We start from the raw sequence: 55,827 nt of genomic DNA, 5'->3' as shown, positions 1-55,827 counted from the left end.
GCGTCGATGAAGCCGGCGGCGGCGACGCCGACCGCGCCGATCTCCTCGTCGGCGCGCAGGCCCTCGATCATCTCGACGACCGCGCTCTCGAGGCTGGCCGCGTCGCCGGCCGGTGTCGGCACCCGGTCGCTGCGGACGATGCCGCCGAGTTCGTCGACGACCGCTCCGGCGATCTTGGTGCCCCCGATGTCGATTCCGATCGCGTGCACGCGGGCGCCGCCTTTCTGAGACAAGAGGTTCGAGGCTGATTCGTGCCGGGACCATGGCCACGCGAGCAACGACTAGAGTGTAATCGACCCCAATGCCGAGGTCGCGCAGGTACCCGAGCCGGGCGCGATCCTCCCGGTGCCGAAGGAGCTACCGTGACCGAATTCTCCACGCCTGCCGTGGTCTCGCCAGACCCCACGGCGAACACCACCGACCTGCTCGTCGACCGGCTCGCGGCGACGCCCGATTCGGTGCTGTTCTCGCGCCCCACCGCCGACGGCGGCTGGTCGCCGGTGACGACGCGCGAGTTCTACGACCAGGTCATCGCCCTCGCCAAGGGTCTCGTCGCCGCCGGCATCGAGCCCGGCGACAAGATCGGCCTCATGTCCAAGACCAGCTACGAGTGGACGCTGATCGACTTCGCCACGTGGTTCGCCGGAGCCGTGCTCGTGCCCGTCTACGAGACGAGTTCGCCCGCACAGGTGCGGTGGAACCTCAGCGACTCGGGCGCCATCGCGATCATTCTCGAGACTCCCGACCACTTCGCGCGCTTCGACGAGGTGCACCCGGAACTGCCGGGCATCCGCAACACCTGGCAGATCGATCTCGGCGACCTCGAGAAGCTCGCGGCGGGCGGCACCGAGGTGCCCGACGACGAGATCGAGCGCCGACGCAAGCTCGCGAACGGCGATGACATCGCGACGCTCATCTACACCTCGGGATCGACGGGCAAGCCGAAGGGTTGCGTGCTCACCCACTCGAACTTCGTCGAGCTCTCACGCAACTCCGCCGTGGCCCTCGACGAGGTCGTGCTCGACCCGAACGGCGCCTCGACGCTGCTGTTCATCACCCTCGCACACGTCTTCGCGCGCTTCATCGCGGTGCTCTGCGTGCACGCCGGTGTTCGTGTCGGCCACCAGCCCGACACGAAGCAGCTCCTCCCGTCGCTCGGCAGCTTCAAGCCGACCTTCCTCCTCGCCGTCCCCCGGGTGTTCGAGAAGGTGTACAACGTCTCCGAGCAGAAGGCCGAGGCCGGCGGCAAGGGCAAGATCTTCCGCACCGCCGCCGACACGGCGGTCGCGTACTCGATCGCCCTCGAGCAGGGCAAAGTGCCGCTCGGCCTGAAGCTCAAGTTCAAGCTGTTCGACGCGCTCGTGTTCTCGAAGCTCCGCGACGCGATGGGCGGCAACGTCAAGTACGCCGTCTCGGGCTCCGCGCCGCTCGGCCCGCGCCTCGGCCACTTCTACCACGCCCTCGGGATCACCATCCTCGAGGGCTACGGCCTCACCGAGACCACGGCGCCAGTCAGCGTGAACCTGCCCTCGAAGTCGAAGATCGGCACGGTCGGCCCTGCGCTGCCCGGCAACGCGATCCGCCTCGCCGAGGACGGCGAGATCCAGGCGAAGGGCATCTCGGTCTTCAAGGAGTACTGGAAGAACGCCGAGGCGACCGCCGAGGCCTTCGACGGCGATTGGTTCAAGACCGGCGACATCGGCTCCTTCGACGCCGACGGCTTCCTGACGATCACCGGCCGCAAGAAGGAGATCATCGTCACGGCCGGCGGCAAGAACGTCGCTCCCGCCGCGCTCGAGGACCCGATCCGCGCGAACCCGCTCGTCGGCCAGGTCGTCGTGGTCGGCGACCAGAAGCCGTTCATCTCTGCGCTCGTCACCCTCGATATCGAGATGCTCCCGGTCTGGCTCAACAACAACGGCGAAGACGCCGGTATGACGCTCGAGGAGGCTTCGACGAACGCCGCCGTGCTCGCCGAAGTGCAGCGCGCCGTCGACGCGGCGAACGAGAACGTCTCGAGGGCCGAGTCGATCCGCAAGTTCACGATCCTCACGAGCGAGCTGACCGAAGAGAGCGGGCACCTCACGCCGAAGCTCAGCATCAAGCGGAACGTCATCCTGCAGGACTTCGCCCCGCACATCGAGGCGATGTACTCGGGCGCACCGGCGACCGAGGGCCACTCGATCATCAGCTGACGCGACCCACGATGAAGCGCCCCGCGGATCTTCCGCGGGGCGCTTCATCGTTTCGAGCCCGATCACCCCGTCTTCTGCAGGTGATCTGACGCGAGACGTCCTGTCAGGCGACCATGGCGCCCGAACTCCGACAGAAGCTGAGGGTCGCGACGCCGGTCGTCAGAACCAGTCGGACTCGCGGATCTCCTTCATGGCCGAGCGACGCTCGTCGTTCTCGAGGCGATCGAGGTAGAGCAGACCGTCGAGATGATCGGTCTCGTGCTGCAGCGCCTGGGCCATGAGGCCCGTGCCGGACACCTCGATCTCGTTGCCGTCGAGGTCGATGCCCCGCACGCGCGCGAACGGGTAGCGCGGCGTCTTCTTCCACAGGCCGGGGACCGAGAGACAGCCCTCGTCGATGGCCTCCTTCTCGCCCGACACCTCGACGAGCTCGGGATTCAGGACGTACCCGACCTCGCCGTCGATGTTGTAACTGAAGGCGCGCAGGTTCACGCCGATCTGGGATGCCGCGACCCCGGCCCTGCCCGGCAGCCGGACGCTGTCGATCAGGTCGGCGACGAGTGCGCGCACGCGATCATCGACCTGTTCGACGGGGGCTGAGACGGTCTTCAAGACGGGGTCGCCGAACAGGCGAATGGGACGCTCTGGCAATGTTCTCCGATCAGTGCCCGCGTTCGGCGGGCAGGCCTTCCACCACGAGGGCGGCGAGTTCGCGGGCGGCGTGCTGGGTCACCGGGCGCAGTTCGTGCCAGTTGACCACGGACCCGGCCGCGAGCTGGGGGTCGTACGGGATGCGCACGATCTCGCGGACACGCGACTGGAAATGCGCTTCGATCTCGTCGACCTTCACCAGGTGCGTGCCCTGCGTCGCGAGGTTGATCGCGACGACCGCGTTGCGGACGAGTTCGCCGTAGCCGTTCGCCTCGAGCCAGGTGAGTGTCTCTGAGGCGAGGCGCGCCTCGTCGACGCTGCCGCCCGAGACGATCACGATCGAGTCGGCACGCTGCAGCGTCGCCCGCATGACGGAGTGGACGATGCCGGTGCCGCAGTCGGTCAGGACGAGCGAGTAGTACCTGGCCGCGAGTCCGGCGACGACGTTGTAGTCGTTGTCGTCGAACGCCTCGGACAATGTCGGGTCGGTGTCGGAGGCGAGGATGTCGAGCCGGGTCTCGTCGCGCGAGACGAACCGGGAGAAGTCGGTGTAGCCGCCGATCGACGACGCCTTGGCGACGACGTCGCGCACCGTCTCGCGGGTCTGCCGGTCGACGCGTTCGGCGAGGGTGCCCCGATCGGGGTTCGCATCGATCGCGATGATCCGGTCGTCGCGGGCGTCGGCGAGGGCCATGCCGAGCAGCGCGGTGATCGTCGTCTTGCCGACGCCGCCCTTGCGGGTGAGGACCGGCACGAACCGCGCGCCGCCCTCGAATCGCTTCTGGATGCGCTGGTTCATCGCCTTGTGCGCACGGGCCTTCGCCGAATCGCCGAGGTTCACGAGATGCAGGGATGCCTCGTAGAGGAACCGGTTGAACCCGCCCTGCGGCGCGGGGCGGGTCGTGCGATTGAGGTCGATCAATCGATCGGCCGTGAGCGACTCCGGTGCCTCGGGCACCTCGGACGGCAGCGCCACCTCGTGGCGGCCGCCGGCGGCCGCCACGACCTCGGTTGCGCCGGTCGCCGCCGGAGCGGTTCGATCGACCTCGCGGACCGACTTCGTCGCGTCGGCGGCGAGCAGTGCGCTGTAGGGCGACGGCGCGCGACGCGCAGCGCTGCGGTAGGAGCCCCCGGACAGACCCGCGCCGAGGACCTCGACCGAACGGGTGCTCGTGTCGCCACCGCCCCCGATCGCCCCGGGGTTCACCGAGACGTCGTCAATCGCTACGGCGACCTCGTCTTCGGGGACCTCGCGCACGGGCGCGGGCGGGAGGTCGACCCGGAGGTCGAGGTCGGGTGCGGGCACCGCCGCGTGGGCGCCGGTCGTGGTGGGGCCCACACGGTCGACCGGACCCGTGCGCACCCCTACGCCGCGCCGTGTCACCGGCCCGGTCTCATGCGTCTCTTCAGCCACCGAATCCCCTCCTCATCAGTGCCGATCCACGCCAAGCCTAGCGCGGACGCACGACGACGAGCAGATCACCCGCCTCCACCTGCTGGGTCTTCGGGATGGCGACGCGCTCCACGACCCCCGCGAGGGGCGAAGTGATGGCGGCCTCCATCTTCATCGCCTCGATCGATGCCACGCTCTGCCCGGCCGCGATCTCGGTGCCGGCCTCGACCTGCAGCGTGACCACTCCCGAGAACGGGGCCGCGATCTGGCCCGGCTGCGAGGCATCCGCCTTCTCGGCCGTACGCGCGTCGACCGTGATGCTGCGGTCGCGCACGAAGACCGGACGGAGCTGCCCGTTCAGGATCGTCATGACCGTGCGCATGCCCTTGTCGTCGGCCTCGCCGATCGCCTCGAGGCCGGCGTACAGCTTGACTCCCTTCGCGATCTCTACGACGTGCTCGGCGCCCGGGCGCAGACCATAGAGGTAGTCGGCAGTGTCGAGGACCGAGAGATCGCCGAAGAGCTCGCGAATCTGCTCGAACTGGCGGGTCGGCGCCGGGAAGAGGAGCGAATTCAGCGTCGCCCGGCGCGTCGCGCTGTCGGCCTCGAGCGCCGCGCGCTGCTCGGGCGTGAGCTCGGTCACGCCGACGCGCACGTCTTTGCCGGCGAGCACCTTCGTGCGGAAGGGCTCGGGCCAGCCGCCCGGCAGATCGCCGAGCTCGCCCGCCATGAAGCCGATCACCGAATCGGGCACGTCGTACTTCTCGGGGTTCGCCGCGAAGTCGGCGGGATCGGCCTTGACGGCCGCGAGGTGCAGCGCGAGGTCGCCGACGACCTTCGACGACGGCGTCACCTTCGGCACGCGACCGAGAATCGAGTCGGCGGCCGCGTACATGTCCTCGATGAGCTCGAAGTCGTCGGCGAGGCCCAGCGCGATGGCCTGCTGACGCAGATTCGAGAGCTGGCCGCCCGGGATCTCGTGGTGGTACACGCGGCCGGTGGGGCCGGGAAGCCCCGACTCGAACGGCTTGTAGAGGCGTCGAACGGCCTCCCAGTAGGGCTCGAGGTCGCTGACCGCGTCGAGCGAGAGGCCGGTGTCGCGCTCGGTGTGCGCGAGCGCCGCCACGAGCGCGGACGCCGAGGGCTGGCTCGTCGTGCCGGCCATCGGCGCGCTCGCCACGTCGACGGCGTCGACGCCGGCGTTGCTCGCGGCGAGGAGGGTCGCGAGCTGGCCGCCCGCGGTGTCGTGGGTGTGCAGGTGCACGGGCACGTCGAAACGCTCGCGGAGGGCGCTCACGAGCTTCGCCGCCGCGGCCGGACGGAGCAGGCCCGCCATGTCCTTGATGGCGAGCACGTGCGCACCGGCGCCGACGATCTGGTCGGCGAGACGCAGGTAGTAGTCGAGGGTGTAGAGGTCTTCGGCCGGGTCGAGCAGGTCGCCGGTGTAGCAGAGGGCGACCTCGGCGATGCTGTGCCCGGTCGCGAGGACGGAGTCGATCGCCGGACGCATCTGGGAGACGTCGTTGAGCGCATCGAAGATGCGGAAGATGTCGACGCCCGTCGCCGCCGCCTCGCGCACGAACGCATCGGTGACCTCGGTCGGGTAGGGGGTGTAGCCGACCGTGTTGCGGCCACGGAGCAGCATCTGGATGTTCACATTCGGCAGCACCTCGCGCAGGGCCGCAAGGCGGTCCCACGGGTCCTCGCCGAGGAAGCGGAGCGCGACGTCGTAGGTGGCGCCGCCCCAGGCCTCGACCGAGAGCAGTTCGGGCGTGAGCCGGGCGACGTACGGTGCGACGGCGATCAGGTCCTTCGTGCGTACGCGAGTCGCGAGCAGCGACTGGTGCGCGTCGCGGAAGGTCGTCTCGGTCACTGCGAGGGGAGTCTGGGCGCGGAGCGCAGCGGCGAAGCCGGTCGGGCCGAGCTCGAGCAGGCGCTGGCGCGAGCCGTCGGGGACGGGCGTCGTGAGGTCGAGCGGGGGCAGCTTCTCGACGGGGCTGACGCTGATCGGCGCCGGGCCGTTCGGCTGGTTCACCGTGACGTCGGCGAGCCAGTTGAGGATCTTCGTGCCGCGGTCCTTCGACACACGGCCGCGGAGCAGCTGCGGGCGTTCGTCGATGAAGGAGGTGCTGAGGTCGCCTGCGACGAACGCCGGGTCTTCGAGCACGGCCTGGAGGAACGGGATGTTCGTCGAGACGCCGCGGATGCGGAACTCGGCGAGGGCGCGCTTGGCGCGAGCGACGGCGGCGACATGGTCGCGACCCCGGCAGGTGAGCTTCGCGAGCATCGAGTCGAAGTGCGGGCTGATCTGCGCGCCCGGATTGATCGTTCCGCCGTCGAGGCGGATCCCGGCTCCACCTGGCGAGCGGTAGGTCGTGATCTTGCCCGTGTCGGGGCGGAAGCCGGCCGTGGGATCCTCGGTGGTGATCCGGCACTGGAGCGCGGCGCCGCGCAGTCGGATCTGGTCCTGGTCGAGGCCGAGCTCCGTGAGCGAGGCCCCGGCGGCGATGCGCATCTGCGCGACGACGAGGTCGACGTCGGTCACCTCTTCGGTGACGGTGTGCTCGACCTGGATACGCGGGTTCATCTCGATGAAGACGTGCTCCCCCGCACGCTCCCCCGCGGTGTCGAGCAGGAACTCGACGGTTCCGGCGTTGACGTAGCCGATCGAGCGGGCGAAGGCGATGGCGTCGCGGTAGAGCGACTGACGGATCTCGTCGGAGAGGTTCGGCGCCGGCGCGATCTCGATGACCTTCTGGTGGCGCCGCTGCACGGAACAGTCGCGCTCGAAGAGGTGCACGGTCTCGCCGTTCGAGTCGGCGAGCACCTGCACCTCGATGTGGCGGGGACGCAGCACGGCCTGCTCGAGGAACATGGTGGGGTCGCCGAAAGCGCTGTCGGCTTCGCGCATCGCCTCTTCGAGCGCCGCTCGCAGTTCTGGCTTGGCATCGACACGGCGCATGCCACGACCGCCGCCGCCGGCGACGGCCTTGGCGAAGATCGGGAATCCGACCTCGTCGGCCTGGGCGATGAGCGCCTCGATGTCGCGCGAGGGCGGCGTCGACTTCAGCACGGGGACGCCGGCGGCGATCGCGTGCTCCTTCGCCGTTACCTTGTTGCCGGCCATTTCGAGCACATGCTTGGGCGGACCGATGAAGGCGATGCCGGCCGCGGCCGCGGCCTGGGCGAGCTCGGGGTTCTCGGAGAGGAACCCGTAGCCGGGGTAGATCGCGTCGGCGCCCGACTCCTTCGCCACGCGGATGATCTCCGACACGTCGAGGTAGGCCCGCACCGGGTGGCCCGGCTCGCCGATCTGGTACGCCTCATCGGCCTTCAGACGGTGCAGGGAGTTGCGGTCCTCGAACGGATAGACCGCGACCGTCTTCGCACCGAGCTCGACGGCGGCGCGGAACGCACGGATGGCGATCTCACCGCGATTGGCAACCAGGATCTTCGTGAACATGCAAGCCTTTCCGAACCGAATCCGCACAGCGAACGTTTAGGTATCGCCCGAGTAGTAAAGGTAACGTATCGGTCGTGCACGTTCTCTCCGTCAGCTCCCTGAAAGGCGGCGTCGGCAAGACCACCGTCACGCTCGGACTCGCGTCGGCGGCCTTCGCCCGCGGCGTCCGGACCCTCGTCGTCGATCTCGACCCGCAGTCCGATGTCTCGACCGGTATGGACATCCAGGTCGCCGGCCACCTGAACGTCGCCGACGTGCTGGCCTCGCCGAAGGAGAAGATCGTCCGGTCGGCGATCGCCCCGAGCGGCTGGTCGCGGCAGAACCCGCAGTCGACGATCGACGTCATGATCGGCAGTCCGTCGGCCATCAACTTCGACGGGCCGCACCCGTCGATCCGCGACATCTGGAAGCTCGAGGAGGCGCTCGCCAACGTCGAGGCCGACTACGAGCTCGTGCTCATCGACTGCGCCCCGTCGCTCAACGCGCTCACCCGCACCGCGTGGGCCGCGAGCGACCGCGTGGCCGTCGTCACCGAGCCGGGCCTGTTCTCGGTGGCTGCGGCCGATCGTGCCCTGCGCGCCATCGAGGAGATCCGCCGCGGCCTCTCCCCCAGGCTCCAGCCGCTCGGCATCATCGTGAACCGTGCCCGCGTGCAGTCGCTCGAACACCAGTTCCGCATCAAGGAGCTGCGAGACATGTTCGGCCCGCTGGTGCTCTCACCGCAGCTGCCCGAGCGCACCTCCCTGCAGCAGGCGCAGGGCGCCGCGAAGCCGCTCCATATGTGGCCGGGCGAGAGTGCCGAAGAGATGTCGGCGAACTTCGATCAGCTGCTCGAACGGGTGCTCCGCACGGCGCGGATCGGCGACTTCGCCGGGCTGCCCGCCGAGATCGAGTCGCACGCGATCTGACGCACCGACGACCGAGGCGCGGTTGAAAATCGGTCGCCGAGTGTGACGCCGTATGACGAATGAGCGGGTCTGGCCCTGCTCAGGAGATCTTGCGGGACTTCGCACCGCGGCGTGCGGCCAACTCGTCCATCGGATCGGCGGGCTGCGTGTCGAGCTCGACGAGTGTCGATTCGACCTCGCGCAGCACCTTGCCCACGGCGATTCCGAAGACGCCCTGACCGCGGTTCACAAGGTCGATGACCTCGTCGTCGGAGGTGCAGAGGTAGACGCTCGCGCCGTCGCTCATCAGCGTGGTCTGGGCGAGGTCTTCGACCCCGGCCTCGCGAAGCTGGGTGACTGCGGTGCGGATCTGCTGAAGTGAGATGCCGGTGTCGAGCAGTCGCTTCACGAGCTTCAGCACAAGGATGTCGCGGAAGCCGTAGAGACGCTGCGAACCCGACCCGGCGGCGCCGCGAACCGTGGGTTCGACGAGCTGAGTACGTGCCCAGTAGTCGAGCTGGCGGTAGCTGATTCCGGCCGCACGGGCGGCGATGGCTCCGCGGTACCCGGTGCCGTCGTCGTGCTCGGGCATACCGTCGGTGAACAGCAGGCCGAGGTCGTAGCGCGAGCGCACGGTCTCACTCATCGAATCGCCCCTCTTCTGCTCCGTCACCCGACGACGCGAGTTCCACGCTACCGAGGCGGGGGGCGTCCGCCAAACATATCGGGCCGATCGGCACGGCGTGTCGCGCGATCAGCGAGTGCGGCCTTCGAGGGTCGCCCGGACGACGCTCGAATGCACCGCGGCGAGGTGCCCCGCGAGTTCGCGCCCGCGCTCGGCGGCACGGGCCTTGTCGGCGGCATCGGCCCGGCGGGACGGCGCGATCGCACGCTCGACGAGCGCCGCCTCGCGTTCGGCCGCCGCACGCAGTCCGCGCAGGTGACGGGGCTCGATACCCACTGCCCGCAGCGCGACGAGGGAACGCAGCACTCCGAGCGCCTCCTCGCCGTAGTGGTCGGCCGCCGGCAGCAGCGACGCCGAGACGGCGTCGTCGAGCAAGCCCGTGCTCGCCCCGGCTTCGGCGATGAGTTCGCCGCGGCCGTACCGCTTCGTGGCGCCGAGGAAGTCGCTCCCGCTCGTCGCCCCGGGCAGCGCCGGGGTCTCGCCTGCGTCGATCGCCTCGAGGTGGCTGCGAATCACCTTGAGCGGCAGATAGTGGTCGCGCTGCATCGAGAGCACCACGGTGATCCGCTCGACGTCGGCCGTCGAGAACTTGCGGTACCCCGCAGCAGTCCGTGCGGGGGCGACGAGTCGTTGTTCTTCGAGGAACCGCAGTTTCGACGGCGTCAGCTCGGGGAATTCGGGCTGAAGCCGGGCGAGGACCTGACCGATGCCGAGAAGTGGTGCCCGGCCGCTCGCGCGCGACGACGCAGCGGTGCTCGCCACTAGTCGCTCGCCACCGGAGCCAGGTCGCGTCGGGAAGCGTAGAACGTGAGACGGAACTTGCCGATCTGCACTTCGGCGCCGTCGGAGAGCAGCGCCGTCTCGATGCGGACCCCGTCGAAGTAGGTGCCGTTCAGCGAGCTCAGGTCTTTGACCTCGAAGGCGGTGCGATGACGAACGAACTCGGCGTGCTTGCGCGACACCGTGACATCGTCGAGGAAGATCTCGGCGTCGGGGTGCCGGCCCACGACCGTGACGTCGGTGTCGAGCAGGAACCGGGCGCCGGTGTTCGGGCCACGGCGCACGATCAGCAAGGCCGAGCCGGATGGCAGCGCGGCGATCGCCTCGTGCTCTTCGGCGGTGATGTCGCCGTCGATCGCACCGAGCTGCGCAGCTGCCTCACGGCTGAACCCGATCGTCGCGTCGCCGACGCCGTCGACGACGGGTTGCGAAGAGGTGTGAGCCTGCTCGGGCACCTCGCTCGCCCCGCCTGCCTGAGTGTTGTCGGAATCAACCACGGCTAACCTCCCTCTTCAAGCGTATCGGATCGCGCGTCGCCTGCCACCCGCGGCATACGAATCACCCGCGCCGTTTCGATGGCGTAGATGACCCCGGCCCACCAGTAGAGGAATGCGCCCCACAGGGTGATCGCCCAACCGATCGGTTCGCTCACGGGAGCGACCACCGGGAACGCGAGTCCCAGCATGATCACCGGAAGCCCGAAGAACAGGGCGAACGTCGCGACCTTGCCGAGTTGGTGCACCGGAAGCGGGCCGAAGCCGTGGTTCGCGAGCACGACGCCGAGGGCGAGGAGGTACACGTCGCGCGCAACGATGACGACGACGATCCACCACGGCACGAGCTCTTGGGCGGCGAGTCCGACGAGCGCGGCGAAGATGTACAGCCGGTCGGCGGCCGGGTCGAGGAGCTGGCCGAGTCGGGTGACCTGATCGAGCCGTCTCGCGAGGTAGCCGTCGAGCAGATCGGTGAGGCTCGCGACGACGAGCACGACGAGGGCGAGCACATAGTCGCCGGCGACGATGAGCACGAGGAACACCGGAACGAGCGCGAGCCTGAGCATGCTGAGCACGTTCGGGATCGTCCAGATCTCCGAACCGCCGCCCCCAGCGCGTTCCCCGGCCACGCTGTCGATCCTATCCGTCGGCGGGGATGCCTCGTCGCCGCAACCGTTCGGCCAGTCGGGGCCAGGCCTCGGCGAATCTCGGATGCAGCGGCATCCCCTCGACCTCGTCGACCGGGATCCAGCGCAGCTCGATGCTCTCGGGGTCGCTCACCACCGGCGCGAACCGCACGAGGGCATCGGCGACGACCGTCGTGTACGACCAGTACCCGAGGTCGAGCGTGCTCGTGAAGCGCACCGCGAGCGATTCCGGGGGAACCCCCGCCTCTTCGCGAGCCTCGCGCACGGCGGCATCGACCGCCGACTCCCCTTCGTGCCTGGCACCGCCGGGAAGTCCCCAGGTGCCACCGAAATGACTCCACACGGCGCGATGCTGCAGCAGGACCTCCGCGGCCGGACTGAGCGCGAGCAGCCCTGCCGCACCGAATCGACCCCAATACCGCTCCCCGCCGGGGCCCTCGACCCAGGCGTCGCCGCTCGCTCCCACCATGACTCCAGCATGACGCACCCGCCGCCCTGCGTCGTCGCGGTCGTAGGCTTGGCACATGGACGAACAGGCTCCGGTGCGCATCGACGCCTGGCTGTGGGCGGTTCGACGCTTCAAGACCCGGTCGGCCGCGACGGCGGCATGCCGAGCCGGGCATGTGCGGGTCAACGGCGACCGGGTGAAGGCGGCGCAGCCGGTGCGACCCGGCGACGAGGTCCGGGTGCGGATCGCCGGATTCGACCAGCGGCTCGTGGTGCGGCGCACGATCGCCAAGCGCGTCTCGGCGACGCTGGCGGCCGAAGCCGCCGAGGACCGCACGCCCGCTCCTCCCCCGCGCGAGGAGACTGCGGCGGTCGTCGCGCGCGATCGCGGCGCGGGTCGTCCGACCAAGCGCGAGCGGCGTGACCTCGAGCGACTCCGCGGCCGGTGACTCCCCTCCTCGTCCGTCGACGCGGAGCGGCAGCGGGCGCGTGCGCCAGGCGTAGCCTGAAGTCGTGCAGCAGGAACTCAGCCACGAACCCGATGCCCGTCGATACGTGCTCCGCATCGGCGGCACGGTCGCGAGCGTGCTCGACTACCGGGTGCTCGGCGATGCCGTCGCCTTCACCCGGACATTCACGAACCCGAGCTACCGCGGCGGCGGGCTCGCGGCCGAGGTCGTGCGGTTCGCGGTCGACGATGTCGAGGCGAACTCCGACCGGCACATCGTGCCGAGCTGCTGGTACGTGGGCGAGTGGTTCGATCGTCACCCCGAGCGGCGGGTGCTGCTCGATCCCAGGCTCGACTGATCGAGCTCAGTACCAGTTGACGGACTGCGAGTGCCCCCACGCGCCGCACGGGCTGCCGTAGCCGCGCGCGATGTAGTCGAGGCCCCAGGCGACCTGGGTGGCGGCATTGGTCTGCCAGTCGGCGCCGGCGCTCGCCATCTTGCTGCCGGGAAGCGACTGGGGGATGCCCGTTGCGCCGCTCGAGGCGTTGTAGGCGGTGTACGACCAGCCCGACTCCTTCTGCCACAGCTGCACGAGGCACTGGAACTCGCCATCGCCCCAGCCGTACTTCGACGCCGCCATCTCGCGGGCGATGGCCTTCGCGCCGTCGGGCGTGTTTGCCCGCGCGAGCGCCTCGGCCGCCTGCTTCGCCTTCGCCGCCTGGGCCCGGTCGTACTCGTCGGCCGCTGCGGCCGCCTTCGCGGCCTCGGCTCGCGTCTGCTTGGCGAGGTCGACGATCTCGTCGACGCCGAGCACCTCGTAGTCGCCGAGGGAGGCCACGGACGCGGCGAGGCCCGCGGTGTCCGCCTTGCCGTCGACGGCCGCCAGTGTCGCGTTCGCCGCGGAGATCGTGTCCTCGGCATCGGCTCGGGTGCGCGCCTCGGCGATCGCGCTGTAGGCGCCGAGCTGCTCGGAATGCACCCCGCTCCCCTCGGTGAGGGCGGTGGTCGCGTCGATGCTCGCCTGAGTGGCGACCGCCGACTGGACCGTGAATCCGGTGCCGACGATCAGCGCGATCCCGGCGACGGCGCCGGCGGCGAGCAGTCGGCGGCGAGTGGCGCGGCGACGACGGTTCGTGCGGCGGGCGTGCTCGGGGAGTTCGGCTGCGGAGGTGTCTGAGGTGGGGGAAGTCTGGTTTCGCATGAGTTCTGAAGCTGCTCGGCATCTGGCTTTCGGTCAGGGGAACGGCCCCGAGCACGGCACAAGTCAGACACTCTGCCCGTCGAATCTGAACAGATCCTCAGTTCTGCCTGTGCGGTTCATGGGCGGCCTGCGGCGAGCGCGCGGCCGCGCACGCGATACTGGGTGGATGCCGGAGGCAGTCCCCACTCGTTTCCCCGCTCCCGACCCGGGCGAACGCTGCCCGTGCCTCAGCGGCCTGAGTTTCGGCGAGTGCTGCCGCCGACACCTCGCCGGCGAGTCCCCCGCGCCGACCGCGGTCCAGCTGATGCGCTCTCGCTACACCGCGTTCGTGACCGGCGACGCGGACTACCTGCTCAGCACGTGGCATCCGTCGACTCGGCCCGCCGACCTCGAGCTCGACCCGTCGATCCGCTGGTACCGGCTCGACATCATGCGCATCGAGCGCGGGGGGCCGCTCGACCATGACGGGATCGTCGAGTTCGCGGCGTACTACCGCCATGACGGCGAGCGAGGCGAGCAGCGCGAGGTGAGTCGTTTCGACCGGACCGACGGACGGTGGCGGTACGTCGACGCCGTGAGCTGAGCAGCACTCGCCCCGGCAGGTTCCCGCGCTCCGCTCCGGGCGAACGCCGCGGAGAATCAAAGGGAACGCAGAGTTTCACCGCATACGGTGTGGCAGGTGACTCCGCTCGATGGCACTCGTCCCACGAGGCATCCCGACACGCCCACCATGCTGACCGCACGTGCACAACGCACGCTCGAGACGATCGACGGGCAGACGCTCGACGAGATGCGCGCCCTCCGCGACGAGACGGAGCGCTTCATGCTGCGCTACAAGTTCGGCATGGACGAGGTGATCACGAAGCTCTCCATCCTGCGGGAGGAGTTCAGCCAGACGCACGACTACAACCCGATCGAGCACATCTCGAGCCGATTGAAGAGCCTCGACAGCGTGATCGAGAAGATGGCCCGCAAGGGCGTCGAGCCGAGCTTCGACACGATCCGCGAGACCGTGACCGATATCGCCGGGGTGCGGGTCACCTGCAGCTTCGTCTCCGACGCCTACCGCATCTTCGAGCTGCTCACCGCGCAGCGCGACATCCGCGTGCTCAAGGTCAAGGACTACATCAAGGATCCGAAGCCGAACGGCTACCAGAGCCTGCACGTCATCGTCGAGGTGCCCGTGTTCCTCTCGACGGGTCCGCACCCGGTCGCGGTCGAGGTGCAGATCCGCACGATCGCCATGGACTTCTGGGCGAGTCTCGAGCACAAGATCTATTACAAGTACGACCGTCAGGTGCCGCAGGAGCTCCTGGACGGGCTCACGGACGCGGCGCACACCGCCGCCGAACTCGACACCCGGATGGAACGCCTGCACCGCGAGGTGCACGGGGCGCCGCACCCGGCGCGCAGGCAGCGCGGCATCGAGATCTGATCGGCGGGCCGACCCCCGCAGTCGGTCGGGCGCGCGCGCCGGTGCTCGACTCAGCGTTCGAGCACCGCCCGGAACCCGTCGGTGACGCGCAGCGATCGGTCGCCAGGCACCCGGGCGACCCAGCCGTCGACGAGCAGCACCTCCAGCACGTGCGCCCCGAGCGCTCCGGCGAGGTGCGCTCGCCGCTCGGTCCAGTCGAGGCACCCGCGCACTGCGGGACGGCGGCCCGGCGGCGGCGCCTCCTCGAGGCGCAGCCGGCGGGCGAGCGGACCGTCGGTCGCGAGGACCTCGCCATGCGCACCCGCCTCGAGGGGCGCGATCGCCCGTTCAGCGACGAGGCGATCGGCGAGTTCGAGGGCGACCCGGCCGGCCAGGTGGTCGTAACACGACCTCGCCTCCGCCAGCCGCCGCGCGGTCGCGGACTGCGCATACGAGGACACCGGCCGGCGCGGGCCGAGCCGTTGCAGCGACTCGACGGCGTCAGCGACCTCCGGCCCGGCGAGCTCGAAGTAGCGGTGTCGGCCGAGCGACCGGACGCGGAGGAGCCCTCCGTCGATGAGTTTCGCGAGATGGGCGCTCGCCGTCGCCGCCGACACCCGCGCGACCGCTGCGAGCTCGCCCGCCGGGAGTGCCCGACCGTCGAGCAGGGCGACGAGCATCGCCGCGCGCGCCGGTTCGCCCATCAAGCGGGCTGGGAGTGAGAGATCGGCATCACCGTCCATGCAGACACCATACGACGAGGACACTTCGATGCGCGGCGAAGGGCCCGCGTCATAGCATCGGAGCATGCCAGTGATCCACGATCGGTCCGACGTCGCCCGAATCCTCGACGACCCGGACTGGCGCGTTCCCGAGGCCGCGCCCGGCACGAGCCCGTTCGAGCGGCTGCGGAACGAGGCATCCCGATTCGTCAACGGCCCCGCGCACGACGAGCGCCGTGCCGTGCTCGAAGCACGCCTCGCCGAGCTCGATCCCGCGCGGCTCGCGCTCGACGCAGGCGCACTGGCGCGGGAGGCACTCGCCGCAGGAGTAGACCCTTCGGAGATCTCACGGCGGATCCCGGTCAGGACCCTCGCAGCTGCGCTGGGCGTAGCGAACCCGGAGTCGGCGCCCGAGAACGCTGCGATGCTCGCCGGGCCCTACGCGTCCGGGATCGTCGACGTCGCCGATGAATCCCGCGTGGACGTGGCTGCGGAGCGGCTGGTCGGTGCGAGCGCATCAGCATGCCGCCCCGAGCTCGACGCGCAGCTGCTCGTACAGGCCCACGCCGCGACGAACGGACTCATCACCTCAGTGCTTCGCCGAGCGGTCGCGGCGACCGATGCGACGACCGCGGAGCTGATCGACGCCGCGCTCCGCGACACCCCGCCGGTCACCGCCACCCGGAGGGTCGCGTCGTCGGACGAGCGCTCGACGCCGTCCGACCAAGCGCCGGCACCCCACGACGCCGATCGCCTCGTCGAACTCCGACTCGACGGCCCCGACCGCGATGCCGCACCGGGCGCGCCGCCGCGCCTGCTCGCCTTCGGCGCGGGCGTGCGCCGCTGCCCCGCGTCGGCGCACGCCGTCGCGATCGCCACCGGGGTCGTCGACGCGCTCCGGGAGCCCGCATGCTGAGCACCGCCCGGTTTCGCGAGCTCCACCGGGCGGGCGATCCCCTGCTCCTGCCGAACGCGTGGGACCTCGCCTCCGCACGATGGCTCGTCGAGCAGGGCGCCGAGGTCGTCGGGACGACGAGCCTCGGCGTCGCCGTCGCCGCCGGAGTAGAAGACGGGACCGGCGCGACGCTCGTTGACACGATCGCGCTCTCGCGCCGCCTCACCTCGGCAGGGATCACCGTCACCGTCGACCTGGAGTCGGGGTTCTCCGAGGACCCCGTCGCGGTCGCCGAACTCGTGGCGGAGCTCGCCGGCTCGGGCGTGGTCGGCGTCAACCTCGAGGATTCGAGCGCCGAGGGCCGACTGGTCGACCCAGCGAGATTCGCCGCGAAAGTGGCCGCCGTCGCCGCTGCGGCTCCCACGCTGTACCTCAACGCGCGCACCGACGCCTTCTGGGTCGATCCGATCCCGGCCGCCTCGCGGGCCGCTGCCGCGACTCGAACGCGGGAGACGCTCGACCGGGCGCAACGCTACCTCGACGCCGGCGCATCCGGTGTCTTCGTGCCGGGCTCCCTGAGCGACGGCACCATCGCTGTGCTCGCCGACGCCCTCCCCGCGCCGCTGAACGTGCTCGCGCAACCAGGCCGGAGTCTCCGTGAGCTCGGCGGACTCGGCGTTGCGCGGGTGAGCACCGGATCGCTCCTGTTCCGTGCCGCCCTCGCTTCGCTCGGCACGGTGCTGGAGGACGTCCGTCGCGGTGCCACGCCGGGAGCGACGGCGCTCGCGATCCCCGACTACGCCACGGCGGCAGCCCTCGGCCGCGACACCGGCGCGCCGTCACCCGGCTGAGTCGTCGTCGACCTTCTTCGCCCGGCTCGGCTGCACGCGCATCGGCTCCCCCGGCATCTTCGGGAAGTCGGGCGGGAACGGCAGCTCGCCGAGCCCGTCGTCGAGGTCGCGTCGCCACCACTCGAGCAGGGTGTCGATACGACCGGGTCGGTCGTGCATTCCCGCCCACGGGTCGCCGCGTTCGGCGAGACGGGCCGGCACCGTGCGCACCGTGTGCCGGGTCGGGTCGGTGCGCTCGAGCTCACTCCACTCGAGCGGGCAGGAGACGGTCGCCGCGGGCGTCGGTCGCGGGCTGTAGGCCCCCGCCATCGTGCGGTCGCGGTTCGCCTGGTTGTAGTCGATGAAGATGCGATCGCCTCGCTCCTCCTTCCACCAGTTCGTCGTCACCTCGTCGGGCAGGCGGCGCTCGAGTTCACGGCCCAGGGCGATCACGGCGTGGCGGACGTCGAGGAACTCGTGCTCGGACTCGATCGGCGCGAAGACATGAATGCCCCGGCTGCCCGAGCTCTTGACGTACCCGGTGAGACCGACCTCCTCGAGGAGTTCGCGGAGGGCGAACGCCACGGGCACCGCCTCGGTGAAGCCCGTGCCCGGCTGCGGGTCGAGATCGATGCGAAGTTCGTCGGGGAGGTCGGGGCGATCGGCGCGCGACGCCCAGGGATGGAAGACGATCGTGTTCATCTGCGCAGCCCAGACGGCGGCGGCGGGCTCGTCGAGCACGAGCTGAGGATGCCGTCGCCCGCTCGGATACGTGACGGTGACGGCGCGCACCCACTCGGGGGCGCCCTTGGGTGGGTTCTTCGAGAAGAACTGTTCGCCGTCGATGCCGCCGGGGAAGCGCTGAAGTGAGACCGGGCGGTCGCCGTTCGCCTCGATGAAGGCCTCGCCGACGGCCACGAGGTACTCCGCGAGTTCGCGCTTGGTGACTCCGGCTTCGGGCCAGATCACGCGTGTCGGGCTGGAGAGCCGCACGGCCCGATCGCCGTGCGGTCCAGGAACAGTGAGTTCGATCGCGTCGCCGGCCATGGCTGCGACGCTACTCCGTCGCGGGCGTGAGCGCAGCAGCACGCACGGCCCTCCGCGTCACCCGCTCAAGCGGGCACGCGCTGGTATCTCACCTCGGCCCTCGCCCTCGCCTTCGCCGCCTCGACCTCGCGATCCTTGGGCGGCGCGTTCGTGACGAGTTCGGCGAGCAGGTGCTGCGTGATGTGCGCGATCTCGGCGACGGCCCGATCGAAGGCCTCGGCGTTCGCCTTCGACGGCCTCGTCGAACCGCTCACCTTGCGGACGAACTGCAGCGCGGCGGCGTGGACCTCGTCATCGGTCGCGGCCGGCTCGAAATTGTGAAGGGTGTGGATGTTCCTGCACATGGCTCGAGCCTACGCCTCGGCCTCGAGGCCCGCTCGGCTTCGACCTTCGTGCACCGGCTGGAGCAGGAACAGGCGCACCACCCGCCCTGACTCGCGTTCGTAGCCGCGGTAGCCCGGCCACTGCGCCTCGATGCGAGCCCAGGCGGCGTCGCGGCCCTCGTCGCCGATGAGGCTCGCCCGCACGCCCAGCCGACGCCCGCGCACGGTGATCACGGCATCGGGGGTCGCGAGCAGGTTGTACGTCCATGCCGGGTGCCGGTCGCGCGCGAAGCTCGTGCCGGCGACGATCGCCCGGCCCTCGCCGTCGGGGGTGTACATGAGCGCCGTTTCGCGGGGCGCGCCCGATTTCGCCCCCGTCGTGTGCAGCACGAGCGACGGCACCAGCAGGGCGCTCAGCTGCATCCTGCCTCCGCTCAGCGCGGTGACGATGCCCTCGATCGTCGGCAGCACACGCGGAGCGGCCCGGCGGAAGAGCCGGGTGCGGGTCAGCGGCGAGACGACGGAGCGGACGATCAGGAGCACGGACGGCATGCGCCCCATTCTGCAGGTGCGCCCGCAGGGGCGTCGAGACATGGATGCGCCGGTCGCCGACGATCTCGTCACTCCCCGGTCTCTGCGCCCGCGCCGCGGCGGTCGGGTGCATCGTCGTCGACCCCGACGACGATGTACGCGGCGGCGAGCAGGATCGCCTGGCTCGACAGGTTGAACCAGATGAGCAGCGCCACCAACGCGACGACCGAGGCGAGGAGGGGATTGCTCGCGGCGCCCCCGACGAAGAGCCCCGAGAGCAACTGGAGCACCGTGAGTGCGGCGCCACCGAGGAGGGCGCCCGGCCACAACCGGCTCGCTGCCGGCCGCATCCCCGACAGCACACGGAACATCGTCGCGATGACCAGCGCGTCGATCGCGAAGATCACGACGGTCGAAACCAGGCGCTCGGCCGCCCCGTAGAGCGGATCCCGCGTCGATCCGCCGAACCATTCGGCGACCATGCCGATCGCCGCAGTGCCGAAGAACGTCACCGCGGCAGCTGCGGCGAGCGCCGCGCCGAATCCGATCGCGAGCAGCAGATCGCGCGCGAGGAGCCACACGAAGAAGGTGTCGTCGTCGGGCCGCCCGGCGAGGGAGCGGAATGCGACCCTCAGCGATCCGATCGCGCCGATCGCCGCGCCCACGAGGCCGATGAGCGCGATCACCCCGGTGACGCTGAAGGTGATGGGCTGCACCAGGTCTTCGGGCGCGAGCAGTCCGTCATCGCCGACGAGGCCGGGGATCGCGGTGTCGAGCGTCTCGACGAGCGCCGTGATCGCGTCGGGCCGCCCCGCGAGCCAGACACCGGCGATCGAGAACCCGAGGAAGACGCCGGCGAACACCGAGAAGAGCGCACGGTAGGTCACGCTGTCGGCGAGCATCGGGCCGTGACGGCCCTGGTACAGCAGGAACGCGCGCACCGGCTTGCGCGCGACCGCCCAGCGCGCCAGGAGCCGCAGACGGCCGAAGAAGCCGTGCGACGCGCGCTTGCCCTGCTGCTCCCCCACTGTGTCAGGCTATCGACTGCCGAGGAACAGCGGCCACCTCGTCGTTGTTGCAGTCGGTGCGGGCCGCAGACCCGGCCGGAGAGACCAGGGAGACGACATGAGCGAACGTACCGAGACCGCCATCCTCGCCGGCGGGTGCTTCTGGGGCATGGAGGACCTGATCCGCAGACGTCCGGGCGTGCTCGAGACCCGGGTCGGCTACACGGGCGGCGATGTGCCGAACGCGACGTACCGAAACCACGGCACGCACGCCGAGGCCATCGAGATCGTGTTCGATCCCGAGACGGTGAGCTACCGCGAGTTGCTCGAGTTCTTCTTCCAGATCCACGATCCGTCGACGAAGAATCGTCAGGGCAACGACATCGGCACGAGCTACCGTTCGGCGATCTTCCCCACGAGCGACGAGCAGGAGCGCATCGCGCGCGACACGATCGCCGATGTCGACGCCTCAGGCCTCTGGCCGGGGCCGGCGACCACCGAGGTGTCTCCCGCCGGTCCCTTCTGGGAGGCTGAGCCCGAGCATCAGGACTACCTCGAGCGCTACCCGAACGGATACACGTGCCACTTCGTGCGCCCCGGGTGGAAGCTGCCGAAGCGCAGCGCCGAGACCGTGGCGTAGCGGCCGGATGCGGCGAAGGGCCGCGACAGACCTGAGTCTGCCGCGGCCCTTCGTGCATTCAGCGGGTGATCGCGCTGCGGGTCAGTACCAGCCGTTGGACTCCGAGTGGTCCCAGGCGCCGCAGGGGCTGCCGTAGCGGTCGGAGATGTAGCCGAGTCCCCAGGCGATCTGCGTTGCGGCGTTGGTCGCCCAGTCAGAGCCCGCCGAACCCATCTTCGAGCCGGGGAGCGCCTGCGGGATCCCGTAGGCACCGCTCGAGGGGTTCTCGGCGTAGACGTTCCAGCCGGACTCCCGATCCCAGAGGGACACGAGGCATCCGAACTGGTCGTCGCCCCAGCCGCGGGCCGCGAGCATGTCGCGCGCGATCGCCTGCGCGCCGCTCGGGTTGGCCGGACCGCTCGGACGCGAACCGCCCGACGACGCCGACTCGTTCGAGGCGGCCTCTTCGGCAGCGGCGGCTTCGGCGGCGGCGGCGCGCGCAGCGGCCTCGGCGGCGGCCTTCTTCTCGGCGGCGACGCGGTCGGCCTTCGCGATCGCACTCTTCACCGTTCCGGTGTGCGCGGAAGTCGTCTCGGCCAGCTCGAACACGCGCTCGGGCGCGAGGAGCCGGAAGTTGTCGAGGGCGGCCACCGACGAGGCGAGTTCGGTGGCGTCGGCCTTGCCCTTGGCAGCGGAGATGGTGTCCTTCGCTCCGCTGAGGGTGTCTTCAGCGGCCTTGACCGCCCGCGCCTCGAGAATGTTCGAGTGGGAGCCGAGTTGCTCGACCCGCAGGTCGGTGGCGGCGCTGAGCTCGGCCGTCGCGGCGATGCGGTCGTTCTGCGCGGCCACGGCCGACTGCACGGCGAAGCCCGAGCCGACGAGTGCACCGACGGCGACGACGGCCCCGGCGGCGATGATCGGGCCCCGGCGCCAGGTTCGGCGCGTTCGGCGGCCACGTCGGCTCATGCCGGGTTCTTCAGGGGTGGGGAGGACAGGGGTGTTCGAAGTGGAGGACTGGTTCTGCATGACTTTCACATGGGCGGCCGGCCTGCGCGAGCGCGGGCTGGCCTTCGGTCGACGTTCCTCGGACGCGGGGGCGCCCGGGCGAAGTGGCCAGTCTGCCGAGAGGTTCTGGACGGAACCTCACTTCTTCCTGTGAAAGTCATCCGAAAGCGAGCGCTGCTCGGTAATGCGCGCGAGGCCCGTCCTCGGGCAAGGTCGGCGCGCCTGGCGACGCCGAAATGCCGGATCAAACGCGAGATCCGGCACTCGGCGCCGCGGGCGCGGTCACCTCACGACGGAGCCGTCCCAGTGCACGTTCGAGCCGCGCGCGGTGTACATGAGTTGGCCGTACGTGAAGCTGAGTTGCTCGGTGCCGGCCGGCGTCGAGTGCTCGTCACCGGCGACGAGCACCTCCTGCATCTCGTAGACCGATCGCTTGGCGGCCGTGCACTCGGCATCGCCGCACAGCGTGATCGTCGCCTCCTGCAGGTGTCGACCGCTGAGCAGCGCCTCCATCAGACGCGCCGAGGCGCGGTCGGTCTTCTTCGTCACCGTGATGTCGCTCAGCTCGGGCCGCCCGGCGGAGGAGCCGCCGCCCGTCCCGGTGTCGATCTCGACCGAGGCACCGAACGCGAACGCAGTGAGTTCGATCTGGTCCTTGAAGTCGTCCCGCGTCGCGTCGCCCAGCATCGCGGGGATCTCGAGATACCCGACGACCACCGGCGAGTCGACGCCGGAGCCGCCGCCCGATTCGCCGCGCGGCCCCTCCGGCCCGACCGGACCTTCCGGACCTTCCGGGCCCTCCGGACCTTCCGGCCCCTCGGCCCCCTCAGGCCCGCGCGGGCCAGCGATCGCCCAGGTCACGAGCCGCTCACCGCTCGCGCAGGCCGCGGTCGGATCGACCATTCGCATCTTGCCCTTCGCGTCGACGCACGCCGCCAGGGTCTGCGTGTCCGCTGCGCTCGCGAACTGCGTTCCGACGAACACCGCCCCTGACACCGCGAGTACCGCGGCCGCACCCGCGGCGATCATCCGCCTCCGTCGTCCATCCATGACGTCCCCTCAATCCGCCCACGGCCCCGGGCCTCTGCCCGGGCGCGAACCGGGGCGCTCGCCGAGCAGCTTCGGCCCCCGGCGACCGTTCGGCATCTGCGCCAGCACGGAGATCTCGTCTCGCGGCGCCGCACGCGGCACGGCCCCGCCGCCGCGCGGCTCACTCCGTCTGGTCGCCCCCCTGCGGCATGTCGAGCCGTCGCGCGCCCGCACCGTCGTCACCGAGCGCGTCATCGGGGTTGAGGAGGCTGCAGGCCTTCATCGAAAGACATCCGCAACCGATGCAGCCGGTGAGCTCGCGCTCGAGCCGTTCGATGCCGAGGCGACGCTCTTCGAGCCGCCGCTTCCATCTGCGTGAGGCGCGCTGCCAGTCTTCGTGGCTCGGCGTGCGATCGAGCGGGACGTGCTCGAAGGCCTGCTGCACGTCGCCGAGCGGGATCCCGAGCCGCTTCGCGACGACGACGAGCGAGACCCGACGCAGCATGTGACGCGGGTAGCGGCGCTGGTTTCCGCCCGTCCGATGCGAGGCGATGAGGCCCAGTTCCTCGTAGAAGCGCAGCGCGGAGGGCGCGACCCCGGTGCGCCGGCTCATCTCGCCGACGGTCAGGAGCTCATCGGGGGCATGCTTCGCTTGGGCGGGATCGCCCGGGTCGATCGGGCGGGTCTCGGCTGCGGCGAGCGCGGCGGATGCCTCGCGCCCGCCCTCGAACTCGTGCTCCGCCATGCCGTTGCTCCTCCCGATTGGACTTCAAGGCTACTTGAGGTTTTAGGCTTGACGCATGCGTTGCTTCCCCGGAGTGATCCTGTGACCTACGTGATCGCCCTCCCCTGCGTCGACCTCAAAGACAAGGCGTGCATCGACGAGTGTCCCGTCGACTGCATCTACGAGGGTGAGCGGTCGCTCTACATCCACCCCGACGAGTGCGTCGACTGCGGCGCCTGCGAACCCGTCTGCCCGGTCGAGGCGATCTACTACGAAGACGACCTGCCCGACGAGTGGGCCGACTACTACAAGGCCAACGTCGAGTTCTTCGAGATCTCGGTCGACGCCCACGCGCCCCTCGGCTCACCCGGCGGGGCCGCGAAGACCGGCGCCCTTCGCTACGACCACCCGATCGTCGCCGCCCTGGGGCCGCAGGGCGGCCACGAGTGAACGCCGCCCGGCACACCGCGCTCACCGAACCGGTCGATCCCGAGATCGCCGCGCGGGAGGAAGACTTCAAGGCCGCGTTCCGAGTGCACCCCGCCGGGGTCGCCCTCGTCTCCGCGGCGAGCGCGACGGGCCCCGTCGGCCTCACCGCCTCGAGCCTCGCGTCGGTCGCGGCCGACCCGCCCGTGCTGTCGTTCTCGGTGACTCGCTCCACGGGCTCGGCGGGGGCGCTGCTCGGTGCCGACACCTTCGTCGTGCAACTGCTCGCCGATCACCAGGCCGACGTCGCCCGGGCATTCGCCCGATCCGGCGCGCCGCGTTTCACCACGGAGCAGGGGTGGACCCGCCTGCCGACGGGCGAACCCGTGCTCGCCGACGCGCGGGCGGTGTTCCGATGCCGCGCCCTGCAACTCGTGCCGGTCGGCAGCTCGACGCTCGTCGTCGCCGAGGTGCTCGAGGTGATCCCCGGGCCCCCGGCTCCCCCGCTCGTGTACCACGACCGCCGCTTCCTCAGCCTCGATCCCGAGGCATCCGAAATCTGAATCAGGGCCACGCGCAACCCGCGCGCGGTCACCCCGCGAAAAGGAGACACCTCTGATGTCGACGTACACCCTGCCCGACCTGCCGTACGACTACGCGGCGCTCGCACCGCACATCTCGGCGACGATCATGGAGCTGCACCACTCCAAGCACCACCAGGCGTATGTGACGGGGGCGAACACCGCGCTCGAACAGCTCGCCGAGGCACGCGCGGCCGGGAACCTCGCGAACGTCAGCAAGCTCGAGAAGGACCTCGCGTTCAACCTCGGCGGCCACGTCAACCACAGCGTGTTCTGGCAGAACATGTCGCCCGACGGCGGCGGAGCCCCCGAGGGCGAGCTCGCGGCCGCCCTCGAGGACTCGTTCGGTTCGCTCGACGCGTTCCGTGCGCACTTCGGCGCGACCGCGCTCGGCGTGCAGGGCTCGGGCTGGTCGGTGCTCGCGTGGGATTCGGTGGGCGCCCGCCCGGTCGTGTTCCAGCTCTTCGACCAGCAGGGCAACGCGCCCCTCGGCGTGACGCCGCTCCTGCAGCTCGACGTGTGGGAGCACGCCTACTACCTCGATTACAAGAACGTGCGTGCCGACTACGTGAAGGCCTTCTGGGAGGTCGTGAACTGGGCCGATGTCGCCGCCCGCTTCGAGCGTGCCCGCACCGCGACGAACGGACTGATCGTTCCGGGTATCGTCTGAGCATGTCCACTGATCGTGCGAAGCGGCGCCGGCGTCCGCGTCGGCGCCTCTCGCACGCCCTCCTGGCGGTGCAGATCCGTCGCTGGGGGCTCGTCACGATCATCGCGCTCGTCGCCGTCGGCGCGGTGATCGCGGCCTTCAGCCGCTGAACCACCGGTCGCTCGAGGCACCCTGGCACTAGCGTGGGGGCATGTCCCGCCTGTCGGAAGCCTTCGCGCGGTGAGCGCTCCCGCCCTGACCCTCGACGAGTACCGCATGCGCATCGCTTCGCGGCTGCCGGTGCTGCCGACGGTACGCCTTCCGCTCGACGAGGCCCCCGGCACCGTGCTCGCCGAGACCGTCGTGACGCGCTGGCCGATCCCGCTGTTCGACAACTCGGCGATGGACGGCTACGCAGTGCACGCCGCCGCGTCGCCGGCTGGTACCCGGCTCAGGGTCGTCGCCGACCTCGCCGCGGGCTCGCCCGACGACCCGCCGCTCGCGCCGGGCGAGGCCGTCCGCATCATGACGGGCGCCCCGATGCCCTCGCAGGCCGACGCGGTCGTTCCACTCGAGGACACCGAGCTCGGGCTCGCCGGAGCGCTCGCGGGCAGCGCACCGCCCGACTGGGTGACGGTCGCGCGGGCACCGGTCGTCGGTGCGCACGTTCGCAGGGCGGGCGAGGATGCCTCGGCGGGCGAGCCCGCGGTCGTGGCCGGCCGCGAGCTCGGGCCGTGGCAGCTCGCGGCGATCGCCTCGGCCGGGCACGAGCACGTCATCGCCAGGCGGATGCCCCGGGTCGCCGTGCTGTCGACGGGATCCGAGCTGGTGGCGCCCGGCGCGGTCTCCGCGCGCGGTCAGATCCCCGAGTCGAACTCGGTGCTCGTCACCGCGGCCCTGCGCGCCGCCGGTGCGGTCGTGGTGAGCGCGTCCGTCGTACCCGACGACGAGGACTCCCTCCGTGTGGAGGTCGAGCTTGCGCTCGGCGACGCCGCGACCGCGCTCGACGGTGAGCGGCTCGGCGTCGATGCGGTCGTGCTCACCGGCGGGGCCGCGGTCGGGGCCTTCGACCCAGTGCGGGCCGTGCTCGGCGCGGCCGGCACGGTGCGGTTCGACGCGGTCGCGTTGCAGCCCGGCCGGCATCAGGGTTTCGGGGTGATCGGCGGCATTCCCGTGTTCTGCCTGCCCGGCAACCCGGTCGCGGTCGCGGTCTCGCTCGAGCTGATCGTGCGGCCGGCCCTGCGATCGATGGCCGGGCACGCCGAGCCCGAGCGGCCCCGCTTCCGTCTCCCCGCCGTGACCGGGTGGGCGTCGCCCGCCTGGCGCACCCAGGTGGTGCCGGTCGTCGTCGAGGCGAGCGGCGTCGCGCCGGTTGCGGGGCGAGCGAGCGGCTCGCACCGGGTGCGCTCGCTCGCCGACGCCACGGCGTTCGCCGTGGTGCCGCCCGAGGTCGAGCTGGTCGAGGCCGGCGATCTCGTCGAGGTGATCCTGTGCGGGTGAGCGGCGGCACGCGCACGACGAACACCCCGCAGGCCGCGATCGTGCTCGCGGGCGGCCGCGCCTCGCGGCTCGGCGGCGCCGACAAGGCCTCGGTCGAGGTCGACGGGCGCGCACTCGTCGATCATGTGCTGGCCGCGGTCGAGGGATGCGGCGAGGTCGTCGTCGTGGGTCCGCCGGCACTCGCCCGCACCGGGGTCGCCCTTGTGCGCGAGGACCCGCCCTTCGGCGGCCCCGTCGCGGCGATCGCGGCGGCACTCGACGTGCTCGAGGCATCCGTCGACGAGACCTGGCTGCTCGCCTGCGATCTGCCGCGCGCCGCACGCATCGTCGAACTCCTGGGCGACGCGACCCTGCCGGACGAGGCCGACGGGCTCGCCCTCGCCGATCTCGATGGGCGGATCCAGTGGCTTGCCGGGCGCTACCGGCTCGCCGCACTGCGCGACGCGGTCGCAGCCCTGCCCGAGGTCGACGGCGCCTCGATGCGGGCGCTGCTCGCACCGCTGCGCGTCGCGACGCTGCCCGATCGCGGCGGCGCCGCGCTCGACCTTGATACCTGGGCGGCCATCGAGCACTATCGGAGCATGACCGACACCCCCGAAGGGCTCGACACGTGGGTCGCCGAACTCGCCACGGCGCTCGACCTCGGCGAGCCCGATGTGCCGACGGCCCTGCTGCTCGATCTCACCCGTGAGGCGGCCCACGGCATCACCCGGCCGGCGGGACCGCTCACGACCTACCTCATCGGCCTCGCCGTCGCGCACGGCATGAGCCCCGCCGACGCCGCCGCTGCGACGCGCCGGGCGATCGCCGACCGCGACGGCTGAGCCTCAGCCGTCGGCTGCGGCGAGCTGCCCGCAGGCGCCGTCGATCTCCTTGCCGCGGGTGTCGCGGATCGTCGTCGGGACGCCGGCCGCCTCGAGTCGCCGCACGAACTCCTGCTGCACGTCCTTCTCGGAGGCCGTCCAGATCGAGCCCGGTGTCGGGTTCAGCGGGATCGGGTTCACGTGCACCCAGCCGTGGCCGCGCTCGTTGAGCTTCTCCGCGAGCAGGTCGGCGCGCCAGCCGTGGTCGTTCATGTCCTTGATGAGGGCGTACTCGATCGACACCCGGCGGCCGGTCTTGTCGAAATAGGCGCGGGCGGCGTCGAGGGCCTCGTCGACCTTCCACCGCGAGTTCACCGGGATGAGTTCGTCACGCAACTGGTCGTCGGGCGCATGCAGGCTGAGCGCGAAGGTGACGGGGAGGTCTTCCTCGGCGAGCTTCTTGATCGCGGGCACGAGGCCGACCGTCGAGACCGTGATCCCTCTGGCCGACATGCCGAGCCCGTCGGGCGCCGGGGCGAGCATCGTGCGCACGGCCGACATCAGTCGGGCGTAATTCGCGAGCGGCTCCCCCATGCCCATGAACACGATGTTCGAGACGCGGTCGGGCGTGTGGTCGCCCTTCTTGCGCCCGCCGAGCTCGCCGCGGGCGAGGGCGGCGTTCGCCATGACGACCTGTTCGACGATCTCGGCGGCCGACATGTTCCGGGTGAGACCGGCCTGACCGGTCGCGCAGAAGGGGCAGTTCATGCCGCATCCGGCCTGGCTCGAGACGCACAGCGTGATTCGGCCCGGGTAGCGCATGAGCACCGACTCGACGAGGGCGCCGTCGTGCAGCTTCCAGAGGAACTTGATCGTGTCGCCGTTGTCGGTCGCGAAGCGCCGCACCTCGGTGAGGAGCGGCGGCAGCACCGCTGCGACGAGCGCGTCGCGGGAGGCGGCCGGGAGGTCGCTCATCTCGGCGGCGTCGTTCGTGTGGTGCACGAAGTAGTGGGTCGCGAGCTGCGCGGCGCGGTAGCCGGGGAACCCGAGTTCGGCGACATGCGCCTTGCGGTCGGCGGGTGCGATGTCGGCGAGGTGCACCGGCGGCTTGCCTCGCTTGGGCGAGGCGAACTGCAGCATCGGCCGGCCGTCGGGGCCCTTCTTCTGCTCCCATCCCTCGGTCGCAGGGCGGACCTGGCGAGGTTTGGTGCGGCGCACCGCGTCGGCGGTGGTCTGGTCGGTCGAGTTCGTCACCTTGCAAGGGTACGCGGCCTTTCCGGGTGAATGCCGGATGCCGCGTTCGGCGCAGAACGCATGGCCGCGGCTTCACGACCGAATGGATGCGTCGATGCCACACTTGAGGGCATGGCCGATGTCATCGCCGTCCACGGCGACCTGACCGAGCAGCGCGTCGACGCGATCGTCAACGCCGCGAACAACGCCATGCGCGGGGGCGGCGGGGTCGACGGTGCGATCCATCGTGCGGGCGGCCCCGCGATCCTCGACGACTGCGTCGCCCGCTTCCCGTACGGGCTCGCGACCGGCGATGCCGGGTGGACGGTGTCGGGCGAGTTGCCCGCCACCTGGGTCATCCATACCGTCGGGCCGAACTACGCCGCCGGCGAGCGCGATCGCTCGCTGCTCGCCTCGTGCTACCGACGTTCGCTCGCCGTCGCCGACGATCTCGGCGTACGGACCATCGCGTTTCCGCTCGTGAGCGCCGGCGTCTACGGGTGGCCGTTGGGCGATGCGATCGAGGTGGCGATCGAGTCGATCCGCGAGGCGGACACCCGCGTCGAGCTGGCAGCGATCGTCGCGCGCGACGCGGCGATCTTCGCCGCGGTCGAGGCGGCGCTCCGAGCCGGGTAGCAGCCCGGTCGACGCGGCTCCCGCCGCGCCTCGGATTCAGTCGCCGGTGAGGATCACGAGTTCGCGGGTGGTCCTCGTCATCGCGACGTAGCGATCGACGGCGGCCTCGACGGTGCTCTCCCCCGCCTCTCCGAGGACGCTGCCGAAGTGCTCGGGATCGACGAGCACGACGAGGTCGAACTCGAGCCCCTTCGAGAGCTCGGGCGTGAGCGAACGCACCCGCGTCGTGCCCGAGAAGCCGGGGTCGCCGATGACGCACGCGGTGTGCTCGGTGTGCGCCGCGAGCCACGACTCGAGGATCGCGGGCAGTTCATCCCTCGTGCCGTGGCGGACCGGCACCCCGCTGCTCCTGATCGAGGTCGGCACGTTGGCATCCGGCAGTGCCGACCGGATCACCGGTTCGGCTGCCGCCATGACCTCCTCGGGCGTGCGGTAGTTGATGCCGAGCGAGGCGAGCCGGGTACTCGGCAGCCCGATCCGGGCGAGCCGCTCCTGCCACGACTCGGCGAAACCGCGCCTCGCCTGGGCGCGGTCGCCGACGATCGTGAAGCTGCGCGAGGGGCAACGGGCCAGCAGCATCCGCCATTCGGCCTCGCTGAGCTCCTGCGCCTCGTCGACGATGACGTGTGCGAAGGGACCGGCGAGCAGTTCGGGGGCGGTGCGCGGTGCCATGACCTCCTCGGCGAGTGCGTCTCGGAGGTCCTGCCCACCGAGCATCGACATGATCGCCATCTCCGAGTCGTCGGCCGCGACGAGCTCCTCCCTGACCCGTTCGCGCTGCTCCTGCTCGGCGGCGGCCGCCAGTCGCTGCCGGCGCCGGCGCCGAGTCGCTCCGGGGTCGCCGATGCGGCGGTGCGCGGCATCGAGCAACGGCAGATCCGCGGTCGTCCAGGCACGGGCTTCGGTTCGCTGCAGTGCCGCGACCTCCTCGGCCGCGAGCCCCGGAGCGCATCGCCGCAGGTAGGCGGGCACCGACCAGAGATCGGCGACGACTCCGGCGGGATCGAGGAGCGGCCAGGCCCGGTTGAACCTGCCCACGAACTCGTCGTGCTGTTCGAGTGCACGGCGAAGCAGCACGGGAGGCACCTCGTCGTCGTCGTGCTGGTCGATGAGGATCGCGAGGAGCGCCTCCCACACCTCCGCGCGGGCATCGTTGTGGGTCGTGCCCGGCTCGGGCTCGTCGAAGGCCTCGGCCCAGTCGGCCGGGCCCAGGTGCAGGTCGCCCGAGGAGGTCTCGATGAGGAGTTCGTCGCGCGGCGGCACCTCGTACGCCGCGACGGCGCGTTCGACGGCATCGACGAGCTCGACGGAGGCCTTCAGCGCGGCGACGGCGGGGTCGAGCTCGGGTCGCGCATCGGTTCCTTCGTCGACGAGGTCGCGGAGGGTCGCCATCTGCACGCCCTCCTCGCCGAGGCTCGGCAGCACATCGTCGACGTGGGCCATGTAGGCGTGGCTGGGCCCGACGAACAGCACACCCCCGCGGCGCGCGTCGAGTCGGCGATCGGAGTACAGGAGGTAGGCCGCTCGGTGCAGGGCGACGACGGTCTTCCCGGTGCCCGGCCCGCCGTCGACGACGAGAGGGCCGCGTGAGCTCGCCCGGATGATCGCATCCTGGTCAGACTGGATGGTCCCGAGCACGTCGCGCATCCGGGGCGAACGGCTCGACCCGAGGCTCGCGATGAACGCCGACTGATCGTCGAGCGCGAGACCGTCGCCTGCGGCGTCGGCGGTGAACGCCTCGTCCCAATAGTCGCTGATCCGGCCGCGCGTCCAACGGTAGCGCCGTCGGCTGACGATTCCCATCGGGTCGGCGTGAGTGGCGCCGAAGAACGGTTCCGCGGCGGGGGCACGCCAGTCGATGAGCAACGGTTCGCCGTCGCCGTCGGTCAGGCCGAGGCGGCCGATGTAGACGACCCCGTCGCCGTTCGCGCCGCCGCCCTCGCCGGCCTGGGCCTCGGGTGCGGCGACCATGCGGCCGAGGCAGAGGTCGAACCCGAATCGCCGCAGCAGCCGCAGCCGGGCGGTGAGCCGGTGGATCTCGAGGTCGCGTTCGAGCGCGGCCTGCCCGTCGCCGCCCCGCGCCCTGCGCTGCTCGTCGAGGCGGGCCGTCAGCTCGGCGATCTGGCCGTCGAGACTCGCGGCGATCGCCGCGAAGTGCCGCTCGTCGGCGGCGATGAGCTCGGGCGCCGCTTTCGCGGCGAGTCGTTCAGGCAGGGCGAAAGCGGTGGTGGGCGATGCGGTCAATTGATCAGCTCCAGGTCGACGGAAGCGTCAATCATGCGCCCGCCGGGGGCCCTTGCCGCAAGCCCCCCACCCCGCGGTACCATGGAGATGGCGGGAGGTTCTCCCGCCTTTCGTGTGCCTCAGGGCGGGCGCGAATCGTGGGGTGATCCGCTCCGCGAATCAGAAGGCGGCCGTCGCCCACCAGACGAGGATGAACAGGCCCATCGCGACGAACACCAGGCCGACGGCGAGGAACATCGTCGAGCTCGGACCGCGGGCTCCTGCCCGGCCGGCGCCCGCCTGCCGTTCCGCCGTGATCGCCGCGGCGAGCCATCGGCGTCGCACGACGAGCGCGGCACCGCCCACGAGCGCGAGCACGGCCCATGCGAGGGCGAAGATCAGGCCGGGTTCCACCCGATCAGCCTAGCGGCGACCGACCCGCTGCGCGGCCGCGCGCACTCCGCGAACCCAGTGCCGCCGAGCCTCATGCATGTCCTGCGACGGCGACCTCGGGAGATAATCTGTAATTACAGGGAATATCGCATCCGGGCCCCCCGTTGCACTCGACATGACCTCGCTCATTCCCGAGTCCCGCGTTGACACGCCTGCCGCCACCCCGCGCCTTCGCCTGGATATCTGGCTCGACGTCGCGTGCCCGTGGTGCGTCGTCGGCGAACTTCGCCTCGCCAGCGCGCTGCGTTCCCTCCCGTTCGGCGACGAGGTGGACCTGCGATTCCGTTCCTATCAACTGCAGCCCGACGCTCCCGAGCGTTCGCAGCTCAAGCAGCCCGAGTTCCTCCGCGCCCGAGGCATGAACATGGAACGCTTCCGGGCCGCGCAGGCGCAGCTGGTGGCGATGGGTGCAGAGTACGGCTTCTCCTTCAATCAGGACGACGCCATCCCGTCCAACACGCACACCGCACACCGCCTCATCCAGGCCGCGGCTGAACAGGGCGTGCAGCGACCAGTGCTCGAAGCGCTGTTCTCGGTGTACTTCTCCGAGGGGCGCGACGTGGGCGATCCCACAGTCCTGCGAGAAGTGGTCGCTGCAGCGGGCCTTCCTGAAGACATCGCCGATCATGTTCTCGCCGACCCGCACGCATTCGGGGACGAGGTGGCCCAGGACATCGCAGAGGCACGCCGACTGGGCATCTCCGGGGTCCCGTTCATCCTGGTCGACGGGCGCTTCGGGATCTCGGGCGCTCAGCCCGAAGGCACGCTCGCCGCTGCGCTCGCGACCGTGTACGCCGAGCTCGAGCCGATCGCAGGAACCCGCTGACGACGACCGCCCGAGCAGCGACGGTCGCACGACCGCCGACCCCACCGACAGAGAGTGAGACGAATCATGAACGACCCAGCCAACATCATCAGGGTGTACGACCGCGCCTACGTGCATCCCGAGCACCTTTCGGCGTTCCTGCGCGCAACGATGCATTTCTACAACGCTCGCCCCACGATCCGCTTCGAGATGCCCGACCAGGGCATGTCCGTCATCGGGCTCGAATCGGACACTGCGAACTTCTCGGTGGTTTCGGCCGCCGAAGAGCACCTCGCTCCCCTGTATGCCACCGGCCAGACCATCCTGGTTGCGAGCATCGACCGAGCCCTCGAGGACGTTCGCGCCGCCGGCGGCAGCGTCGTCCAGGTCAAGACGCCCGTGCCGCCCGGCTTCCAGGCGCGGGGCCGACTTCCCGGCGGCAATGTCATCGAGTTCGCGCAGTGGGATCACGCGGAGCCGTACCGGAATCCGGATCTCTCCGACCTCGGCATCGGCTGACTCGAGAGACCGGCGGATCGACGGCCACGCACTACTTCTGTGCGCCGTCGACCGGCGGGACGGGACGAACTCCTTCGTGTTCGGCGAGTCGATGGGCGAATCCGAGCAGCACACCGACGTCGGCGTCGGCGATCAGCGGATCGAACTCGACGCGCAGCGCGGCGACGTGGGCCTCCGTGGCCCGAACGATCAGATCTTCACCGGCCTCGCTGAGCGTCACGATCTGCGTTCGCGCGTCCTCTCCTCCGGGCGAGCGGTGCACATACCCGCGCTGCGACAGTCGAGCGATGAGATGCGACCCGGAACCGGAGCTGTAGAGAAGCTCCCGCGCCAGCCGGGTTGCGGGGAGCGCACGACCGGTCGACTGGTACAGGGCGAGTAGGGCTTCGTATTGCGGAATCGTCAGGCCGAAATCCCGCTTCAGCTCGCCGCCGAGACGCAGGAGCATGGCCCGCTGCCCTTGCAGCAGTCCACGCCAGATCTGCTGCCGTTCCGTGAGGCGCTCAGCCATGACTCTCCCAGATCACCTGCCACCGACGCCGCGGCCCTCCGTGGCGTCACTCACCGGGCCTCCGGCTCGCGACGCGACCGAGATCCGCTCGCCGTGTCAGAAAGGAACATCATATGGCCGACTGCGGCGCCCTGCGCCCCTCACGGACGACCCGTGCGAATGGGCGGAGCACACGATGAACGAGGAGACCGAATCTTCCCCTCCGCTGGTCGGTCGGCGCACCGTCGTACTCGGCGGTACCGGCTCGGTCGGTGAGCATTTCGTTCGCGCCCACCTCTCGGCCGGCGCAGACGTGATCGTGCCGTCCCGCACCGAGGCGCGCGCAGCGCTGCTGCGGGATGACCCCGTCGTCAGGTCCCTCCAACCGGGCCCTCGAATGCTGGTCGGGGACTACGTCTCGTTCGCCGGGGCGGAGTCGACCGCCGAAGTGATCCTCGCCGAGCACGGACCGGTCGACCATGTGGTGGCCACCCTCGGGAGCTGGTGGAGCGGCGCGCCGTTCTGGGGCGTCGACGAGACCACGTGGCAGCGCTACTTCATCGAGGTCACGAGCGCCTACGCAGCGGCGGCCCGCGCCTGGCTGCCTCGCCTGAGCCCCGACGGCACCCTGCAGCTCGTGATCGGTGCGTCAGGCGTGGTTCCCGTCCCCGGCGCGTCGGTCATCTCGATGGCGCAGTCCTCGCTGGTCATGATGCGCCGGGTGATCGCCGAGGAGGCCGGCGACGCACGACGGGTGTTCTCCATCGTGCTCGGCAACCTCAACCTCAGGCGACGGGGCTGGAGACGGCCCGACTTCGTCGACGCGGACGATGCCACCACGCTCTCCGTGGCGCTCGCACACGGTGCTCAGCGGTCGGCGGAGTTCGTGCTCCGGCGCCCCGAACAGGCGAAGACGGCGCTCGCCGAACTGAGCAGCGACGTTCGCATTCCGGCTCATTCGGGCCGGACCCCGGCAGAAGACGCGTCGTGAACGAGTCGTCCGGCAACCGGATGCGCTCGACCGCACACGGTCTCAGACCCGACCCTCGCTGGCCGGCCCTCGCGCCGTCGTTGGCCGAGATCGTCGTGACCGCGGGTGACCCGGCGTACGCGCACGCCCGCTCCAACTACATGCGGATCGGCAGCCCGACCGCCGTTTTCCAGCCCGCAACCGAGGAGGGAGTCCGATCCGCCGTGATGTACGCGGCGGAGGTCCGCCGACTCACCGGGGAGCGGGTGCCGCTCAGCGTGCGCTCCGGCGGTCACGGCATCTCCGGTGCGTCGACGAACGACGGCGGCATCGTGATTGATCTCTCGAAGCTGTCGGGCTTCGAAGAGCTCGCCCCCTCCGCATCGCTCGTGCGGGTCGGCGCCGGATCCACCTGGGGTCAAGTGTCCGCCCGGCTCGCGCCGCACGGCCGGGCGTTGACCAGCGGAAACGTGGGACCCACCGGTGTGGGCGGCATCGCCACCTCGGGCGGCATCGGGTACTTCGCCCGTTCCCAGGGACTGACTCTCGACCATGTCCGGCGCGTCCGCGTCGTCACGGCCGATGGCGGCATCAGGTGGGTCGATGACGAGCAGGACCCGGAGCTCTTCTGGGCGCTCCGCGGCGGCGCCACTCACGCGGGCATCGCGGTCGATTTCATCCTGGACGCACCGATGATCGGCTCCGGCGCCCCCGGCGCACCGATCCTGCACCAGGAGGTCGAGTACGCGGTCGACGATCTGAGTGGATTCGTCGAGCGCTGGGGTAGCTGGATCAACGGGGCACCGCGCGAGGCGGAGAGCTTCCTGATGATGCAGGCCATGGGTGACGGCCGTACCTGGGTTCGGGCGCAGAACGTCTGGGCGAACGACGACACGGCGACCGCACGACCGGTGCTCGAGTCGGCGCTCGCACTCGGCCGAGTGCTCGACCACCATACGGTCGCGCTCCCGTATCCCCGGCTCGTGCCGCATCGCGGCGGCTCGCACACCCGTCAGCAACCGTTGGAGATGCGCGCCGCGTTGATCGATCGAGCCGACCGGGCGCTCGGGGAGGCGATGTCATCCGCACTCGTGCACCGCGCGACGATGCTCGGAGAGATCCGGGCGCTGGGCGGCGCAGTCTCGGACGTTCCGGCGGGTGCGACAGCGTGGGCGGGGCGGCACCAGGAGGCCTTCGCCGCAACCTGGATCCACCCGCTCGGGACCGACGCCGCCGATGAGAGCTTCGCTGCACTGCGCGAAAGCAGCACGGGATCGTACGGCGCCTACTCGACCGACACCCGTCCGACCGAAGCGGCTCGGGCCTGGCCTGGAGCGACGGGTGAGCGGCTCGGCCGGACCGCCGACCAAGTGGATCCGGAGCGATTGTTCGACCGGGGGCTCGTGCTCCCGCGCTCCGACGACCGCGCTCTCATGTGAACGCATTTCGTCGTCGTCACTCAGCAGGTCCGTCGAGATCCCGGTGCGTCGCCACCTCCACCACGAAGGGCGGCGCATCCGAATTGTGGCATGTCCGCCGATGTCGCAGCGCTCGACGCACGCACGCGCGAGGAGCTGATCACCCTGCCGCCGGACCCAGGACCGCGGCCCGGCGGTCCCGCGACGCGGTGCCGTCATCGGCCGCATCCTCGACGGTCTCGCCACCACCCCGTCCTCACCGCCGAGTCCGCTGCCCGGCAGCACCGCGTCTCGACGACCGCGGCGCACAACACCCTGGTCGAATTGGCCGATGCCGGCATCCTCGGCCGCACAAGGGACCAGCACGGGCGGCTCATCTGCTGGACCGCGGACCGGCACCTCGCGCTCGTCGCCCCCACCGAGCGCAGCGACCGCGTCGAAGCCCGTGACACCGCCGGACGCAGACCGGAGAGGGGGCCGCCGCTACTGCGATCGACCGGGGCGGTCGCGTGCAGACCCCCAGCGGGGCGGACACCTCACCTGACGAATAGCTGGGTTTCGATGGGAGGATCAAATCTCTGAACCTCAAAAGTCCCGGAAACCCTTAGGTTTCCGGGACTTTCTGGTCGGGCTGACAGGATTTGAACCTGCGACCCCTTGACCCCCAGTCAAGTGCGCTACCAAGCTGCGCCACAGCCCGATGCTCCGGAGTCTCACCGAGGCAACTTGTCCATCATAGCGGTATCCGGAAGGGTCGTCTGACACATCGGAGGCTCAGCGGCCTCGGCCGGGCCCTTCCTCGTGCACCGGCGCGAGGTGATGCCGCACCGCATCCATGAAGCCGGCGGGGTCGTCGACCCAGATACGCAGTGCGGTGATTTCCTGGAGCCCGCCGCCAGCCCCGTGACCGGGCAGACGGACCGAGGTCGGCGCCTCCAATTCGATCTCGATGTCGGTCTCGTTGTTCATGCGCACGGAGAGCGTGCGCGAGGCATCCTGTTCGACGATCTTCGGCGACTTGGGCTCGTCGACCTGCTTCCGCCGCGCGACGGAGGCGATGTCGTCCCAGCTGAGCGCGAGGTCGGTCTCGAGGCCGGCCCGGACGCGGATGCCGCCGGGCCCGACGGTGTGCGGCCGCATCAGGTAGGCGCAGAGGAGCCCCAGCATCCACGTCAGCCCCCAGATGCCCAGCACGAGCATCGTGATGCGCACCGCCGGCCAACGGTGGACGATGAGATCGATGATCGGGATCTCGACGGCCGACAGCACGATGAAGATCACGAGGATGGTCATCACCGGTCGGTGGTAGCCGAACCCGACGGCGCCGCGCGGGATCGCCGGCCTCCGCACGACGAACCGCCCGATGCTCGCGTAGACCGCGAGCTCCATCGCGAGCGCGCGCTTCGCGAGGCGGCCGAGACGCAGCCAGATGGATGCCTCGGGGCGAGCGCTCGTCGTCGTGCTCATGCCTCTGCGCCTTCCTCTGCGTCCTCGACGAGCACCGCGAGGCGGTCGGCGATCGCGCCGATGCCTCGTTCGACGGCGGCGCGATCGGCGGGGGCCACGGCGTCGAGCAGGGTCGCCGAGAGCTCTTCGTGCTCGCGCTGCATCCGCGACATGATGCGCGCGGTGCGCGGCGCGAGTTCGACGAGCACCGCACGGCGGTCGCTCGGGTGCGGCGTGCGTCGGACATGCCCGGATGCCTCGAGCGCGTCGACGAGCCCGCTGACGTTGCGCGGGGTGACGTCGAGTTGGGCCGCCAACGCCTGTTGCGTCATCGAACCGTCGTGCTGGAGGACCCAGAGCACGCGGAGACGCGCGGGTGTGAAGCCGGTGCCGGCGAAGGCGCGCGCCATGTCGCGCTGGAAGAGTTCGCCGATCTGCAGCAGTCGGTCGAGCAGGGTCACATCCATATCAAGATGATACTTCATAGTTACCTTGCTTCATTATCTGGCCTGCTCGCGATGCGACGCGGATGAACCGTCCGTCGGGTCGTCGCCGTGATGTCGGGGGCCGGCGATAGCCTTGTGGCATGATCACCGAGCTCACCGACGATCTCGAACCTGCGCCCCTGCGCGTCGTCTCCGCGGCCGACGCGCCCTTCGCCGACGTCGAGGCGGTATTCGGCACGAAGGGCGATCCCGCCCACTGCTGGTGCCAGTGGTACAAGATCCCGGGAAAGAACTGGCGCGGCATCGGCGACGAAGCGCTGCGCGACCGACTGCGCGAGCAGATCGACTCCCCCGGCAGCGGCCCCGGCCTGCTCGCGTACGACGGCGACGTGCCGGTCGGCTGGTGCGCCGTCGAGCCGCGTGCGAACCTCGTCCGGTTGCAGCAGAGCCGGCTCGACGCCCGACCCCGACCTCTCCGACCCGGGCATCTGGGCGGTCTCCTGCTTCGTCGTTCCGCGCGCGTACCGCAAGCGCGGCGTCGGCAAGGCACTCGCCGAGGCTGCCGTCGACTTCGCGCGGGCGAACGGCGCACGGCTCGTCGAGGGGTACGCCATCGACCCCAGCACCCACCCGAAGATCGCCGCCGCCGACCTCTTCCACGGCACGGTCTCGATGTTCGTGGGCGCCGGCTTCGCCGAAGTCGCTCGCCCCAACGCCGACCGCGCGATCATGCAGCGGCGCCTGGCCGACTGACGACGACGCGCCGCTTTCTCGCCGAGGCCGCAGGCCGACCGCGGCACCCGTGAACGAGAACGCGGGTGGGCGATCACTCACCCGCCCGCGTCATGCGGCTAACGCTGGCGCTTCTCGCGCACGCGCATGTTGACGACGATGGGAGACCCCTCGAAGCCGTAGATCTCGCGCAGGCGCCGCTGGATGAACCGGCGGTAGCCCGGATCGAGGAACCCGGTCGTGAAGAGCACGAATGTCGGCGGGCGACTCGCCGCCTGCGTGCCGAACAGGATGCGGGGCTGCTTGCCGCCGCGCACGGGGTGCGGGTGCTCCTGCGTGAGCTCGGTGAGGAACGCGTTGAACTTGCCCGTCGGAATGCGGGTGTCCCACGACTCGAGTGCGGTCTCGAGGGCGGGCACGAGTTTCTCGAGGTGGCGGCCGGTGCGGGCCGAGATGTTCACCCGCGGCGCCCAGGCGACGTGGTGCAGGTCCTTCTCGATCTCGCGCTCGAGGTAGCGTCGGCGGTCGTCGTCGAGGAGGTCCCATTTGTTGTACGCGAGCACGAGCGCGCGGCCCGACTCGAGCACGAGGTCGATGATGCGCACATCCTGCTCGGAGATCGGCTGCGAGACATCCAGCAGCACGACCGCGACCTCGGCCTTCTCGAGCGCCGCCTGCGTGCGCAGCGACGCGTAGAAGTCGGCACCCTGTTGCAGATGCACACGGCGGCGGATGCCGGCGGTGTCGACGAAGCGCCAGATCTTGCCGCCGAGCTCGATCTGCTCGTCGACCGGGTCGCGGGTGGTGCCCGCGAGTTCGTTCACGACGACGCGCTCTTCACCGGCGGCTTTGTTGAGCAGCGAGCTCTTGCCGACGTTCGGGCGGCCGAGGATGGCGACGCGGCGAGGTCCGCCGAACTCCTCCTTCGCGACGGCCGAGACCTGCGGCAGCTTCTCGAAGACGGTTTCGAGCATGTCGGCGACGCCTCGGCCGTGCAAGGCCGAGACCGGGTGCGGTTCGCCGAGGCCGAGGTTCCAGAGCGCAGTGGCCTCGGACTCCTGGCGGGCATCGTCGACCTTGTTGGCGACGAGGAACACCGGCTTGTTCGTCTTGCGGAGCAGCCGCACGACGTGCTCGTCGGTCGACGTCGCGCCGACGGTCGCGTCGACGACGAAGAGCACGACGTCGCTGAGGTCGATCGCAACCTCGGCCTGTGCGGCCACCGAGGCGTCGATGCCCTTGGCGTCGGGCTCCCAGCCGCCGGTGTCGACGAGCGTGAAGCGGCGGTCGAGCCACTCGCCCTTGTACGAGACGCGATCGCGCGTCACGCCGGGGGTGTCTTCGACGACGGCCTCGCGGCGGCCGAGGATGCGGTTCACGAGCGCCGACTTGCCGACGTTGGGGCGACCGACGATCGCGATCACCGGGAGCGCGGGGAGGTAGCGGATGCCCTCTTCGCCGCCCTCGGAGATCTCGAGGACCTCGAGGTCGTCGTCGTCGAGTTCGTAGTCGCTGAGGCCGGAGCGGAGCGCTGCGGCCCGCTGCTCGGCGAGTTCGTCGTCGACGACCGAGAGGCGCTCGGCCAGGTCGTCGGCGACGTCGTCGTACTCGTCGCGCTGGTCGGTCATGAATATCTCCTGCAGAAAGTCGTGGGCGCGAATGCGCGCGACTCCCAGTCTGCCGTATGAATGCTGAGAACATCGGATGCCGCAGCTCGCGCTGGCCGCGGCCCGCGCTCCCGCTACTCGGCCGAGACCGACTCGACGACCGCGATCACCGCATCGACGGTCTGGTCGAAGTCGAGTTCGGTCGAGTCGACCACGGTGACGCCGTCGGCGGCGTTGGTGAAGTCGACGACCTTCGAGTCGGCGCGGTCGCGGGCCCGCAGCTGCTCCCCCGTCTTGCCGGCGTCGTGACCGGTGAGTTCGGCGGCACGCCGTGACATCCGTACCTCTTCGGAGGCGGTGAGCAGGATGCGCACCGGGGCATCGGGGGCGACGACCGTCGTGATGTCACGCCCCTCGACGACGATGCCGGGGCGCTGCTCGGCGGCGATGATCGAGCGGAACAGCTCGATGAGGTGCGTGCGTACCCCGGGCACCCGGGCCACGAGGCTCACGACCGACGAGATCTGCGGGTCGCGGATCGCATCGGTGACGTCGGTCGCACCGACGTGCACGCGGTATCCAGAGGGGTCGGTGCCGATGCGGTAGTCGAAGCTCGCGAGGCACGAGACCACGGATGCCGCGTCCTCTGGCTCGACACCCGCGGCCTCGGCGTGCCACGCGAGCGCACGATAGGCGGCGCCGGTGTCGAGGAATCCGTAACCGAGGCGCCGGGCGACGGCCTTCGACACGCTCGACTTGCCGCTGCCGGCCGGGCCGTCGACGGCCACGACGAAGGGGAACTGCACGGATGCCTCCAGATGTTTCCTGATGTTCGAGAATCGCGGGCCGGCTCAGCCGGCGATGCGCCAGCCGCGTCCGGCCAGCTCGTTGCTCAGCCTTTCGGCGGCCTCCGGCACGACCTGCACCTCCGCGAGGCCGACCTGCCGCCCGGGCGAGTGCTCGAGCCGCAGGTCTTCGAGGTTGATGCCGATCTCGCCGATCTCGGCGAGCAGTCGGGCGAGCTGCCCCGGCCGATCGTCGACCATGACGGTGACGGTCGTGAAGCGCTTGTCGGTGCCGTGCTTGCCGGGCAGCCTGGCGACGCCGGTATTGCCGCCGGCGAGCTCCTCGGCGACGCGGCGACGGGCGCCCGGCGCGACGGGGTCGCCGAGCGCGTCGATGAAGCGGTCGAGATCGTCACGCAGGGCGACGAGGATCTCACGCACGGGTGCCGCGTTCGCTCCGAGGATCTGCACCCACAGGTCGGGGTCGCTCGCCGCGATGCGCGTGACGTCGCGCACGCCCTGCCCTGCGAGGCCGAGGGCGGCGCTCGGAGCGTCGATGAATCGGCGCGCCATCACGCTCGACACGACCTGCGGCACGTGCGAGATGAGCGCGACGCCCCGGTCGTGCTCGTCGGTCGTCATCTCGACGAGGACCGCTCCGAGGTCGAGGATGAGGTCGTCGATCGCGCCGGCGCGCTGGTAGCTGATCGCGTCGTGGGCGGCGACCACCCAGGGGCGACCTGCGAAGAGGTCGGCGCGCGCGGCGAGCGGGCCGCCGCGCTCGCGCCCGGCGAGCGGGTGCGAGCCGATGTAGCGCGCGACGTCGGCGCCGGAGGTCTCGAGTTCGGCGAGGATGCCGGCCTTCACGCTCGCGACGTCGGTCACGATCGCGTCGGGGAACGCCGCGAGCTCCTCGGCGACGACGCGAGCGGTCACGTCGGGCGGCACCGCCACCACGACGAGCTGGGGCGCGTCGCCCGGTTCGGCGGCTCGACCCGCTCCGAGGTCGACGGCGAGCGCCACATGCGTGGGCGAGGCATCCGCGAGGATCACGTCGATGCCCCGGGCACGCAGCCCGAGCGCGACGCTGGTGCCGAGCAGACCTGCCCCGACGACCCGCACCGGCCCGGTGAGTCGTGACTCGACCATCTCAGTTCTCCTCGCCCGCTCCGGACTCGAGCTGGGCGGCTCTCGCCTCCCGGGCGATCGTGAGCAGCAGACCCCGCTCGGTCTTCGTCAGCTCGCGCAGCTGACCGGCCCTCAGTGTACCGAGGTGCAGCGGCCCGAACTGGCGACGAACGAGCTCGACCACGGGGTGGCCGACGGCCTTCAGCATGCGGCGCACGATGCGGTTCTTGCCCGAGTGCAGGGTGAGTTGCACCATCGAGTGGCGGGAGTCCCCCTGCGCCTGAAGCAGGCGTGCGCGGTCGGCCTTGATCGGTCCATCCTCGAGCACGATGCCGTTCTTCAGCTGCTGGAGGGTCTGCGGGGCCACCCGCCCGCGCACCTTCGCGATGTAGGTCTTCTCGACGCCGAACGACGGGTGCGCGAGCACGTGCGCGAGCTCGCCGTCGTTCGTCAGCACGAGCAGCCCGCTCGTCTCCGCGTCGAGGCGGCCCACGTTGTAGACGCGTTCCTCGAGCTCGTCGGTGAACTGCCGCAGGTCGGGCCGGCCCTGCTCGTCGCGCATCGACGACACCACCCCGACCGGCTTGTTCAACAGGTAGTAGCGCTTCGCGGTGTCGAGCTGCACCGCGACGCCGTCGACCGAGACGAGATCGGTCTCGGGGTCGACGCGGGTGCCGAGCTCGGTCACAACCTCGCCGTTCACCTCGATGCGCCCCTGCACGATGTACTCCTCGACGACGCGGCGCGAGGCCACGCCCGCCGAGGCGAGCACCTTCTGCAGGCGTTGCCGGTTGCCGTCCGGGCCGTCGTTCACGGCGCCTCGTTCATCGGTCAAGGTCGAATCCCTCCTGGCCGTCGTCGAGCAACGGCGAGATCGGCGGCAGTTCGTCGAGCGAGTTGATGCCGAGGTTCGTGAGCAGCAGCTCGGTGGTTCCGTACAGGATGGCGCCGGTTTCGGGGTCGCTCGACACCTCAGTGACGAGCCCTCGGCCGAGCAGCGTGCGAACGACCGAATCGACGTTCACCGCACGGATCGAGGCGACCTGCGAACGCGAGATCGGCTGCTTGTACGCGATCACCGAGAGCGTCTCGAGCGCCGCCTGCGAGAGCCTCGTCGACGACTGCGTGACGACGAACGAGGTGACGAGCCCGTCGTAGTCGGCGCGCACGTAGAATCGCCAACCGCCGCCGACCTCGCGAAGTTCGAACCCCCGACGGATGCTGCGTGCCGCACCCTCGTCGGCGGGGACATCGGTGCGCGGCTCCCCCGAGACCGCCTCGCCGTCGTAGTCGGCCCGCAGGCGGGCGATCGACGCCCGCACCTCGGCGACCGGGCGGGCGACCGCCGCGGCCAGGTGCACGACGCTCTGGGGTTCGTCGGCGATGAAGAGAATCGCCTCGATCGCGCGATCGAGGTCGAGGCGGGGCTGCCCGGGCACGTCGAGCGGGGTCGCGACCGAGAGCTCGGGGCCGTCGTGTTCCGCGGGCTGAGGGGTCGACGAAGGCGGCGACGCGACACCTTCGGGCGCGCCTTCGGGGTCTCGAGACGGTCGCTCCGCTCCCTCGTCAACCCACGGATTTCGAGACGGTCGCTCCGCTCCCTCCTCAACCCACGGGTGCGGTTCATTCGTCATAGTCGGCCCCCAGGCTCTCGAGGTTCGCGTCGGACCAGCTCTCGGCGGCCCAGTGCAGGGTCAGCTCGCCGAGCGGTTCGAGCTGGTCGAAGCCGATCGCGGCGTGACGGTACAGTTCGAGCACTGCGAGGAAGCGCGCGACCACGACGCCCGGCTGCCCCACCCCGGCGATCAGCTGCCGGAAAGTGACCGGCTCGCCCCGGCGAAGGATCGCGACGAGCTGCGCCGCCTGCTCGCGGATCGACACGAGCGGCGCATGCAGGTGGTCGAGCCCCACGACGGGGATCTCCCGCGGAGTGAGCGCGAACGTCGCGAGCGCCGCGAAGTCCTCGGCGGACAACGACCACACCAGTTCGGGCGCACGCTGCCGGAATTGCGCTTCGAGGCGCACCGTGCGCGCGTGGCGCGATGCCTCGGCGTCGAGGTTGCCGCTGAACCAGCGCGCCGCCTCTTTGAAAGCGCGATACTGCAGCAGCCGGGCGAAGAGCAGGTCGCGCGCCTCGAGCAGCGCGACGTCCTCGGCGTCGACGAGCTCGCCCTGCGGCAGGAGCCCCGCGACCTTGAGGTCGAGCAGGGTCGCCGCGACCACGAGGAACTCGCTCGCACGGTCGAGCTCCTCCTCGGAGTCGAGCCCCTTCAGGTACGAGATGAACTCGTCGGTGACCTTCGACAGCGACACCTCGGTGATGTCGAGCTCGTGCTTCGCGATGAGCGAGAGCAGCAGGTCGAACGGGCCCTCGAAGTTGGTGAGCGCGACTCGGAACCTCGGCTCCGAGCCGCCCAGCGGGGCATCCGTCGCCGGCTCGTGCGCTGAGGCCGACGCCTCAGGCGACCGCGCCACGGAACACCAGCTCCCTGGCGAGCTGCCGGTACGCCTTCGACGCCTGGTGCTCGGGAGCGAACTCGGTGATCGGCGTCGCCGCGACCGTCGCGTCGGGGAACTTCACCGTGCGGGTGATCACCGTCTCGAGCACCTTGTCGCCGAACGCATCGACGACGCGCTCGAGCACCTCGCGCGAGTGCAGCGTGCGCGAGTCGTACATCGTGGCGAGGATGCCGTCGAGCTCGATCGCGGGGTTGAGCCGGTCACGCACCTTGTCGATGGTCTCGATCAGCAGTGCCACTCCGCGCAGTGCGAAGAACTCGCACTCGAGCGGGATGATGACGCCGTGGCTCGCGGTCAGCGCGTTGACGGTGAGGAGGCCGAGCGAGGGCTGGCAGTCGATGAGGATGACGTCGTAGTCGGCGGAGACGCGGCGCAGCACGCCCGCGAGGATCTGCTCGCGCGCGACCTCGGTGACGAGGTGCACCTCGGCGGCCGAGAGGTCGATGTTGGCGGGGATCACGTCGAGGCCCTCGACGCTCGTCCGCTGGATCGCGTCGTTCGGTTCGAACTGCCGCGAGAGCAGGAGATCGTAGATCGTCGGCACGTCGTGGGTCTGCACACCGAGCCCGGCAGACAGCGCGCCCTGCGGGTCGAAGTCGATCGCGAGCACCCGTCGGCCGTACTCGGCGAGCGTCGCGCCGAGGTTGATCGTCGTGGTGGTCTTGCCGACGCCGCCCTTCTGGTTGCAGAGGGCGATGATGCGTGCCGGACCGTGCGAGGCGAGCGCCGCAGGGTCGGGGAACTCCCGATGCGGTCGACCGGTCGGCCCGAGCTCGGGCCCGGGCGAGGTGGTTCCGACCGCCGAGTCCTGCTGGTGCTGCGTCACGTGTCGTCTTCTCTCCTGGGGCGGCGCGGTGCCTGATCGATCTGGGCTTGGTCGATTCTAGCGAGCACGCGGGTGTGCTGCCGTGTACATCTCCCGGAGTGTATCGGCTGTGACGAGGGTGTAGATCTGCGTCGTCGCCACCGAGGAGTGCCCGAGGAGCTCCTGCACGACGCGCACATCGGCACCGCCCTCGAGGAGGTGGGTCGCGAACGAGTGGCGCAGCGTATGCGGCGAGACGGATGCCTCGAGCCCGGCCTTCTCGGCGGCCGCGGTGCTCGCGTCCCACGCGGCCTGGCGCGACATGCGCCGGCCGCGGACCCCGAGGAAGAGCGCGGGCGTCGCCTGCCCTCGTGCGGAGAAGACCGGCCTCGCCCGCACGAGATACGCGCCGACCGCCCGCCTGGCGTAGCTGCCGAGCGGCACGACGCGCTGCTTGCCCCCCTTGCCGAACAGCCGCACGACCTCGTCGTCGATGAGGTCGTCGACGTTCAGCGAGACGGCCTCGGAGACGCGCGCGCCCGTCGCGTAGAGCAGTTCGAGGAGCGCCTGGTCTCGCAGTTCGGCCGGCTCCTCTCCACCGGCGGCGGCGATGAGCGCCTCGACGTCCTCGACGGGGATCGCCTTCGGCAGCCTCGTCGGCAGCTTCGGCGGGCGGAGCTCCTTCGACACGTCGGCCGTGATCTCGCCCTCGTCGGCGAGAAAGCGATGGAGCCCTCGCACCGCCGAGAGCACCCGGGCGATCGACGAGGTCGCGAGCACGGGTTCGCGGTCGGCACCCAGGTAGCGGACGAAGTCGGCGAGGTCGCCCTCGCGCACCCGATCGGGATCGGCGAGCCCGCGGGCGTCGAGCCAGTCGGCGTAGATCGTGAGATCGCGCCGGTACGACGCGATCGTGTTGCGCGCGAGCCCGCGCTCGACGGTCAGGTGCCGCAGGTACCCGTCGACGAGCGCGGCCGTCGTCATGACCCCGTCGCGCCTCGAACCGGCGCGGTGCGGTTCGGCCACGGGGCATCCGCTTCGCCGAGCCCCTGCCAGCCGCGGGCGCGCGCCGCATGGGCCGCGAGCACGGCGATCGAGAGCGGGCCGTTGTGGATGCGCCGGGCGAGCACGGCGTCGACGCAGTCGTCGAGCGGCACCCAGCGCAGCTCCATCTCGGCCTCCTCGGCCTCGCGGGCGAACACCTCGGGTGCCGCTCGGAGCCCGCGAGCGAGATAGACGCGGATCACTTCGTCGCTGCCGCCGGGGGACGGTGCGAAGTCGGCGAGCACCGCCCACTCGGATGCCTCGAGGTCGGCCTCTTCGGCCAGCTCGCGCTGCGCGCCGAGGAGCGGGGGCTCTCCGGCGACGTCGAGCAGCCCGGCGGGAATCTCCCAGTCGCGCATGCGGATCGGGTGCCGGTACTGCTTGATCAGCAGCACGCGATCGTGCTCGTCGAGGGCGAGCACGCCGACGGCGCCGGTGTGGTCCATGAACTCGCGGACGATCTCCTCGCCGTCGAGTTCGAAGCTCTCGCGCCGGATGCTCCAGACCCGGCCCTCGAACACGCGTTCGCTCGAGACGAGCGGGAGCTCGACGCGGTCGTCGGCGAGCAGGTCTCCCTGACCGCCGACGACCGCGTCAGTGGTTTCAGCCATTGTTGACGTCGAACAGTCGGCTCGCCTGCTGGCGTTCGATCGCCGCAGCGACGAGACCGCGGAACAGCGGGTGCGCGTCGTTCGGACGGCTGCGCAGCTCGGGGTGCGCCTGGGTTCCGACGTAGAACGGGTGCACCTCGCGCGGCAGCTCGACGAACTCGACCAGATTGCGGTCGGGCGAGAGGCCCGAGAACACGAGCCCGGCCTCGGCGATGCGGTCGCGGTACGCGTTGTTCACCTCGTAGCGGTGACGGTGACGCTCGCTCACCTCGGTCGATCCGTAGAGCTCGGCGGCGATGGTGCCCTCGCCGAGCGCGGCCGGGTAGAGACCGAGACGCATCGTGCCGCCGAGGTCGCCCCCGGCGATGATCTCGACTTGCTCCTCCATCGTCGCGATGACGGGGAACTGCGTGTCGGGGTCGAACTCGCTCGACGATGCGCCGGGCAGACCGGCCATGTTGCGCGAGTACTCGATGACCATGCACTGGAGGCCGAGGCAGAGGCCGAGCACCGGCAGTCCGTTCTCACGGGCGAAGTGCAGCGCCCCGAGCTTGCCCTCGATGCCGCGCACCCCGAACCCGCCGGGCACGCAGATGCCGTCGAGGTGAGCGAGGTGCTTCTGCGCCCCTTCAGGGGTCTTGCACTCGTCCGACGGGATCCACTCGATCTTCACCTTCGCCTCATTCGCGAAGCCGCCGGCGCGCAGGGCCTCGGTGACCGAGAGGTAGGCGTCGGGCAGGTCGATGTACTTGCCGACGAGGCCGATCGTGACCTCGTGCTTCGGGTCGTGCACGACGCGGAGCAGGTCGCTCCAGCCCGACCAGTCGACCGCATCCGACTTCTCGTCGAGGCCGAGCGAGTCGATGATGTAGGCGTCGAGGCCCTGCTCGTGCAGCATCGTCGGGATCTCGTAGATCGACGGCACGTCGACCGCGTTCACCACGGCGCCCTCGTCGACGTCGCACATGAGCGCGATCTTGCGCTTGTTCGCCTCGGTGACGGGGCGGTCGCTCCGGAGTACGAGTGCGTCGGGCTGGATGCCGATCGAACGGAGCGCGGCGACGGAGTGCTGCGTCGGCTTCGTCTTCTGCTCACCCGAGGCACCCATGAACGGCACCAGCGACACGTGCACGAAGAACACGTTCTTGCGGCCGAGTTCGTGACGGACCTGGCGGGCCGACTCGATGAACGGCTGCGATTCGATGTCGCCGACCGTGCCGCCGATCTCGGTGATGATCACGTCGGGCTTCGGAGTCTCGGTCGCCTGCAGACGCATGCGTCGCTTGATCTCGTCGGTGATGTGCGGGATCACCTGCACCGTGTCGCCGAGGTACTCGCCGCGGCGCTCCTTCGCGATCACCGTCGAGTAGATCTGGCCGGTCGTGACGTTCGCCGCCTGGCTCAGGTCGATGTCGAGGAACCGCTCGTAGTGCCCGATGTCGAGGTCGGTCTCGGCGCCGTCGTCGGTCACGAAGACCTCGCCGTGCTGGAACGGGTTCATCGTTCCGGGATCGACGTTCAGATAGGGGTCGAGCTTCTGCATGACCACTCGGAGCCCCCGAGCCGTCAGAAGATTGCCCAGGCTCGCTGCCGTGAGGCCCTTGCCCAACGAAGAAACGACACCACCGGTCACGAAAATGTGCTTGGTCACGCCGTTGGTCGGCTCAGTGTTCGAATTGTCTGCGCTCAGCGCTGTTCCGCGTTCATCCACCACGGGCTTATATTCTAACCCACGTTCCTGACCGGTCGTCCCGACATGCCCCACGCGTTCCCCCTTCGTTCGTTCGAGACCGCTCCGGTCTCGTCGTTCCCGGCCTTCGGCCGCCCTCGTCAGGCCGCGCGCTCCGACGCGATCTCGAGCAGTTCGCGTGCGTGTGCAAGTCCGCTCTCGGAGTCGGCGAGACCCGAGAGCAACCGCGCCATCTCGGCCTCGCGTTCGGCCCCGACGAGCTGCTTGACGCTCGACGCGGTCACCGCACCGTCGGTGCCCTTCACGACGCTCAAGTGGTTCGACGCGAAGGCGGCGACCTGTGCGAGGTGCGTGACGACGATGACCTGCGAGCGCTCGGCGAGTCGTGCCAGGCGACGACCGATCTCGATCGCCGCTGCGCCGCCGACGCCCGCATCGACCTCGTCGAAGACGAACGTCGGCACCGGGTCGTTACCGGCGATGACGACCTCGATCGCGAGCATGACCCGCGAGAGCTCACCGCCCGACGCGCCTCGGGAGACCGAACGCGGCTCCGCACCGGGATGCGGGCTCAGGAGGATCGCGACGTGATCGCGCCCGTGCACGGAGGGCTCGGCGACCGGCTCGACGCTCACCGTGAGCGAGGCGTCGGGCATGGCGAGGGCGGCGAGCTCGTGCGTGACCGCCTCGGCGAGACGCGCCGCAGCGTCGGTGCGCTGCTCCGTGATGCGGGTCGCGAGCCGGTCGACGTCGGCGGCCGACGATTCGACCGCAACCTCGAGCAGGGAGATGCGATCGTCGTCGCCGTCGAGCTCGATGAGCCGAAGCCCGCCGTCGCGCCGGAACGCCAGCACCTCGTCGAGTTCGCCGCCGTGCCGCCGGACGAGGGCACCGAGCAGCGCTCGGCGCTCGTTCACGATCTCGAGCTCACGGGCCCCGTCGGCGTCGAGACCGGTGAGGTACCCCGCGAGTTCGGCTGCCGCCTCCGCGAGCAGGAAGCCGGCGTTCGTCAGCATCTCGGCGATCGGTACCAGAGCGACGTCGTGCGCGGCAACCCGGTCGAGGTGCCGTCTGGCGGCCTCGACAAGCGTCACGGCGTCGGGCGCGTCATCGACGATCTCGTCGGCGGAGAGGAGCGCGCGCGCCTGCGCAGCCTCGAGCCGGAGCTCCTCGAGGTTCGAGAGACGATCGGCGCGCTCGGAGAGTTCTGCGTCTTCACCCGGCTGCGGGTCGGCGGCTTCGATCTCGTCGAGCTCGGCCCGAAGCTCCTCGGCTTCACGCGCACGCGCCTCGTGCTCGTCTCTGAGCCGGGTGAGCTCGGCGGCGTCGGCACGCCAGCGCTCGAACACCGCGCGGTACTCGTCGATGGTCGCTGCGAGCGTCGGACCGGCGAAGCGGTCGAGCGCCTCGCGCTGCGCGACGGCGGACCGCAGTCGCTGCTGATCGGCCTGACCGTGCACCACGACGAGTTCGTCGCCGAGCTCGGCGAGCACCCCCACCGGTGCGCTCCGGCCGCCCACCACGGCGCGGCTGCGCCCCTCCGATGAGACGGATCGACCGAGCAACAGCTCACCCGCCTCGATCTCGCCACCCGTCTCGGCGACCCGCTCGGCGATCGGACCTTCGTCGGCGACGATCCAGCGCCCTTCGACCCACGCCTGCTTCGCGCCGGAACGTACGGCCCCGGCATCCGATCGGGCCCCGAGCAGCAGGCCGAGCGCGGTGACCACCATCGTCTTGCCCGCACCGGTCTCACCCGTGACCGCGGTGAAGCCGGCACCGAGCGGTAGCGTCGCCTCCGCGATCACGCCGAGGTCGCGGATGCCCAGTTCTTCGATCATCGGGCTCCCTCGTTCAGCGAAGACTCATTCACGTCCGGCCGGCCCCCTCCAGCCCGTCACGGGCAGTTGGAACTTGTTGACGAGCCGGTCGGTGAACGGTGCTTCGTGGAGGCGCGCGAGACGCACCGGCACGTCGGACTTGCGCACGATCACGCGGGCACCGGGCGGCAGGTCGAAGGTGCGTCGGCCGTCGCACCAGATGACCGCCGAAGTCTCGGTGCGTTGCAGGATCTCGACGGCGAGGGAGGAGTCGGCGCCCACCACGAGCGGACGGGCGAAGAGCGCGTGGGCGCTGAGCGGCACGAGGAGCAGCGCCTCGAGGCCGGGCCACACGATCGGACCGCCCGCCGAGAACGAGTACGCCGTCGACCCCGTCGGCGTCGACATCACCACGCCGTCGCAGCCGAACGACGAGAGCGGGCGGCGATCGACCTCGATGACCACCTCGAGCATGCGCTCGCGCTCGGCCTTCTCGACCGTCGCCTCGTTGAGCGCCCAGCTCTCGTAGACGACCTCGTCGCCGACCTTCGCGCGCACCGACAGCGTCATGCGCTCCTCGACCGTGTAGTCGCGCGCCAACGCCCGCGAGACGGTGTAGCCGAGGTCGTCGCGTTCGCTTTCGGCGAGGAACCCGACGTGCCCGAGATTCACCCCGAGCAGCGGGACGGGAGCGTCGCGGATCAGCTCGGCCGCCCGCAGGATGGTGCCGTCGCCGCCGAGGACGATGACGAGCTCGATGAGGCCGGGATCGATGTCTTCGAAGCGGGCCACACCGCCGTTCAGCGCAGGCACGAAGGTGTGCACGTCGTCCCAGTGCTCGGCGGCGATCACCGGGATCGCGCCGGCATCGAGCAGCTGCGTGCAGACTTCGCCCGTCGCCTCGAGGGCAGCCTGGCGCCCGGTGTGGGAGACCACGAGGAAATGCCGTGCGTCGTTCACCCGTGCGCTCCTCCTGTCAGTTCGTCGACCCGACTCGACCATTCTGACGGATCGGAGCCGGCCGTCGCGCTGAGATGCACGAGGAACTCGCGGTTGCCGTGGGAGCCGGCGATTGGGGAGGAGGTGACGCCCACCGTGTGCAACCCGAGATCGTGGGCCGCCCACAGCACGTTCATGACGGCCTCGGAGCGCAGCGCCGCATCGTGGACGATGCCTTCGCGCACTCCCCCTCGGCCGACCTCGAACTGCGGCTTCACGAGGAGCACGAAGTCGGCCGAGGGCGCGGCCGTCTCACGGAGTGCGGGCAGCACGGTCGGGAGCGAGATGAACGACAGGTCGGCCGTCACGAGCGACGGGCGCTCGGCGACGCCCGTCGACGCCGCGAGCGACTCGGCGGTGAGATGGCGCACATTGCAGCCCTCGACGAGCACGAGCCCTGCTGCGTCGACAAGCTGGGGCGCGAGCTGCCCGTGCCCCACATCGACGGCGAGCACCGTTTTCGCGCCGCGCTCGAGCAGGACCTGGCTGAACCCACCGGTCGAGGCACCTGCGTCGAGCGCGACGCGCCCGCCGGGCGAGACCTCGAACGCGTCGAGCGCCGCGATCAGTTTGTGGGCGGCGCGGCTCACATAGTGGTCGGATGCCGCGACCACGAGTGCGGCGTCGGGCGCGACCTTCACGGACGGCTTCACGACGGGCCGGCCGTCGACCGTCACGAGCCCTCCGGCGATCAGGGTCGCCGCGTGCGTGCGCGATCGGGCGAGACCCCGGCTCGCGAGTGCGGCGTCGAGTCGCTGTTCGGTCATCACCGGGGCGAGACGCGCGACGGGTCGGACTGCTCGAGCTCGTCACGCAGTCGCGCGGCGAGGGCATCGTAGGCGGGAGCTCGTTCGGCGAGCGGCAGGTCGTCGATCTCGGCCAGTGCGGCGCGCGCCTCGTCGCCGAGTGCGCCCGTCTCGTCGGCGCCGAAGTCGGTGTCGTCGTCAGTGCTCACGAGTCCACGGTACCCCGGGCCGCCGACACCGACGCGATCATCACGAATACAGGCGCGTCGGCACGTCGAGTGCGTGGATCGCGATGCCGGAACTCCAGATCGCCGCGCAGGACGCACGCAAGAGATCGAGCGCATCGCCGCCGTCCGACAGGATCTCGACGCGACCGCCCTCGACCACGACCTTCGCCCCGCGCACGCGGATCGCGCCCCCGCGCCGCTGCTCGACGATCGGATACGGCTCGTGCAGCCCCCTGAGGTCGGCGAGGATGAAGTCGGGGCGGCTCTTGGCGTCGGCGGCGAGCAGCTGCTTCGCCCGATCGATGCCCGTCAGCACGATCGCGCTCGCCATGCCGGCGCGGTTCGCTCCGAGGATGTCGGTGTCGAGCCGGTCGCCCACGACGAGGGGGGTCGTCGCCGCGAAGCGACGACGCGCCTCCTCGAAGATCGGTGTCTCGGGCTTGCCCGCGACGAGCGGGAACCGGCCGACCGCGGTGTGCACCGCCGACACCAGGGTGCCGTTGCCGGGCGCGATGCCCCGTGCGACCGGAATCGTCCAGTCCATGTTGGTGGCGATCCACGGGATGCCGGGCGTCGCGGCATCCGGACCGCCGCGCGCGTTGAGCGCGAACGCCGCCTCGGCCAGGTCCTTCCAACCGATCTCGGGGGCGAAGCCCTGCACCACGGCGTCGGGTGCGTCATCGGCCGAACGGGTGACCCGGTACCCGCGCTTGCGCAGTTCGACCTCGATGCCCTCGCCGCCGACGACCATCACGAGGGCCCCCGCGTCGACCTGTCCTTCGAGCAGCTGCATCGCCGCCTGCGGCGAGGTCACGACCTCTTCGGGCACGACGTCGAGGCCCAGCTCGGCGAGGTGCCCGGCGACGGAGGCGTCACTGCGGGAGGCGTTGTTCGTGATGTAGCCGAGTGCACGACCGGGCTTGACCAGATTGAGGCTCTCCACCGCATACGGGATCGCGCCGGCGCCGGCGTAGACGACCCCGTCGAGATCGGCGAAGACCGCGTCGACACCGTCGAGCGGCGTCGACGGCTCAGTCTTGGTGCGGAACAGCGCCATCGGCGTCGCCCCCGTCAGACCTCGATGAGGCTTCGGCGTCGAGCGCCTCGCCCTCGGCGAGCACCGCAGCCACATCGTCTTCGAGCACGGCGCCAGGGTCCTCGAGCTCGGCGAGTTCGGGGGCCGCAGGGGTCGTTTCGACCGGTTCCTCTCCATCAGCCTCGGTCTCGGCGTCGACGACGGCGACGTCGACGTCGACCTCAGCCTCGTCGTCGCCCTCGAGTTCGAAGATCTCGACGAACTCCGCCTCGGCGGGGCCGCCGAGGGCGACCTCGGCACGAGCCGCACGGGTTCGCCATTCGGCGGCCTCCGCATCGCGGCCGAGTTCTTCGAGTACCTCGGCGTATGCGGAGAAGAGCGCAGGGCTGTACGAGAACGCACGATCGGGGTCGAGCTGCGGGATCTCGAGCTCGGAGAGCGCCAGTTCGGGCTGCTCGAGGTCGAGGCGCGCGCCGGACATCGCGATCGCGAGACCGACCTGCACGGCCGCGGGCAGCTCGCCGCGATCGACCGCACGACCGACCTCGAGCGCACGGTCGGGTCGACCGACGCCGCGCTCGCTGTCGACCATCAGCGGCAATTGGTCGTTGCTTCCCGAGATGCGGCGGTACGTCCGGAGTTCGCGGAGCGCCAGGGTGAAGTCGCCGGTCGCGTAGGCGGTGATCGCGAGCGTCTCGCGCACGACCGCAATTCGGCCGGCGCGCCGCGCGGCGGACATCGCGTGTCGGTGGGCGAGTTCCGGGTCCGCTTCGAGCAGCTCGGATGCCGCGACGAGATGCCGTGCGACCCAGTCGGCATTCTCCTTGCTGAGCGTCTTCAGCTCGGCGCGTGCACCTTTGTCGAGATCACGCGGGTCGATCCGCTCGGGAATGAAGGGGTCGTCGTGACGGGGGCGAACCGCGAGGTCGGCCGCACCGTAGCGTTCGCGCGGCGCCTCGTCGTCTCGATGACCACCGGAGCGCGGAGCATCCCGGCGGTCACCGTAGGGCTTCCGATCACCGCGGTCGCCGTACGGCTTGCGATCGTCGCGAGCACTGTAGGGCTTGCGATCACCGCGGTCGCCGTACGGCTTGCGATCGTCGCGAGCACTGTAGGGCTTGCGATCGTCGCGAGCACCGTAGGGCTTCCGGTCGCCGCGGTCGCCATACGGCTTCCGGTCATCGCGAGCACCGTGCGAACGCTGACCATCGCGGTCACCGTAGGGCTTGCGCTCACCACGGTCGGCATACAGCTTCCGGTCGCCGCGGTCGCCATACGGCTTCCGGTCATCGCGAGCACCGTGCGAACGCTGACCATCGCGGTCACCGTAGGGCTTGCGCTCACCACGGTCGGCATACAGCTTCCGGTCGCCGCGGTCGCCATACGGCTTCCGGTCATCGCGAGCACCGTGCGAACGCTGACCATCGCGGTCACCGTAGGGCTTCCGCTCACCACGGTCGGCATACGGCTTCCGCTCGCCGCGGTCGCCATACGGCTTCCGGTCGTCACGAGCGCCGTGCGAACGCTGACCATCGCGGTCGCCGTACGGCTTCCGCTCACCACGGTCGCCATAGGGCTTCCGATCGTCGCGCGAACCGTACGAGCGCTTCTGGTTGCGGTCACCGTAGGACTTGCGATCGTCGCGCTGCTCGTAGGGGCGCTTCGCGCCGCGATCGCCGCTCGATGGCCGCCGGTCGCCCGAAGACCCCGTCGTCTTCCGCGCACCCGCGCCACCGCGGGCGCTGTCGCCCTGCTTCGCCCGATCGGGTCGGTTCTGGTCGGCCGAGTCCTGGCTCGATTCGCTCACGCTGTTCCTGTCATTGGGAGTCTCGTCAGACTCAACCGTACTGCGGGTCTCCGCCCGCGGACCTGTTCACCCAGGACGAGCGGCCGGCGCTCGCGTTCGAGGCGCCGCTCATCGGTGCGACGAGCCACCTTTCCGTGGTGTTGGTGTTAAAGGCGAAGAGCCGCCCACGTGGTGGGCGGCTCTTCGTAATGTTTGTCCGGCGGTGTCCTACTCTCCCACAGGGTCCCCCCTGCA

Annotated in this window: 61 protein-coding genes and 1 tRNA gene (1 of these 62 only partly in view); 21 read left to right on the top strand and 41 right to left on the bottom strand. The window is 70.5% G+C overall.

The annotated features are described in order from the left end of the window. On the bottom strand, positions 1-209 hold the start of the coding sequence (locus tag H516_RS0112770) for an ROK family glucokinase (protein WP_022890105.1). The gene continues 742 nt to the left of window position 1, outside the view; 209 of the gene's 951 nt are visible here — the first part of the coding sequence; its start codon is at positions 207-209; its stop codon lies beyond the left edge, outside the window. Positions 210-362: 153 nt separating this feature from the next. Between H516_RS0112770 and H516_RS0112765 the strand changes: the two genes are divergently transcribed. Next, a complete protein-coding gene (locus H516_RS0112765) occupies positions 363-2,195 on the top strand; it encodes an AMP-dependent synthetase/ligase (RefSeq protein WP_026378740.1) in 1,833 nt (610 codons plus the stop codon). 159 nt (positions 2,196-2,354) lie between these two features. Here H516_RS0112765 and def read toward each other — a convergent pair whose 3' ends face one another. Genes def through H516_RS0112750 form a run of 3 tightly spaced genes read right to left on the bottom strand, consistent with a single transcriptional unit; the run spans position 2,355 to position 7,702 of the window. Continuing rightward, entirely contained in the window at positions 2,355-2,846 is a 492-nt protein-coding gene (def, locus tag H516_RS0112760) for a peptide deformylase (protein WP_022890103.1), read from the bottom strand. A gap of 10 nt (positions 2,847-2,856) precedes the next feature. Further along, on the bottom strand, positions 2,857-4,260 hold the full coding sequence (locus H516_RS0112755; RefSeq protein ID WP_084620691.1) for a MinD/ParA family ATP-binding protein: 1,404 nt from the start codon (positions 4,258-4,260) through the stop codon (positions 2,857-2,859). Between the two features lie 37 nt (positions 4,261-4,297). Then, complete coding sequence (locus H516_RS0112750; protein WP_022890101.1) at positions 4,298-7,702, bottom strand: pyruvate carboxylase; 3,405 nt, start codon at positions 7,700-7,702, stop codon at positions 4,298-4,300. Positions 7,703-7,776: 74 nt separating this feature from the next. On the opposite strand from H516_RS0112750, the gene H516_RS20005 reads away from it, so the two are divergent. Beyond that, positions 7,777-8,610 (top strand): ParA family protein, encoded by an 834-nt coding sequence (locus H516_RS20005; protein WP_022890100.1) that lies wholly within the window; start codon positions 7,777-7,779, stop codon positions 8,608-8,610. Between the two features lie 79 nt (positions 8,611-8,689). Here H516_RS20005 and H516_RS0112740 read toward each other — a convergent pair whose 3' ends face one another. From H516_RS0112740 to H516_RS0112720, 5 genes are all read right to left on the bottom strand, one after another. After that, positions 8,690-9,235 carry a MerR family transcriptional regulator gene (locus tag H516_RS0112740; protein WP_026378739.1) on the bottom strand — a complete coding sequence of 182 codons (546 nt, stop codon included), beginning with the start codon at positions 9,233-9,235 and terminating at the stop codon, positions 8,690-8,692. Between the two features lie 108 nt (positions 9,236-9,343). Continuing rightward, positions 9,344-10,036, bottom strand: coding sequence for a transcriptional regulator FtsR (gene ftsR, locus H516_RS0112735; protein WP_022890098.1), 693 nt, complete (start codon positions 10,034-10,036; stop codon positions 9,344-9,346). Continuing rightward, on the bottom strand, positions 10,036-10,551 hold the full coding sequence (locus H516_RS0112730; protein ID WP_022890097.1) for an FHA domain-containing protein: 516 nt from the start codon (positions 10,549-10,551) through the stop codon (positions 10,036-10,038). Before H516_RS0112730 ends, ftsR begins: the two co-directional genes overlap by 1 nt. Before the next feature lie 2 nt (positions 10,552-10,553). After that, on the bottom strand, positions 10,554-11,177 hold the full coding sequence (locus H516_RS0112725) for a CDP-alcohol phosphatidyltransferase family protein (protein WP_022890096.1): 624 nt from the start codon (positions 11,175-11,177) through the stop codon (positions 10,554-10,556). Positions 11,178-11,187: 10 nt separating this feature from the next. Continuing rightward, complete coding sequence (locus tag H516_RS0112720; protein WP_022890095.1) at positions 11,188-11,664, bottom strand: NUDIX domain-containing protein; 477 nt, start codon at positions 11,662-11,664, stop codon at positions 11,188-11,190. A 55-nt stretch (positions 11,665-11,719) separates the two neighbouring features. Here H516_RS0112720 and H516_RS0112715 point away from each other — a divergent pair, with 55 nt between their 5' ends. Continuing rightward, positions 11,720-12,091: an RNA-binding S4 domain-containing protein gene (locus H516_RS0112715; protein WP_022890094.1), complete on the top strand. Its 372-nt coding sequence runs from the start codon at positions 11,720-11,722 to the stop codon at positions 12,089-12,091. Positions 12,092-12,155: 64 nt separating this feature from the next. Then, complete coding sequence (locus tag H516_RS0112710; RefSeq protein WP_022890093.1) at positions 12,156-12,449, top strand: GNAT family N-acetyltransferase; 294 nt, start codon at positions 12,156-12,158, stop codon at positions 12,447-12,449. A gap of 6 nt (positions 12,450-12,455) precedes the next feature. Here the strand turns inward: H516_RS0112710 and H516_RS0112705 are convergent, their stop codons facing one another. Continuing rightward, positions 12,456-13,292 (bottom strand): aggregation-promoting factor C-terminal-like domain-containing protein, encoded by an 837-nt coding sequence (locus H516_RS0112705; protein WP_022890092.1) that lies wholly within the window; start codon positions 13,290-13,292, stop codon positions 12,456-12,458. Between the two features lie 166 nt (positions 13,293-13,458). On the opposite strand from H516_RS0112705, the gene H516_RS0112700 reads away from it, so the two are divergent. Beyond that, on the top strand, positions 13,459-13,875 hold the full coding sequence (locus H516_RS0112700) for a YchJ family protein (protein ID WP_022890091.1): 417 nt from the start codon (positions 13,459-13,461) through the stop codon (positions 13,873-13,875). Positions 13,876-14,022: 147 nt separating this feature from the next. Continuing rightward, on the top strand, positions 14,023-14,727 hold the full coding sequence (locus H516_RS0112695; protein ID WP_022890090.1) for a GTP pyrophosphokinase: 705 nt from the start codon (positions 14,023-14,025) through the stop codon (positions 14,725-14,727). A 50-nt stretch (positions 14,728-14,777) separates the two neighbouring features. Here the strand turns inward: H516_RS0112695 and H516_RS0112690 are convergent, their stop codons facing one another. Then, the gene (locus H516_RS0112690) at positions 14,778-15,449 is read right to left on the bottom strand and encodes an ArsR/SmtB family transcription factor (protein WP_022890089.1); all 672 of its coding nucleotides are present in this window, start codon (positions 15,447-15,449) and stop codon (positions 14,778-14,780) included. A gap of 64 nt (positions 15,450-15,513) precedes the next feature. On the opposite strand from H516_RS0112690, the gene H516_RS20000 reads away from it, so the two are divergent. Continuing rightward, positions 15,514-16,344: a cytochrome P450 family protein gene (locus tag H516_RS20000; RefSeq protein ID WP_022890088.1), complete on the top strand. Its 831-nt coding sequence runs from the start codon at positions 15,514-15,516 to the stop codon at positions 16,342-16,344. Next, positions 16,338-17,174 (top strand): isocitrate lyase/PEP mutase family protein, encoded by an 837-nt coding sequence (locus tag H516_RS19995; protein ID WP_022890087.1) that lies wholly within the window; start codon positions 16,338-16,340, stop codon positions 17,172-17,174. The genes H516_RS20000 and H516_RS19995 overlap by 7 nt, the downstream gene beginning before the upstream one ends. On the opposite strand, the gene ligD is transcribed toward H516_RS19995, so the two are convergent. From ligD to H516_RS19985, 4 genes are all read right to left on the bottom strand, one after another. After that, positions 17,163-18,200, bottom strand: coding sequence for a non-homologous end-joining DNA ligase (ligD, locus tag H516_RS0112675; protein WP_022890086.1), 1,038 nt, complete (start codon positions 18,198-18,200; stop codon positions 17,163-17,165). The two genes, H516_RS19995 and ligD, sit on opposite strands and share 12 nt — an antisense overlap. Before the next feature lie 65 nt (positions 18,201-18,265). Next, a complete protein-coding gene (locus H516_RS0112670; protein WP_022890085.1) occupies positions 18,266-18,544 on the bottom strand; it encodes a DUF2277 domain-containing protein in 279 nt (92 codons plus the stop codon). A 9-nt stretch (positions 18,545-18,553) separates the two neighbouring features. Continuing rightward, complete coding sequence (locus H516_RS19990; RefSeq protein WP_051138827.1) at positions 18,554-19,075, bottom strand: nitroreductase family deazaflavin-dependent oxidoreductase; 522 nt, start codon at positions 19,073-19,075, stop codon at positions 18,554-18,556. 68 nt (positions 19,076-19,143) lie between these two features. After that, the gene (locus tag H516_RS19985) at positions 19,144-20,082 is read right to left on the bottom strand and encodes a YihY/virulence factor BrkB family protein (RefSeq protein ID WP_022890083.1); all 939 of its coding nucleotides are present in this window, start codon (positions 20,080-20,082) and stop codon (positions 19,144-19,146) included. Between the two features lie 97 nt (positions 20,083-20,179). Here H516_RS19985 and msrA point away from each other — a divergent pair, with 97 nt between their 5' ends. Continuing rightward, positions 20,180-20,701: a peptide-methionine (S)-S-oxide reductase MsrA gene (gene msrA / locus H516_RS0112655; protein ID WP_022890082.1), complete on the top strand. Its 522-nt coding sequence runs from the start codon at positions 20,180-20,182 to the stop codon at positions 20,699-20,701. 81 nt (positions 20,702-20,782) lie between these two features. Here msrA and H516_RS21825 read toward each other — a convergent pair whose 3' ends face one another. From H516_RS21825 to soxR, 3 genes are all read right to left on the bottom strand, one after another. Then, a complete protein-coding gene (locus H516_RS21825) occupies positions 20,783-21,646 on the bottom strand; it encodes an aggregation-promoting factor C-terminal-like domain-containing protein (RefSeq protein ID WP_022890081.1) in 864 nt (287 codons plus the stop codon). A gap of 321 nt (positions 21,647-21,967) precedes the next feature. After that, positions 21,968-22,735, bottom strand: a complete 768-nt coding sequence (locus H516_RS22420; protein ID WP_084620690.1) for an Hcp family type VI secretion system effector — start codon at positions 22,733-22,735, stop codon at positions 21,968-21,970. Between the two features lie 160 nt (positions 22,736-22,895). Beyond that, positions 22,896-23,459: a redox-sensitive transcriptional activator SoxR gene (gene soxR / locus H516_RS0112635; protein ID WP_022890078.1), complete on the bottom strand. Its 564-nt coding sequence runs from the start codon at positions 23,457-23,459 to the stop codon at positions 22,896-22,898. Positions 23,460-23,540: 81 nt separating this feature from the next. Here soxR and fdxA point away from each other — a divergent pair, with 81 nt between their 5' ends. The 6 genes from fdxA to H516_RS0112605 all read left to right on the top strand — a co-directional run bounded on the left by fdxA (position 23,541) and on the right by H516_RS0112605 (position 27,418). Then, complete coding sequence (gene fdxA, locus H516_RS0112630) at positions 23,541-23,888, top strand: ferredoxin (protein WP_022890077.1); 348 nt, start codon at positions 23,541-23,543, stop codon at positions 23,886-23,888. A gap of 44 nt (positions 23,889-23,932) precedes the next feature. Beyond that, positions 23,933-24,427, top strand: coding sequence for a flavin reductase family protein (locus tag H516_RS0112625; RefSeq protein WP_026378733.1), 495 nt, complete (start codon positions 23,933-23,935; stop codon positions 24,425-24,427). 55 nt (positions 24,428-24,482) lie between these two features. Next, positions 24,483-25,115, top strand: coding sequence for a superoxide dismutase (locus tag H516_RS0112620; RefSeq protein WP_022890075.1), 633 nt, complete (start codon positions 24,483-24,485; stop codon positions 25,113-25,115). A gap of 2 nt (positions 25,116-25,117) precedes the next feature. Next, the gene (locus H516_RS22185; RefSeq protein ID WP_022890074.1) at positions 25,118-25,264 is read left to right on the top strand and encodes a hypothetical protein; all 147 of its coding nucleotides are present in this window, start codon (positions 25,118-25,120) and stop codon (positions 25,262-25,264) included. Positions 25,265-25,334: 70 nt separating this feature from the next. Continuing rightward, positions 25,335-26,594 carry a molybdopterin molybdotransferase MoeA gene (locus tag H516_RS0112610; protein ID WP_022890073.1) on the top strand — a complete coding sequence of 420 codons (1,260 nt, stop codon included), beginning with the start codon at positions 25,335-25,337 and terminating at the stop codon, positions 26,592-26,594. Next, positions 26,591-27,418: an NTP transferase domain-containing protein gene (locus H516_RS0112605; RefSeq protein ID WP_084620707.1), complete on the top strand. Its 828-nt coding sequence runs from the start codon at positions 26,591-26,593 to the stop codon at positions 27,416-27,418. Before H516_RS0112610 ends, H516_RS0112605 begins: the two co-directional genes overlap by 4 nt. A 3-nt stretch (positions 27,419-27,421) precedes the next feature. Here H516_RS0112605 and rlmN read toward each other — a convergent pair whose 3' ends face one another. Further along, positions 27,422-28,651 carry a dual-specificity RNA methyltransferase RlmN gene (gene rlmN, locus H516_RS0112600; RefSeq protein WP_022890071.1) on the bottom strand — a complete coding sequence of 410 codons (1,230 nt, stop codon included), beginning with the start codon at positions 28,649-28,651 and terminating at the stop codon, positions 27,422-27,424. Positions 28,652-28,762: 111 nt separating this feature from the next. On the opposite strand from rlmN, the gene H516_RS0112595 reads away from it, so the two are divergent. Further along, positions 28,763-29,266 (top strand): macro domain-containing protein, encoded by a 504-nt coding sequence (locus H516_RS0112595; protein ID WP_022890070.1) that lies wholly within the window; start codon positions 28,763-28,765, stop codon positions 29,264-29,266. A 36-nt stretch (positions 29,267-29,302) separates the two neighbouring features. On the opposite strand, the gene helR is transcribed toward H516_RS0112595, so the two are convergent. Further along, positions 29,303-31,510, bottom strand: coding sequence for an RNA polymerase recycling motor ATPase HelR (helR, locus tag H516_RS0112590; protein ID WP_022890069.1), 2,208 nt, complete (start codon positions 31,508-31,510; stop codon positions 29,303-29,305). 159 nt (positions 31,511-31,669) lie between these two features. Further along, complete coding sequence (locus H516_RS0112585) at positions 31,670-31,903, bottom strand: hypothetical protein (RefSeq protein WP_022890068.1); 234 nt, start codon at positions 31,901-31,903, stop codon at positions 31,670-31,672. Positions 31,904-32,057: 154 nt separating this feature from the next. Between H516_RS0112585 and H516_RS0112580 the strand changes: the two genes are divergently transcribed. Together H516_RS0112580 and H516_RS0112575 are read left to right on the top strand one after the other, a co-directional pair. After that, a complete protein-coding gene (locus tag H516_RS0112580; RefSeq protein ID WP_022890067.1) occupies positions 32,058-32,768 on the top strand; it encodes a DsbA family oxidoreductase in 711 nt (236 codons plus the stop codon). A 66-nt stretch (positions 32,769-32,834) separates the two neighbouring features. Further along, positions 32,835-33,266 (top strand): VOC family protein, encoded by a 432-nt coding sequence (locus H516_RS0112575; protein ID WP_022890066.1) that lies wholly within the window; start codon positions 32,835-32,837, stop codon positions 33,264-33,266. Between the two features lie 31 nt (positions 33,267-33,297). Here the strand turns inward: H516_RS0112575 and H516_RS21385 are convergent, their stop codons facing one another. Beyond that, complete coding sequence (locus tag H516_RS21385) at positions 33,298-33,777, bottom strand: MarR family winged helix-turn-helix transcriptional regulator (RefSeq protein WP_022890065.1); 480 nt, start codon at positions 33,775-33,777, stop codon at positions 33,298-33,300. 175 nt (positions 33,778-33,952) lie between these two features. Here H516_RS21385 and H516_RS0112565 point away from each other — a divergent pair, with 175 nt between their 5' ends. Next, complete coding sequence (locus tag H516_RS0112565; protein WP_022890064.1) at positions 33,953-34,747, top strand: SDR family oxidoreductase; 795 nt, start codon at positions 33,953-33,955, stop codon at positions 34,745-34,747. Next, positions 34,744-36,165, top strand: a complete 1,422-nt coding sequence (locus H516_RS0112560; protein WP_022890063.1) for an FAD-binding oxidoreductase — start codon at positions 34,744-34,746, stop codon at positions 36,163-36,165. Before H516_RS0112565 ends, H516_RS0112560 begins: the two co-directional genes overlap by 4 nt. Positions 36,166-36,767: 602 nt before the next feature. Here H516_RS0112560 and H516_RS0112555 read toward each other — a convergent pair. The 3 genes from H516_RS0112555 to H516_RS19970 all read right to left on the bottom strand — a co-directional run bounded on the left by H516_RS0112555 (position 36,768) and on the right by H516_RS19970 (position 38,057). Beyond that, positions 36,768-36,844: transfer RNA gene (locus tag H516_RS0112555), tRNA-Pro, on the bottom strand. A 74-nt stretch (positions 36,845-36,918) separates the two neighbouring features. Further along, complete coding sequence (locus H516_RS19975; RefSeq protein WP_022890062.1) at positions 36,919-37,611, bottom strand: hypothetical protein; 693 nt, start codon at positions 37,609-37,611, stop codon at positions 36,919-36,921. After that, a complete protein-coding gene (locus H516_RS19970; protein WP_022890061.1) occupies positions 37,608-38,057 on the bottom strand; it encodes a MarR family winged helix-turn-helix transcriptional regulator in 450 nt (149 codons plus the stop codon). The genes H516_RS19975 and H516_RS19970 overlap by 4 nt, the downstream gene beginning before the upstream one ends. Positions 38,058-38,456: 399 nt before the next feature. Here H516_RS19970 and H516_RS22415 point away from each other — a divergent pair, with 399 nt between their 5' ends. Then, a complete protein-coding gene (locus tag H516_RS22415) occupies positions 38,457-38,789 on the top strand; it encodes a GNAT family N-acetyltransferase (protein WP_051138825.1) in 333 nt (110 codons plus the stop codon). Positions 38,790-38,887: 98 nt separating this feature from the next. Here H516_RS22415 and der read toward each other — a convergent pair whose 3' ends face one another. From der to H516_RS22735, 16 genes are all read right to left on the bottom strand, one after another. Continuing rightward, the gene (der, locus tag H516_RS0112535) at positions 38,888-40,396 is read right to left on the bottom strand and encodes a ribosome biogenesis GTPase Der (protein WP_022890060.1); all 1,509 of its coding nucleotides are present in this window, start codon (positions 40,394-40,396) and stop codon (positions 38,888-38,890) included. 113 nt (positions 40,397-40,509) lie between these two features. After that, the gene (cmk, locus tag H516_RS0112530) at positions 40,510-41,181 is read right to left on the bottom strand and encodes a (d)CMP kinase (RefSeq protein ID WP_022890059.1); all 672 of its coding nucleotides are present in this window, start codon (positions 41,179-41,181) and stop codon (positions 40,510-40,512) included. A gap of 45 nt (positions 41,182-41,226) precedes the next feature. Beyond that, positions 41,227-42,309: a prephenate dehydrogenase gene (locus H516_RS0112525; protein WP_022890058.1), complete on the bottom strand. Its 1,083-nt coding sequence runs from the start codon at positions 42,307-42,309 to the stop codon at positions 41,227-41,229. Between the two features lies 1 nt (position 42,310). Continuing rightward, positions 42,311-43,123 (bottom strand): pseudouridine synthase, encoded by an 813-nt coding sequence (locus H516_RS0112520; protein WP_425393479.1) that lies wholly within the window; start codon positions 43,121-43,123, stop codon positions 42,311-42,313. Continuing rightward, positions 43,113-43,727 (bottom strand): SMC-Scp complex subunit ScpB, encoded by a 615-nt coding sequence (gene scpB / locus H516_RS0112515; RefSeq protein ID WP_022890056.1) that lies wholly within the window; start codon positions 43,725-43,727, stop codon positions 43,113-43,115. The genes H516_RS0112520 and scpB overlap by 11 nt, the downstream gene beginning before the upstream one ends. Positions 43,728-43,911: 184 nt before the next feature. Next, positions 43,912-44,763, bottom strand: a complete 852-nt coding sequence (locus tag H516_RS0112510; RefSeq protein ID WP_022890055.1) for a segregation and condensation protein A — start codon at positions 44,761-44,763, stop codon at positions 43,912-43,914. Continuing rightward, positions 44,747-45,634 (bottom strand): ParA family protein, encoded by an 888-nt coding sequence (locus H516_RS0112505; RefSeq protein WP_022890054.1) that lies wholly within the window; start codon positions 45,632-45,634, stop codon positions 44,747-44,749. Before H516_RS0112505 ends, H516_RS0112510 begins: the two co-directional genes overlap by 17 nt. A gap of 57 nt (positions 45,635-45,691) precedes the next feature. Beyond that, entirely contained in the window at positions 45,692-46,597 is a 906-nt protein-coding gene (xerD, locus tag H516_RS0112500; RefSeq protein WP_026378729.1) for a site-specific tyrosine recombinase XerD, read from the bottom strand. Beyond that, positions 46,594-47,268: an NUDIX domain-containing protein gene (locus H516_RS0112495; protein WP_022890052.1), complete on the bottom strand. Its 675-nt coding sequence runs from the start codon at positions 47,266-47,268 to the stop codon at positions 46,594-46,596. Before H516_RS0112495 ends, xerD begins: the two co-directional genes overlap by 4 nt. Continuing rightward, positions 47,261-48,958 (bottom strand): CTP synthase, encoded by a 1,698-nt coding sequence (locus H516_RS0112490; RefSeq protein ID WP_084620706.1) that lies wholly within the window; start codon positions 48,956-48,958, stop codon positions 47,261-47,263. Before H516_RS0112490 ends, H516_RS0112495 begins: the two co-directional genes overlap by 8 nt. A 140-nt stretch (positions 48,959-49,098) precedes the next feature. Beyond that, positions 49,099-50,799, bottom strand: a complete 1,701-nt coding sequence (gene recN, locus H516_RS0112485) for a DNA repair protein RecN (protein WP_022890050.1) — start codon at positions 50,797-50,799, stop codon at positions 49,099-49,101. A gap of 24 nt (positions 50,800-50,823) precedes the next feature. Then, positions 50,824-51,738 carry an NAD kinase gene (locus H516_RS0112480; RefSeq protein ID WP_022890049.1) on the bottom strand — a complete coding sequence of 305 codons (915 nt, stop codon included), beginning with the start codon at positions 51,736-51,738 and terminating at the stop codon, positions 50,824-50,826. After that, the gene (locus H516_RS0112475) at positions 51,735-52,544 is read right to left on the bottom strand and encodes a TlyA family RNA methyltransferase (protein WP_022890048.1); all 810 of its coding nucleotides are present in this window, start codon (positions 52,542-52,544) and stop codon (positions 51,735-51,737) included. The genes H516_RS0112480 and H516_RS0112475 overlap by 4 nt, the downstream gene beginning before the upstream one ends. After that, positions 52,544-52,732 carry a hypothetical protein gene (locus H516_RS0112470; RefSeq protein WP_022890047.1) on the bottom strand — a complete coding sequence of 63 codons (189 nt, stop codon included), beginning with the start codon at positions 52,730-52,732 and terminating at the stop codon, positions 52,544-52,546. Before H516_RS0112470 ends, H516_RS0112475 begins: the two co-directional genes overlap by 1 nt. 40 nt (positions 52,733-52,772) lie before the next feature. Then, positions 52,773-53,807, bottom strand: a complete 1,035-nt coding sequence (locus H516_RS0112465; RefSeq protein ID WP_022890046.1) for an HAD-IIA family hydrolase — start codon at positions 53,805-53,807, stop codon at positions 52,773-52,775. Then, complete coding sequence (locus H516_RS22735; protein ID WP_022890045.1) at positions 53,782-55,593, bottom strand: hypothetical protein; 1,812 nt, start codon at positions 55,591-55,593, stop codon at positions 53,782-53,784. The genes H516_RS0112465 and H516_RS22735 overlap by 26 nt, the downstream gene beginning before the upstream one ends. Positions 55,594-55,827: the final 234 nt, after the last annotated feature.

Source organism: Agromyces italicus DSM 16388 (assembly GCF_000421545.1).
GTDB lineage: Bacteria > Actinomycetota > Actinomycetes > Actinomycetales > Microbacteriaceae > Agromyces > Agromyces italicus.
This window is presented reverse-complemented; position numbering and strand designations above follow the sequence as displayed.

Excerpts from the sequence above, each read along its gene's own strand:
- H516_RS0112750 (WP_022890101.1), bottom strand. The coding sequence starts at position 7,702 with ATGTTCACGAAGATCCTGGTTGCCAATCGCGGTGAGATCGCCATCCGT.
- H516_RS0112740 (WP_026378739.1), bottom strand. The coding sequence starts at position 9,235 with ATGAGTGAGACCGTGCGCTCGCGCTACGACCTCGGCCTGCTGTTCACC.
- H516_RS0112720 (WP_022890095.1), bottom strand. The coding sequence starts at position 11,664 with ATGGTGGGAGCGAGCGGCGACGCCTGGGTCGAGGGCCCCGGCGGGGAG.
- H516_RS0112715 (WP_022890094.1), top strand. The coding sequence starts at position 11,720 with ATGGACGAACAGGCTCCGGTGCGCATCGACGCCTGGCTGTGGGCGGTT.
- H516_RS0112705 (WP_022890092.1), bottom strand. The coding sequence starts at position 13,292 with ATGCGAAACCAGACTTCCCCCACCTCAGACACCTCCGCAGCCGAACTC.
- H516_RS0112700 (WP_022890091.1), top strand. The coding sequence starts at position 13,459 with ATGCCGGAGGCAGTCCCCACTCGTTTCCCCGCTCCCGACCCGGGCGAA.
- H516_RS0112695 (WP_022890090.1), top strand. The coding sequence starts at position 14,023 with ATGCTGACCGCACGTGCACAACGCACGCTCGAGACGATCGACGGGCAG.
- H516_RS0112690 (WP_022890089.1), bottom strand. The coding sequence starts at position 15,449 with ATGGACGGTGATGCCGATCTCTCACTCCCAGCCCGCTTGATGGGCGAA.
- H516_RS20000 (WP_022890088.1), top strand. The coding sequence starts at position 15,514 with ATGCCAGTGATCCACGATCGGTCCGACGTCGCCCGAATCCTCGACGAC.
- H516_RS19995 (WP_022890087.1), top strand. The coding sequence starts at position 16,338 with ATGCTGAGCACCGCCCGGTTTCGCGAGCTCCACCGGGCGGGCGATCCC.
- ligD (WP_022890086.1), bottom strand. The coding sequence starts at position 18,200 with ATGGCCGGCGACGCGATCGAACTCACTGTTCCTGGACCGCACGGCGAT.
- H516_RS0112670 (WP_022890085.1), bottom strand. The coding sequence starts at position 18,544 with ATGTGCAGGAACATCCACACCCTTCACAATTTCGAGCCGGCCGCGACC.
- H516_RS19990 (WP_051138827.1), bottom strand. The coding sequence starts at position 19,075 with ATGCCGTCCGTGCTCCTGATCGTCCGCTCCGTCGTCTCGCCGCTGACC.
- msrA (WP_022890082.1), top strand. The coding sequence starts at position 20,180 with ATGAGCGAACGTACCGAGACCGCCATCCTCGCCGGCGGGTGCTTCTGG.
- H516_RS21825 (WP_022890081.1), bottom strand. The coding sequence starts at position 21,646 with ATGAGCCGACGTGGCCGCCGAACGCGCCGAACCTGGCGCCGGGGCCCG.
- H516_RS22420 (WP_084620690.1), bottom strand. The coding sequence starts at position 22,735 with ATGGATGGACGACGGAGGCGGATGATCGCCGCGGGTGCGGCCGCGGTA.
- soxR (WP_022890078.1), bottom strand. The coding sequence starts at position 23,459 with ATGGCGGAGCACGAGTTCGAGGGCGGGCGCGAGGCATCCGCCGCGCTC.
- H516_RS0112620 (WP_022890075.1), top strand. The coding sequence starts at position 24,483 with ATGTCGACGTACACCCTGCCCGACCTGCCGTACGACTACGCGGCGCTC.
- H516_RS22185 (WP_022890074.1), top strand. The coding sequence starts at position 25,118 with ATGTCCACTGATCGTGCGAAGCGGCGCCGGCGTCCGCGTCGGCGCCTC.
- H516_RS0112595 (WP_022890070.1), top strand. The coding sequence starts at position 28,763 with ATGGCCGATGTCATCGCCGTCCACGGCGACCTGACCGAGCAGCGCGTC.
- H516_RS0112580 (WP_022890067.1), top strand. The coding sequence starts at position 32,058 with ATGACCTCGCTCATTCCCGAGTCCCGCGTTGACACGCCTGCCGCCACC.
- H516_RS0112575 (WP_022890066.1), top strand. The coding sequence starts at position 32,835 with ATGAACGACCCAGCCAACATCATCAGGGTGTACGACCGCGCCTACGTG.
- H516_RS21385 (WP_022890065.1), bottom strand. The coding sequence starts at position 33,777 with ATGGCTGAGCGCCTCACGGAACGGCAGCAGATCTGGCGTGGACTGCTG.
- H516_RS0112565 (WP_022890064.1), top strand. The coding sequence starts at position 33,953 with ATGAACGAGGAGACCGAATCTTCCCCTCCGCTGGTCGGTCGGCGCACC.
- H516_RS19975 (WP_022890062.1), bottom strand. The coding sequence starts at position 37,611 with ATGAGCACGACGACGAGCGCTCGCCCCGAGGCATCCATCTGGCTGCGT.
- H516_RS19970 (WP_022890061.1), bottom strand. The coding sequence starts at position 38,057 with ATGGATGTGACCCTGCTCGACCGACTGCTGCAGATCGGCGAACTCTTC.
- der (WP_022890060.1), bottom strand. The coding sequence starts at position 40,396 with ATGACCGACCAGCGCGACGAGTACGACGACGTCGCCGACGACCTGGCC.
- H516_RS0112525 (WP_022890058.1), bottom strand. The coding sequence starts at position 42,309 with ATGGTCGAGTCACGACTCACCGGGCCGGTGCGGGTCGTCGGGGCAGGT.
- xerD (WP_026378729.1), bottom strand. The coding sequence starts at position 46,597 with ATGACGACGGCCGCGCTCGTCGACGGGTACCTGCGGCACCTGACCGTC.
- H516_RS0112495 (WP_022890052.1), bottom strand. The coding sequence starts at position 47,268 with ATGGCTGAAACCACTGACGCGGTCGTCGGCGGTCAGGGAGACCTGCTC.
- recN (WP_022890050.1), bottom strand. The coding sequence starts at position 50,799 with ATGATCGAAGAACTGGGCATCCGCGACCTCGGCGTGATCGCGGAGGCG.
- H516_RS0112475 (WP_022890048.1), bottom strand. The coding sequence starts at position 52,544 with ATGACCGAACAGCGACTCGACGCCGCACTCGCGAGCCGGGGTCTCGCC.
- H516_RS0112465 (WP_022890046.1), bottom strand. The coding sequence starts at position 53,807 with ATGGCGCTGTTCCGCACCAAGACTGAGCCGTCGACGCCGCTCGACGGT.